This is a genomic window from Bradyrhizobium sp. CCBAU 21365 (assembly GCF_015291305.1).
Taxonomy (GTDB): domain Bacteria; phylum Pseudomonadota; class Alphaproteobacteria; order Rhizobiales; family Xanthobacteraceae; genus Bradyrhizobium; species Bradyrhizobium elkanii.
In genome coordinates this window covers 4,676,977-4,732,612 of record NZ_CP030036.1, presented here as the reverse complement: position 1 = coordinate 4,732,612, position 55,636 = coordinate 4,676,977, and the positions used below count along the sequence as shown (strand labels likewise).

The 55,636-nt window shown below is 64.4% G+C and carries 53 protein-coding genes, 1 tRNA gene and 1 pseudogene (1 of these 55 cut by a window edge); 17 read left to right on the top strand and 38 right to left on the bottom strand.

Translation table 11 applies throughout. The features are described 5' to 3' along the window. Nucleotides 1–23, bottom strand: the beginning of a protein-coding gene (locus tag XI02_RS21630) for a DUF3597 domain-containing protein (protein ID WP_038387103.1). Its footprint begins 391 nt before the window's first position; the window shows 23 of its 414 coding nt (coding positions 1–23); the start codon lies at nucleotides 21–23; the stop codon falls past the left edge of the window. A gap of 288 nt (nucleotides 24–311) precedes the next feature. Between XI02_RS21630 and XI02_RS21625 the strand changes: the two genes are divergently transcribed. Next, nucleotides 312–1,223, top strand: a complete 912-nt coding sequence (locus XI02_RS21625; RefSeq protein ID WP_016846067.1) for a DUF2189 domain-containing protein — start codon at nucleotides 312–314, stop codon at nucleotides 1,221–1,223. A gap of 26 nt (nucleotides 1,224–1,249) precedes the next feature. On the opposite strand, the gene XI02_RS21620 is transcribed toward XI02_RS21625, so the two are convergent. After that, nucleotides 1,250–1,399: a hypothetical protein gene (locus tag XI02_RS21620; RefSeq protein WP_172648019.1), complete on the bottom strand. Its 150-nt coding sequence runs from the start codon at nucleotides 1,397–1,399 to the stop codon at nucleotides 1,250–1,252. A 55-nt stretch (nucleotides 1,400–1,454) separates the two neighbouring features. On the opposite strand from XI02_RS21620, the gene XI02_RS21615 reads away from it, so the two are divergent. Beyond that, nucleotides 1,455–2,270, top strand: a complete 816-nt coding sequence (locus tag XI02_RS21615) for a lytic transglycosylase domain-containing protein (RefSeq protein ID WP_038381100.1) — start codon at nucleotides 1,455–1,457, stop codon at nucleotides 2,268–2,270. 145 nt (nucleotides 2,271–2,415) lie between these two features. Here XI02_RS21615 and XI02_RS21610 read toward each other — a convergent pair whose 3' ends face one another. Beyond that, entirely contained in the window at nucleotides 2,416–2,700 is a 285-nt protein-coding gene (locus XI02_RS21610) for a hypothetical protein (protein ID WP_057018525.1), read from the bottom strand. A 722-nt stretch (nucleotides 2,701–3,422) separates the two neighbouring features. Here XI02_RS21610 and XI02_RS21605 point away from each other — a divergent pair. The 4 genes from XI02_RS21605 (at nucleotide 3,423) to XI02_RS21590 (ending at nucleotide 6,600) form a co-directional block, all read left to right on the top strand. Further along, nucleotides 3,423–3,575, top strand: coding sequence for a DUF1127 domain-containing protein (locus XI02_RS21605; RefSeq protein WP_016846063.1), 153 nt, complete (start codon nucleotides 3,423–3,425; stop codon nucleotides 3,573–3,575). A gap of 110 nt (nucleotides 3,576–3,685) precedes the next feature. Then, nucleotides 3,686–5,119, top strand: coding sequence for a methylenetetrahydrofolate--tRNA-(uracil(54)-C(5))-methyltransferase (FADH(2)-oxidizing) TrmFO (gene trmFO / locus XI02_RS21600; RefSeq protein ID WP_069278407.1), 1,434 nt, complete (start codon nucleotides 3,686–3,688; stop codon nucleotides 5,117–5,119). A gap of 5 nt (nucleotides 5,120–5,124) precedes the next feature. Continuing rightward, complete coding sequence (locus XI02_RS21595; RefSeq protein WP_069278408.1) at nucleotides 5,125–6,228, top strand: serine/threonine protein kinase; 1,104 nt, start codon at nucleotides 5,125–5,127, stop codon at nucleotides 6,226–6,228. A 153-nt stretch (nucleotides 6,229–6,381) separates the two neighbouring features. After that, entirely contained in the window at nucleotides 6,382–6,600 is a 219-nt protein-coding gene (locus XI02_RS21590) for a DUF1488 family protein (RefSeq protein ID WP_245164004.1), read from the top strand. Here XI02_RS21590 and XI02_RS21585 read toward each other — a convergent pair. The 5 genes from XI02_RS21585 to yajC are packed head-to-tail and all read right to left on the bottom strand — an operon-like array spanning nucleotide 6,597 to nucleotide 10,890. After that, nucleotides 6,597–7,460: a phytoene/squalene synthase family protein gene (locus XI02_RS21585; RefSeq protein ID WP_172648020.1), complete on the bottom strand. Its 864-nt coding sequence runs from the start codon at nucleotides 7,458–7,460 to the stop codon at nucleotides 6,597–6,599. The two genes, XI02_RS21590 and XI02_RS21585, sit on opposite strands and share 4 nt — an antisense overlap. Next, nucleotides 7,457–7,840: an Mth938-like domain-containing protein gene (locus XI02_RS21580; RefSeq protein WP_038387097.1), complete on the bottom strand. Its 384-nt coding sequence runs from the start codon at nucleotides 7,838–7,840 to the stop codon at nucleotides 7,457–7,459. Before XI02_RS21580 ends, XI02_RS21585 begins: the two co-directional genes overlap by 4 nt. Nucleotides 7,841–7,846: 6 nt before the next feature. Continuing rightward, entirely contained in the window at nucleotides 7,847–8,881 is a 1,035-nt protein-coding gene (secF, locus tag XI02_RS21575; protein WP_172648021.1) for a protein translocase subunit SecF, read from the bottom strand. 10 nt (nucleotides 8,882–8,891) lie between these two features. Continuing rightward, nucleotides 8,892–10,493, bottom strand: coding sequence for a protein translocase subunit SecD (secD, locus tag XI02_RS21570; protein ID WP_016846892.1), 1,602 nt, complete (start codon nucleotides 10,491–10,493; stop codon nucleotides 8,892–8,894). A gap of 40 nt (nucleotides 10,494–10,533) precedes the next feature. Continuing rightward, nucleotides 10,534–10,890, bottom strand: a complete 357-nt coding sequence (gene yajC / locus XI02_RS21565; RefSeq protein ID WP_026192737.1) for a preprotein translocase subunit YajC — start codon at nucleotides 10,888–10,890, stop codon at nucleotides 10,534–10,536. A gap of 190 nt (nucleotides 10,891–11,080) precedes the next feature. On the opposite strand from yajC, the gene XI02_RS21560 reads away from it, so the two are divergent. Further along, nucleotides 11,081–12,064: an ATP-binding protein gene (locus XI02_RS21560; protein WP_172648022.1), complete on the top strand. Its 984-nt coding sequence runs from the start codon at nucleotides 11,081–11,083 to the stop codon at nucleotides 12,062–12,064. 99 nt (nucleotides 12,065–12,163) lie between these two features. Here XI02_RS21560 and XI02_RS21555 read toward each other — a convergent pair whose 3' ends face one another. After that, entirely contained in the window at nucleotides 12,164–13,549 is a 1,386-nt protein-coding gene (locus tag XI02_RS21555; RefSeq protein WP_026192736.1) for a LysM peptidoglycan-binding domain-containing M23 family metallopeptidase, read from the bottom strand. A 110-nt stretch (nucleotides 13,550–13,659) separates the two neighbouring features. Then, nucleotides 13,660–14,316, bottom strand: coding sequence for a protein-L-isoaspartate(D-aspartate) O-methyltransferase (locus tag XI02_RS21550; protein WP_016846889.1), 657 nt, complete (start codon nucleotides 14,314–14,316; stop codon nucleotides 13,660–13,662). A 375-nt stretch (nucleotides 14,317–14,691) separates the two neighbouring features. Between XI02_RS21550 and XI02_RS21545 the strand changes: the two genes are divergently transcribed. Then, nucleotides 14,692–15,069 carry a response regulator gene (locus XI02_RS21545; RefSeq protein WP_026192734.1) on the top strand — a complete coding sequence of 126 codons (378 nt, stop codon included), beginning with the start codon at nucleotides 14,692–14,694 and terminating at the stop codon, nucleotides 15,067–15,069. 119 nt (nucleotides 15,070–15,188) lie between these two features. Here XI02_RS21545 and surE read toward each other — a convergent pair whose 3' ends face one another. The 12 genes and pseudogenes from surE to XI02_RS21485 all read right to left on the bottom strand — a co-directional run bounded on the left by surE (nucleotide 15,189) and on the right by XI02_RS21485 (nucleotide 27,846). Further along, nucleotides 15,189–15,956, bottom strand: coding sequence for a 5'/3'-nucleotidase SurE (gene surE / locus XI02_RS21540; protein WP_018271530.1), 768 nt, complete (start codon nucleotides 15,954–15,956; stop codon nucleotides 15,189–15,191). A 79-nt stretch (nucleotides 15,957–16,035) separates the two neighbouring features. Beyond that, nucleotides 16,036–17,028: a hypothetical protein gene (locus XI02_RS21535; protein WP_194483473.1), complete on the bottom strand. Its 993-nt coding sequence runs from the start codon at nucleotides 17,026–17,028 to the stop codon at nucleotides 16,036–16,038. Nucleotides 17,029–17,041: 13 nt separating this feature from the next. Next, the gene (gene serS, locus XI02_RS21530; RefSeq protein WP_018271528.1) at nucleotides 17,042–18,373 is read right to left on the bottom strand and encodes a serine--tRNA ligase; all 1,332 of its coding nucleotides are present in this window, start codon (nucleotides 18,371–18,373) and stop codon (nucleotides 17,042–17,044) included. Between the two features lie 201 nt (nucleotides 18,374–18,574). Continuing rightward, nucleotides 18,575–19,372: a twin-arginine translocase subunit TatC gene (gene tatC / locus XI02_RS21525; protein ID WP_018271527.1), complete on the bottom strand. Its 798-nt coding sequence runs from the start codon at nucleotides 19,370–19,372 to the stop codon at nucleotides 18,575–18,577. After that, nucleotides 19,369–19,911 carry a Sec-independent protein translocase protein TatB gene (gene tatB / locus XI02_RS21520; protein WP_069278413.1) on the bottom strand — a complete coding sequence of 181 codons (543 nt, stop codon included), beginning with the start codon at nucleotides 19,909–19,911 and terminating at the stop codon, nucleotides 19,369–19,371. Before tatB ends, tatC begins: the two co-directional genes overlap by 4 nt. A gap of 160 nt (nucleotides 19,912–20,071) precedes the next feature. Beyond that, on the bottom strand, nucleotides 20,072–20,305 hold the full coding sequence (locus XI02_RS21515; RefSeq protein WP_016846882.1) for a twin-arginine translocase TatA/TatE family subunit: 234 nt from the start codon (nucleotides 20,303–20,305) through the stop codon (nucleotides 20,072–20,074). A 162-nt stretch (nucleotides 20,306–20,467) separates the two neighbouring features. Then, nucleotides 20,468–21,337, bottom strand: a pseudogene (scpB, locus tag XI02_RS21510) (SMC-Scp complex subunit ScpB); the annotation flags it as partial. A 22-nt stretch (nucleotides 21,338–21,359) separates the two neighbouring features. After that, nucleotides 21,360–22,181: a ScpA family protein gene (locus tag XI02_RS21505; protein WP_016846880.1), complete on the bottom strand. Its 822-nt coding sequence runs from the start codon at nucleotides 22,179–22,181 to the stop codon at nucleotides 21,360–21,362. Further along, a complete protein-coding gene (nagZ, locus tag XI02_RS21500; RefSeq protein ID WP_172648024.1) occupies nucleotides 22,178–23,200 on the bottom strand; it encodes a beta-N-acetylhexosaminidase in 1,023 nt (340 codons plus the stop codon). Before nagZ ends, XI02_RS21505 begins: the two co-directional genes overlap by 4 nt. 46 nt (nucleotides 23,201–23,246) lie before the next feature. Further along, nucleotides 23,247–24,713 carry an SPOR domain-containing protein gene (locus tag XI02_RS21495; RefSeq protein WP_172648025.1) on the bottom strand — a complete coding sequence of 489 codons (1,467 nt, stop codon included), beginning with the start codon at nucleotides 24,711–24,713 and terminating at the stop codon, nucleotides 23,247–23,249. Between the two features lie 118 nt (nucleotides 24,714–24,831). Next, nucleotides 24,832–26,628 carry an arginine--tRNA ligase gene (argS, locus tag XI02_RS21490; protein WP_172648026.1) on the bottom strand — a complete coding sequence of 599 codons (1,797 nt, stop codon included), beginning with the start codon at nucleotides 26,626–26,628 and terminating at the stop codon, nucleotides 24,832–24,834. Nucleotides 26,629–26,637: 9 nt separating this feature from the next. Further along, nucleotides 26,638–27,846 (bottom strand): deoxyguanosinetriphosphate triphosphohydrolase, encoded by a 1,209-nt coding sequence (locus XI02_RS21485; protein ID WP_172648027.1) that lies wholly within the window; start codon nucleotides 27,844–27,846, stop codon nucleotides 26,638–26,640. A 138-nt stretch (nucleotides 27,847–27,984) separates the two neighbouring features. Between XI02_RS21485 and erpA the strand changes: the two genes are divergently transcribed. Further along, on the top strand, nucleotides 27,985–28,314 hold the full coding sequence (erpA, locus tag XI02_RS21480) for an iron-sulfur cluster insertion protein ErpA (RefSeq protein ID WP_069278466.1): 330 nt from the start codon (nucleotides 27,985–27,987) through the stop codon (nucleotides 28,312–28,314). A 63-nt stretch (nucleotides 28,315–28,377) separates the two neighbouring features. On the opposite strand, the gene XI02_RS21475 is transcribed toward erpA, so the two are convergent. Continuing rightward, nucleotides 28,378–31,506, bottom strand: coding sequence for an efflux RND transporter permease subunit (locus XI02_RS21475; RefSeq protein ID WP_194483472.1), 3,129 nt, complete (start codon nucleotides 31,504–31,506; stop codon nucleotides 28,378–28,380). A 3-nt stretch (nucleotides 31,507–31,509) separates the two neighbouring features. Next, the gene (locus XI02_RS21470) at nucleotides 31,510–32,643 is read right to left on the bottom strand and encodes an efflux RND transporter periplasmic adaptor subunit (RefSeq protein ID WP_172648029.1); all 1,134 of its coding nucleotides are present in this window, start codon (nucleotides 32,641–32,643) and stop codon (nucleotides 31,510–31,512) included. A 162-nt stretch (nucleotides 32,644–32,805) separates the two neighbouring features. Here XI02_RS21470 and xth point away from each other — a divergent pair, with 162 nt between their 5' ends. After that, nucleotides 32,806–33,597: an exodeoxyribonuclease III gene (xth, locus tag XI02_RS21465; RefSeq protein WP_172648030.1), complete on the top strand. Its 792-nt coding sequence runs from the start codon at nucleotides 32,806–32,808 to the stop codon at nucleotides 33,595–33,597. Nucleotides 33,598–33,621: 24 nt separating this feature from the next. Here xth and XI02_RS21460 read toward each other — a convergent pair whose 3' ends face one another. The 3 genes from XI02_RS21460 to XI02_RS21450 form a co-directional block, all read right to left on the bottom strand. After that, nucleotides 33,622–34,458, bottom strand: a complete 837-nt coding sequence (locus tag XI02_RS21460; RefSeq protein ID WP_026192730.1) for a tetratricopeptide repeat protein — start codon at nucleotides 34,456–34,458, stop codon at nucleotides 33,622–33,624. Continuing rightward, nucleotides 34,445–36,169, bottom strand: coding sequence for a dihydroxy-acid dehydratase (gene ilvD / locus XI02_RS21455; RefSeq protein ID WP_018271516.1), 1,725 nt, complete (start codon nucleotides 36,167–36,169; stop codon nucleotides 34,445–34,447). The genes XI02_RS21460 and ilvD overlap by 14 nt, the downstream gene beginning before the upstream one ends. 381 nt (nucleotides 36,170–36,550) lie before the next feature. Beyond that, nucleotides 36,551–38,167, bottom strand: coding sequence for a sensor domain-containing diguanylate cyclase (locus XI02_RS21450; protein WP_172648031.1), 1,617 nt, complete (start codon nucleotides 38,165–38,167; stop codon nucleotides 36,551–36,553). A gap of 429 nt (nucleotides 38,168–38,596) precedes the next feature. Between XI02_RS21450 and XI02_RS21445 the strand changes: the two genes are divergently transcribed. Continuing rightward, complete coding sequence (locus tag XI02_RS21445) at nucleotides 38,597–38,779, top strand: hypothetical protein (RefSeq protein ID WP_016846867.1); 183 nt, start codon at nucleotides 38,597–38,599, stop codon at nucleotides 38,777–38,779. Nucleotides 38,780–39,030: 251 nt separating this feature from the next. On the opposite strand, the gene XI02_RS21440 is transcribed toward XI02_RS21445, so the two are convergent. The 4 genes from XI02_RS21440 to XI02_RS21425 form a co-directional block, all read right to left on the bottom strand. Then, on the bottom strand, nucleotides 39,031–39,945 hold the full coding sequence (locus XI02_RS21440; protein WP_172648032.1) for a hydroxymethylglutaryl-CoA lyase: 915 nt from the start codon (nucleotides 39,943–39,945) through the stop codon (nucleotides 39,031–39,033). Further along, nucleotides 39,942–41,951 carry an acetyl/propionyl/methylcrotonyl-CoA carboxylase subunit alpha gene (locus XI02_RS21435; RefSeq protein ID WP_194483471.1) on the bottom strand — a complete coding sequence of 670 codons (2,010 nt, stop codon included), beginning with the start codon at nucleotides 41,949–41,951 and terminating at the stop codon, nucleotides 39,942–39,944. The genes XI02_RS21440 and XI02_RS21435 overlap by 4 nt, the downstream gene beginning before the upstream one ends. Nucleotides 41,952–41,965: 14 nt before the next feature. Next, entirely contained in the window at nucleotides 41,966–43,570 is a 1,605-nt protein-coding gene (locus tag XI02_RS21430; protein ID WP_172648034.1) for a carboxyl transferase domain-containing protein, read from the bottom strand. 140 nt (nucleotides 43,571–43,710) lie between these two features. Continuing rightward, nucleotides 43,711–44,883: an isovaleryl-CoA dehydrogenase gene (locus XI02_RS21425; RefSeq protein WP_172648035.1), complete on the bottom strand. Its 1,173-nt coding sequence runs from the start codon at nucleotides 44,881–44,883 to the stop codon at nucleotides 43,711–43,713. A 193-nt stretch (nucleotides 44,884–45,076) separates the two neighbouring features. On the opposite strand from XI02_RS21425, the gene XI02_RS21420 reads away from it, so the two are divergent. Further along, on the top strand, nucleotides 45,077–45,730 hold the full coding sequence (locus XI02_RS21420) for a TetR/AcrR family transcriptional regulator (protein ID WP_018271508.1): 654 nt from the start codon (nucleotides 45,077–45,079) through the stop codon (nucleotides 45,728–45,730). 2 nt (nucleotides 45,731–45,732) lie between these two features. Further along, entirely contained in the window at nucleotides 45,733–46,227 is a 495-nt protein-coding gene (locus XI02_RS21415; protein ID WP_069278423.1) for an Lrp/AsnC family transcriptional regulator, read from the top strand. 48 nt (nucleotides 46,228–46,275) lie between these two features. On the opposite strand, the gene XI02_RS21410 is transcribed toward XI02_RS21415, so the two are convergent. Further along, nucleotides 46,276–46,581 carry an ETC complex I subunit gene (locus XI02_RS21410; RefSeq protein WP_016846428.1) on the bottom strand — a complete coding sequence of 102 codons (306 nt, stop codon included), beginning with the start codon at nucleotides 46,579–46,581 and terminating at the stop codon, nucleotides 46,276–46,278. Nucleotides 46,582–46,823: 242 nt separating this feature from the next. On the opposite strand from XI02_RS21410, the gene XI02_RS21405 reads away from it, so the two are divergent. Further along, complete coding sequence (locus tag XI02_RS21405; protein WP_016846427.1) at nucleotides 46,824–47,987, top strand: OpgC domain-containing protein; 1,164 nt, start codon at nucleotides 46,824–46,826, stop codon at nucleotides 47,985–47,987. Between the two features lie 6 nt (nucleotides 47,988–47,993). On the opposite strand, the gene XI02_RS21400 is transcribed toward XI02_RS21405, so the two are convergent. Then, nucleotides 47,994–49,814, bottom strand: a complete 1,821-nt coding sequence (locus XI02_RS21400; RefSeq protein ID WP_172648036.1) for a carbamoyltransferase C-terminal domain-containing protein — start codon at nucleotides 49,812–49,814, stop codon at nucleotides 47,994–47,996. Between the two features lie 366 nt (nucleotides 49,815–50,180). Between XI02_RS21400 and XI02_RS21395 the strand changes: the two genes are divergently transcribed. After that, on the top strand, nucleotides 50,181–50,468 hold the full coding sequence (locus tag XI02_RS21395; RefSeq protein WP_075968712.1) for a hypothetical protein: 288 nt from the start codon (nucleotides 50,181–50,183) through the stop codon (nucleotides 50,466–50,468). Nucleotides 50,469–50,810: 342 nt separating this feature from the next. On the opposite strand, the gene XI02_RS21390 is transcribed toward XI02_RS21395, so the two are convergent. After that, the gene (locus tag XI02_RS21390; RefSeq protein WP_172648037.1) at nucleotides 50,811–51,587 is read right to left on the bottom strand and encodes a cyclase family protein; all 777 of its coding nucleotides are present in this window, start codon (nucleotides 51,585–51,587) and stop codon (nucleotides 50,811–50,813) included. Nucleotides 51,588–52,014: 427 nt separating this feature from the next. On the opposite strand from XI02_RS21390, the gene XI02_RS21385 reads away from it, so the two are divergent. Then, nucleotides 52,015–52,197, top strand: coding sequence for a hypothetical protein (locus XI02_RS21385; RefSeq protein ID WP_129964999.1), 183 nt, complete (start codon nucleotides 52,015–52,017; stop codon nucleotides 52,195–52,197). Nucleotides 52,198–52,395: 198 nt separating this feature from the next. Here XI02_RS21385 and XI02_RS21380 read toward each other — a convergent pair. The 4 genes from XI02_RS21380 to XI02_RS21365 form a co-directional block, all read right to left on the bottom strand. Next, nucleotides 52,396–52,472: transfer RNA gene (locus XI02_RS21380), tRNA-Pro, on the bottom strand. A 119-nt stretch (nucleotides 52,473–52,591) separates the two neighbouring features. Beyond that, nucleotides 52,592–53,071, bottom strand: coding sequence for a DUF192 domain-containing protein (locus XI02_RS21375; protein WP_038375805.1), 480 nt, complete (start codon nucleotides 53,069–53,071; stop codon nucleotides 52,592–52,594). Nucleotides 53,072–53,194: 123 nt separating this feature from the next. Continuing rightward, complete coding sequence (locus XI02_RS21370; RefSeq protein WP_018271501.1) at nucleotides 53,195–53,857, bottom strand: cold-shock protein; 663 nt, start codon at nucleotides 53,855–53,857, stop codon at nucleotides 53,195–53,197. A 210-nt stretch (nucleotides 53,858–54,067) separates the two neighbouring features. After that, complete coding sequence (locus XI02_RS21365; protein ID WP_172648038.1) at nucleotides 54,068–54,829, bottom strand: Sir2 family NAD-dependent protein deacetylase; 762 nt, start codon at nucleotides 54,827–54,829, stop codon at nucleotides 54,068–54,070. A 253-nt stretch (nucleotides 54,830–55,082) separates the two neighbouring features. Here XI02_RS21365 and XI02_RS21360 point away from each other — a divergent pair, with 253 nt between their 5' ends. Then, nucleotides 55,083–55,244: a hypothetical protein gene (locus XI02_RS21360; protein ID WP_016844605.1), complete on the top strand. Its 162-nt coding sequence runs from the start codon at nucleotides 55,083–55,085 to the stop codon at nucleotides 55,242–55,244. Nucleotides 55,245–55,636: the final 392 nt, after the last annotated feature.

Below are 55,636 nucleotides of genomic sequence, written 5' to 3'. Positions count from 1 at the left end.
ATGATTTTTCCAAAAATGCTCATCGTTCGCTCCCAAGAGAGTTGAGATGTGAAGGCCAGACGGCCTTGGCGCGCCTGACCGAGGTCGCAGTTCAAGTCTATCGCCCCCTCCATAGCTTGCCAATGCGACATTCACTTAAGCGTGAGTGCTTTTGGCACGGTTTGGGAGTACCCTTGTTTTACAGTTCGCGACACGGCCAGTTCCCTGCTCTGTCTTTCGCGTCTGGCTTGCTCGTGATCGCTTCGAGAGGCGGCAGGTTTGTGCCCGCGTGCCGGGCGCCAGATGCGACCGCCCAGAGGGAGACAACGACCATGGCCACGTCATACCAAGGCAATGTCACATCGATGACGCAGAGCGGACAAGGCGCCGCGTCTGCGCCTGTCATCCGCACCATCGGCCTGTCCGATTTGCATCATGCGCTGCGTCTCGGCTGGGAAGACTTCAAGGCGGTGCCAAGTCACGCCATCATCCTCTGCCTGATCTATCCGGTGCTCGGCCTCGTGCTTGCGCGCACCGTGCACGGCTATTCCGTGCTGCCCCTGCTGTTTCCGCTGGCCGCGGGCTTTGCCCTGCTCGGCCCGTTTGCCGCCATCGGCCTCTACGAGATGAGCCGCCGCCGCGAGGATGGCGGGGAAGCATCTGCTTGGGATGCCATGGAGGTATTCCGCTCACCGTCATTCGGCGCGATGCTCGGGGTCGGAACGCTGCTGTTCGCGCTGTTCGTTACCTGGATCGCCACCGCCCAGGCGATCTACACGGCGGTGTTCGGCTATGAGACCGCGGCCAACATTCCCGATTTTGCCGCGCGCGTGCTGACCACCCAGCAAGGCTGGTGGCTCATCGTGGTCGGCTGCAGCGTCGGCTTCCTGTTCGCGCTCGTCGCGCTTTGCATCAGCGTGATCGCCTTCCCCATGATGCTCGACCGCCAGGCAACCGCTGGCGAAGCCATGGTGACGTCGATGCGCGCCGTCGCACAGAACCCGGTGCCGATGGCGGCCTGGGGCCTGATCGTCGCGGTGCTGCTGGTGCTGGGCACGATCCCGTTCTTCCTCGGGCTTGCCGTGGTGATCCCGCTGCTCGGTCACGCCACCTGGCATCTCTATCGCGAGGTCATCGTCAAGGATCCGAACGCGCGGCCGGTGATCCCCGAACCGCGCGAGCGCAAGCCCGCCGCGGACTTCCCGGCCAATCTGTTTCCGTGGCGGCGCGGCGATCGCGGCTAAGCGCCGCTAACCCGGATTCGTAAACGTCAAAGCAACCGCCGGCCGATATGTTCGGCCGGCGGTTTGTCGTTCAGGATCGTCAAATGGGTGTGAAACTGGCGTGGCATTTGCAGCGCTACCTGAGGAAAAAGCGGCTCGGTCACGAGCCTTGTTTTGGCCGCTGTTGCCGCGAACATACCCGCCGCCCTTCGCGACCATCGATGACATCGCAGACTCCGGAGTGAATTGCCTATGACCTCTCGCCTTTGCTTTCGCACGCTCGCCATTGGCGCGTGGCTCCTGACCTCGACGGCGTCGGCGCTGGCCGCCCAATGCGGCACGGGCACGTTCGAATCCTGGCTCGACGATTTCAAGAAAGAGGCTGCGACGAAGGGCATTTCGCAGAACGCGATCCAGGCCGGGTTGACCGGCGTCACGCAAGACAAGGCGATCCTCGCCCGCGACCATTCGCAGCAGGTGTTCAGCCAAACGTTCGAGCAGTTCTCGGGCCGCATGGTGCCGCCGCGGCTCAATCGCGGCTCCGACATGATGAAGCGCTACGGCTCCGTGCTGTCGCGGATCGAGGAGGCCTACGGCGTGCCGGGCGAGATCCTGGTTGCGATCTGGGGACTGGAGACCGATTTCGGCGTCAACACCGGCAAGTTTCCGACCATACGTTCACTGGCGACGCTCGCCTATGACTGCCGCCGCTCCGACATGTTCAAGGCCGAGTTGATGGACGCCTTGCGCATCGTCGAGCGCGGCGATCTGCCGCCGCAGGAGATGCGCGGCGCCTGGGCCGGCGAGATCGGCCAGACTCAATTCATGCCGTCGTCCTACATCAAGTTCGCGGTCGACTTTGACGGCAACGGCAAGCGCGACCTCCTGCACAACGTGCCCGACGTGCTGGCGTCGACGGCGAACTATTTGAAGAGCTATGGCTGGAAGAAGGGCAAGGGCTGGGAGCCCGGCAGCGAGAATTTTGCGGTGATCCAGCAGTGGAACAAGAGCGAGGTTTACGCCAAGACGATCGGCTACTTCGCCACCCAACTCGCCAAAGCTCCGTAGCGCTTTCACACCAGCTCGAGCGGCGCAGCGAGCCAAGGACGAGGCCACCCTTCTGCTCTGACTCGATCAAAGCCGGTCCAGCTACGGATGAATCAAAAAGGGCCGACTGCCCCAGGCAATCGGCCCTTATCGCCATGATCAAAACCTACTTCGCCATGCTGGCTTCGGCAGCCTTGCTGAGATGCGCGCCGCAAGCACCCCACTGGTTGTTCAGCATCGCGTCCTGAGCGAGCGAGACTTCCTTCTCCGCCGCGAATTTGACCTCATTGTCAGCCATAGCTTCGACTGCAGCTTCGGTCTTGCCGAGATTGGCACCGCTGCAGCCGAGGCCCGCGTGATGACGATGCGCGGCCTGAGCGGGAGCGACAGCGTAGGCAACGGCAGCCACGGTGGCTGCAGCGATCAATGTCTTAATCATGGGATGATCCATCTGTTGTTCTTGGACAGATCCCAGCGTGATTGCGGAATCTGCGGAACGATTATTCGCTGTTCCCGAGACCGTTCAGAATGAACTTCGCGCGATACAAACGTGATGAGCGCTGCGCGCGTATCGCGCATGCGTTGCATAGTGTTTTGATTACATGTCGGTAAGGAAGCGGCGCCGCAATAGCATTGCTGGGCACGTTCACTTCAATCGAGCTGCACTTCCGATAATCAGTAGCGCGTTCGCGCGGCAGGCGAAAATCTGAGCGGGTAGGACGACCAAATTACCTCCGAGGTCAATGCGACTGATTGACGCTGCGTCTGCCTAGGTGGCAACCCCATCATGTTATGAATATTAAATCATTTATACAGCAATATTCCGCATGCGAATCACGCATGGAACACGCTGCCGTGATCTGGCGTCAGACGCGCGCCATCCCTTGACCGAACGGTCCGTAATTACCATATGAACAGCGTAGTTCAAGTCACCACCATTCTTCTAACTCACTGATCTCAAGAAGCTTTTGACGCCGTCGCCCGGCTCTGCGGAACTTTGGTCCACCGGACCTGGCTCCATGCGCCAAACGGTTAACCGGAACTTACTGCCGCCATGCGTTTTGAGCCTAGCTGCATCGCAACATCGGAACTACCGCACTGCACTATATCATCTATATTCACTTCAACGATGAAGCTTTAGAAAAGCTGAATCTGAATTACTAGGAGACTACCATGTTGCTCTCGCTCATCCGCATGATCCAGGCTTTCCGGGATTATCAGCGCAATGTCAGCGAACTGTCCCAGCTCAGCGATCGTGAACTCGCCGATATCGGCCTCGACCGCTCGGACATTCCGCGCGTTGCCGCCGGCACCTACAACGGCTAATCGGCCGCAAGCCATCTGCTAGACGGATAACGCCCGCTTCCACAGCGGGCGTTGTCGTTTGTGGTGCGGTTTCAGATGCATATGAGATCAAAACGCGCTAACGCTGCGCGATGACACCGCATCAATCCTCTTCCCAACCCGTGCACATCGTGGGCGCGGGGCTCGCCGGCTCGGAAGCCGCCTGGCAGGTCGCCAATGCCGGCGTCCGCGCCGTGCTGCATGAAATGCGCCCGCACAGGATGACTGAGGCGCATCGGACCGACGGTTGCGCCGAACTGGTCTGCTCGAACTCCTTCCGCTCCGATGATGCCGCCAACAACGCGGTCGGGCTGCTGCACGCCGAGATGCGGCGGCTGGGCTCCCTGATCATGCGCTCGGCCGACGCCAACCAGGTGCCCGCCGGCGGCGCGCTGGCGGTCGACCGCGACGGCTTTTCGGCCGCCGTCACCAAGGCGCTGAACGAACATCCGCTGATCGAGATCAGCCGCGAGGAAGTCGCAGGACTGCCGCCGGCCGACTGGAGCAACGTCATCGTCGCGACCGGTCCCCTCACCTCGGCGCCGCTTGCCGACGCCATCAGGCAGCTGACCGACGAGAGCGCGCTGGCATTCTTCGACGCGATCGCGCCGATCGTGCACAAGGATTCCATCGACATGTCGGTGGCCTGGTTTCAATCGCGCTACGACAAGGTCGGCCCCGGCGGCACCGGCGCGGACTACATCAACTGCCCGATGACGAAGGAGCAATATGACGCCTTCGTCGCCGCGCTGCTCGACGGCGAGAAGGTCGACTTCAAGGACTGGGAGACCAACACGCCCTATTTCGACGGCTGCCTGCCGGTCGAGGTGATGGCCGAGCGCGGTCACGAGACGCTGCGCCACGGGCCGATGAAGCCGGTGGGATTGACCAATCCGCACAACCCGACCGTCAAGCCGTATGCGATCGTCCAGCTGCGGCAGGACAACAAGCTCGGCACGCTCTACAACATCGTCGGCTTCCAGACCAAGCTGAAGCACGGCGCGCAGCAGCGCGTGTTCCGCACCATCCCCGGCCTCGAGAACGCGGAGTTCGCCCGCCTCGGCGGCCTGCATCGCAACACCTTCCTGAACTCGCCAAAGCTGCTCGACGGTCAGCTGCGTCTGCGCGCGCAGCCGCGGCTGCGCTTCGCCGGGCAGATGACGGGCTGCGAGGGTTATGTCGAGTCGGCCAGCGTCGGCCTGATCGCCGGCCTCTGCGCCGCCGCCGACATGCGCGGTGCCGCGCTGACGCCGCCGCCCGCGACGACCGCGCTCGGCGCGCTGCTCGGCCACATCACCGGTGGCCACATCGAAACGATCGAGGCCGGGTCGCGCTCGTTCCAGCCGATGAACATCAATTTCGGTCTGTTCCCGCCGCTGGCCAGTGCGCCGACCAAGAAGCCGGACGGCTCGCGGCTGCGCGGCAACGAGAAGACCGTCGCCAAGAAGCAGGCGATCAGCGCGCGCGCGCTCGCCGATCTCGACCACTGGATCGCAGAGCATCTGCGCGTTGCGGCAGCGGCCTGACAGTCATGAGCTTGCCGAAAGACGATGACACCACCCTGTCGGTGCGGTGGAGCCAGGGCGTGCTGCTCAAGCGCGACGTGTTCTCGACCGTCGAGCGTGGCCGCTTCCGCGCCGATGACGGCGAGGTCGATGGCGTGCTGCGCCGGCTCGATCAGGTGCCGTTCTGGTCGTTCGGCCTGGCGCTGCATCTGTTCTCCCGCGAGCGCCGCGCGCTGACCTTGGCGCGCGACCTCGACGTCGGGCCGAAGCTGTTGTGGGCCGGCCGGCGCGCGCTGGTGCGCGGCTTCATCGACGGCGCGGCGCTGCATCTGGCGAAGCCGCATGGCGATGTCGCCTATTTCCGTTCCGCCAAGGCCGCGTTGCGCAAGCTGCATCGCGCCGGCATCTGCCACAACGATCTCGCCAAGGAGCAGAACTGGCTGGTCGGCCGCGATGGCCGCGCCTACCTCACCGACTTCCAGCTTGCCGCATGCTTCAAGACCCGCAACCGGCTGTTCCGCATCGCCGCCTATGAGGATCTTCGGCATCTGTTGAAGCACAAGCGCAGCTACGCGCCGGAGGCGTTGACGCCGAAAGAGCGTAAGGTGCTCGCAAAGAAGTCCGCGGTCGCCAGCATCTGGCTCAAGACCGGCAAGAAGGTCTACCAGGCGATCACCCGCGGCATCTTCAATTTCACCGACCGCGAAGGCGGCGGCCGGAGACTGGTCAACGACGCCCCGGTATTGATCGATCTGATCCGCAAGAATCCGCAGGTGCGCGACACCGCGATCGTCGCCTTTGCCGACCGGCGCGTCGGCGTCGGACTCTATGCCTTCGTCGAGGCGGACCAGTCCGCGCTGGAGAAGACGCTGCGCAATGAGCTTACCGCGGCCAGGGGCGTCAAGCCGCCCGAACACATCCAGATCGTGCACGCGCTGCCGCGCGATGCCGCCGGCAAGCCGCGCACCGAAATCCTGCAGCTCGTCGCCATGAACCAGATCGACCTGATCGAGCCGATGATGCGCAGCGACGCCGATCGCGAGTTCCTCAAGGACATCCTCGAGCAACGCAAGAATCTGCGCGACCGCTTCAATTTTGAAGTCGCCGAGATGGACCGGCCGACAGGTTAGAGCGCGCTTCTCGGCGCGTGGCCCTCGACAAACGCGGCGCGAAGCTCCACTCTTTGCGAGGGGTAGCGCGCTCAAGGGACAAGTTTAATGCCACTCACCCGTGGCCGAATCGGGGGATATGATTCCGAACGACTGGCGTTTGGATTCACCATGATGAACGGCGACCAGGAAATCGAATGCCAGATCAGCGACGCCGCGCTGGACGAGCTGGCCGGCACGCGCGGAACGGCGAGCATGGCGCGGCAAGCCCAGTTCGTTGCGCTGCGCGACGCGGTCGAGCAGATCGCATCCGACATCTATGACAGCGGCCCGATGGTCAAGGGCGCAACGATCCGGATCTTCACCAAGCACATCCCGAAAGAGCAGAGCTAGCGACCGAATTCCTCCGTGCGCGCGGCTCGCCACAACGTCCAGAGCGTGCGCAGACGCGAGACCGGCTTCGGCAGGAACGGGTCGTTGTCGGCTCTCCTCGCCCGGTTCAGCTCGCGCCTGACGCAAGCGAGCGGCAGAAAGATCGGCCTCACGCCGGACGGGACATCCGCAAGCAGTCCGAATGCGGTCTTGAGATGACCCTGGGCCGCGTCCGCAAGCTGATCGATCGCGGCACGGATGTTCGGCGTCACCTCGCCGGCAAACACCTCCTCCTTGCTGCCGCCGTGCTGCTGCAGCAGCTGCAACGGCAAGAACAGCTGCTGCCGTGAGGCGTCGCGGCCGAGCGAAGCGATGACCTGCGCCATGCCCTGGGCAAGACCCGCATGACGGGCCAGGTGATCGATCGCCTCCGACGGCCGCGCCACCACGCGCGTGGCCTGCGAGAACAGCACCGAGGCCGTGGCGTCGAGATAGCCCTCGAGCGCGGTCAGCGACGGCATCGGGTCGTTGTAGAGATCGAACTGGTGCTCTTCGACCAGCAGCGAGAATGGCGAGACCGGCAGACGGTGATTGCGGATCGTGTGCAGCAGTTCTGCCGCGACCGGATTGCCCTCGACGCCGCCATGGCCCGCGCCGGCCAGCATGTCGGTCCACCATTGCAGCCGCATCTCGCCGGGCAGCGGCTGGCTGACCTGCTCGTGCACGCGCGAGACCTCGATGTTGAAGGCGTAGATCGCAAGCATCGCCCGCCGTTCCGGACCCGGCAGGAACAAGGTCGACGCGTAGCGCACGAAGTCATGGCTCCGCACCAGATCGGCGCAGAAGGCCGCGCCGTCCTTCGGTGCCTCCGTCGCGCTCATGGCACCGCGATCAGCGCCGCTGCGACGCGCCGCCGCTCGCCCAGCATGATGTTGTAGGTGCGGATCGCAGGTCCCGTCTGCATCGGATCGAGCACCACCCGCACGGCCCGCAGGGCCTCGCGCAAGCCCTTTGGCGGGACCCAGACGTCGGTGCCGGTGCCGACGATCAGCGTGTCGATCGCGTTGGCGGCCGCGAACACCTTTTGCAGCGAGTATTCGTCGATCTCCTGCGGCCTGGTGACCGGCCAGGCCCAGATCGAGTCAGGCAGGCACAAGAGCGAGCCGCGGTGCGACATATCGGCAAACGCGAAGCCACCCTTGCCGTAGGCCTCGATCGGCGCCGACCTCGGAAGATGGGGAGCGTCCGAGGGGTTGCTCATGACCGGCTACTTCTTGGCTGCCGCCGTGTCCGGCTTCTTGGCCGGCGCGTCCTGCGCCGCGTCTCCACCCCGCGTGGTGTGAACACCGAGATAGATCAGGATCGGCGCCGCGATGAAGATCGAGGTGTAGGTGCCGACCAGCACCACGCCGAACATCATGACCGCGGTGAAGCTGTGGATCGCCTGGCCGCCGAACAGCAGCAGTGCCAGCAGCGCCAGCGTCACGGTGACGTGGGTGATGATCGAGCGCGACAGCGTCGAGTTGATCGATTCGTTCAGCAGCTGCGGCATCGGCATCTTCTTGTAGCGCCGCAGCATCTCGCGGATGCGGTCGTAGATCACGACGGTGTCGTTGAGCGAGTAGCCGAGAATCGTCAGCAGCGCCGCGATGCTGGTGAGGTCGAAATCGACCTGGGTGATCGACATGAAGCCGATCGTGAGCACGATGTCGTGGACGTTGGCGATCATGGCGCCGAGCGCGAACTGCCATTCGAACCGGAACCACAGGTAGATCAGGATGCCCATGATCGCGAACATCAGGCCGATCATGCCGTAGGCCAGCAGTTCGCCGGAGACGCGCGGTCCCACCACCTCGACGCGACGATAGTCGACGGATTCGCCGAGGGCGCCGCGCACTTTCGTCACCGCATCCTGCTGCGCCTTGTCGCCGCCGGGCTGCTCGGCAACGCGGATCAGGACTTCCGCCGGACCGCCGAACTGCTGCAGCTGCACCTCGCCGAGGCCAAGGCCGTTCAAGGTCGTGCGCATCGCGGCGATGTCGGCGGTGCCGGACTTGGCCTGCACCTCCAGCAGCGTGCCGCCCTTGAAGTCGATGCCGAAATTCAGGCCGTGGGTGAAGAACAGCGTGATGGCGAGGATCGAGAGCAGCGCCGAGATCGGGAAGCTGATGCGGCGAAAGCGGGTGAAGTCGAAATGCGTGTCGTCCGGCACGATGCGCAGCGACGGCAGCAGGCCGAGCGCCGCGACCACGGTCAAGACGGCGATCAGGATGCCAAGGCCAATGAGAACGGTATGTGTCACAACAGGCCTCTCAGATCGGCACGGTTTGCGGCCGCTTCCACCGCACCCAGCCGGCGACGATCAGGCGCGTCAGGGTAAAGGCGGTGAACACCGTGGTGATGATGCCGATGCCGAGCGTCACGGCAAAGCCGCGCACCGGTCCGGTGCCGATGTAGAACAGCACGGCGGCGGCAATGAAGGTGGTGATGTTGGAGTCGAGGATGGTCGCCAGCGCCCGCTTGAAGCCGGCGTCGATCGCCGAGATCGCGTTGCGGCCGCCGCGCAATTCCTCGCGGATGCGCTCGTAGATCAGCACGTTGGAATCGACCGCGATGCCGACGGTCAGCACGATTCCGGCGATGCCGGGCAAGGTCAGCGTGGCGTTGAGCAGCGACAGCAGCCCGAAGATCATGGCGACGTTGATCGCCACCGCGATATTGGCGAACACGCCGAACAGCCGATAGGTGATCAGCATGAACACGATGACCAGGATCGAGCCGACATAGGCCGCGAGCTCGCCCTTCTCGATCGAGTCCTGTCCGAGGCCGGGACCGACGGTGCGCTCCTCGATCACGGTCAGTGGTGCCGGCAGCGCGCCGGCACGCATCAGGATCGCCAGATCGTTGGCCGACTGCACGGTGAAGCTGCCGGAGATCTGGCCCTGTCCGCCGGTGATCGGCTCACGGATTACGGGTGCCGAGATCACCTTGTTGTCGAGCACGATCGCAAACGGCTGGCCGACGTTTTCGGCGGTCGCCTGCGCAAATTTGCGCGCGCCCGACGTATTGAACTTGAAGCTGACGATCGCCTCGCCGGTGCGCTGGTCGAATCCGGGCTGGGCATCGGAGAGCTCGCCTCCGGAAACCAGGACCTGCTTCTTGACGACATACGGAACCGGCGGCGGTGACGCGCTCATCAAGAGCTCGGAGTCCGGCGGCAGGCGGCCCTGCTGGGCCTGGTCGGGCGACACCGAGCTGTCGACCATGCGGAATTCCATCTTGGCGGTCTTGCCGAGCAGTTCCTTCAGGCGTGTCGGATCCTGCAGGCCCGGCACCTGGACCAGGATGCGGTCGGTGCCCTGACGCTGGATCACCGGCTCGACCGTGCCGAGCTCGTTGACGCGCCGTTCGACGATCTGGATCGATTGCTCGATGGTCTGCCGGATGCGCTCGGTGATCGCGGCCTGCGGGACCGTCAGGCGGATCAGGCCGCCGCCGGCGTCGGCAACCTCGAGGCTGCGCTGGCCGCTGGAGCCGAGCAGGCCGCCGAGCGGCTGCGACAGCTCGCGGAGCTTCGACAACGCCGTCGCCTGGTCACCTTCCTTGGAGATGCGGACTTCCACCGCGTCGTTGCGTGTGTTGAGGCCGGTGTAGCCGATCTTGGCTTCACGAAGCACCTTGCGGACATCGTCGCGGATCTGGTCGAGCTTCTCCTTCTTCACGTAGTTGGAGTCGACCTCGAGCAGCAGATACGAGCCGCCCTGCAAGTCGAGGCCGAGCACCAGGCGCCGCTGCGCCCAGGCCGGCCAGGTCTTCACCTGCGCTTCGGGGAAGAAATTGGGCACGGCGCACAGGCAGACCACCAGCGCTGTCAGGATAATCCCCAGCGCTCGCCACCGCGTGAAATACAACATCGAATTGACCTGTCAGATTCGGCAAGAGGCTCCGCGGCAATCAGCTCGCGGACGCCTCGTCCTTGGCGTCGCCCTTCGCCGGCTCACCCTTGGTCCGCACGCCCGAGATCATCTGCCGCATCTGACGCACGCGCACGCCGTCCGAAATCTCGAACTCGATCTGGTCGTCGTCGACCACCTTGGTCACCTTGCCGACGAGGCCGCCCGAAGTCACCACGGTGTCGCCGCGTCGGATGTTCTTCACGAGGTCGGCGTGGTCGCGCACCTTCTTCTGCTGCGGGCGCAGAATCAGGAAGTACATGATGACGAAGATCAGCGCGAATGGCAGCAGCGACATCAACATGCTGTTGGTGTCACCAGTCGCTCCGGCCTGGGCAAACGCAGGAGTAATCAGCATTCGGACGATCCTCGGATAAGACGGGAAAGAACCGGCAGCGCCCTCGGATTCGGGGCGGTATGGCGGTCCGGACAAATTCGCGCGGACTATAGCGGCCGCGGTCCCAATTGCAACGTTAACGCACCCTCATTTAGGGCGCTTGCGGGACCGCCGCCAGCCCGATAAGGCTGCGCCGTCAGGAACTGGACAAATGCCGAAAAAAGCCAAGAAAACGACCAGTAAAGCAACCCGCAAAACCACCCCCAAGGCTGTCGCCAAGCGTGCTGAAAACGCCGCGACAAAACGCCCGGTAACGGCGCTCGACGGCGCAGCGGCCGAGCGGATCGCGAACGCCCTGGAGGTCATCGCCAGCCGCCTCGCGGACGCCTCCCCGGCCCTCGATCCGGCCGAGACCTTCGGCGCCGCGGACGCCTTCGTCTGGCATCCGGACGGACGCCTCGCCCCGGTGCCGCGCGTCAGCCGCGTCGAGATCAGCCTGCTCAAGGGCGTCGACCGGATGCGCGATATCCTGATGGAGAACACCGAGCGCTTCGCCAACGGCCTGCCCGCCAACAATGCGCTGCTCTGGGGCGCCCGCGGCATGGGCAAGTCGTCGCTGGTCAAGGCGGTCCATGCCAGCATCAATATCGACCGCAGGCCGGCCGACCGGCTGAAGCTGATCGAGATCCACCGCGAGGACATCGAGAGCCTGCCCGGCCTGATGGAGCTGCTGCGCAGCTCCTCCTTCCGCTTCATCGTGTTCTGCGACGACCTCTCCTTCGACGGCAACGATGCCTCATACAAGTCGCTGAAGGCCGTGCTGGAAGGCGGCATCGAGGGGCGCCCCGACAACGTCATCCTCTATGCGACCTCGAACCGGCGGCATCTCCTGGCGCGCGAGATGATCGAGAACGAACGCTCGACCGCGATCAATCCGGGCGAAGCGGTCGAGGAGAAAGTCTCGCTGTCGGACCGCTTCGGCCTCTGGCTCGGCTTCCACCGCTGCAGCCAGGACGAATACCTCGCGATGGTGAAGGGCTATTGCGACCATTACGGCATCAAGATCGCCGACGGCGAACTCGAGCGCGAGGCGCTCGAATGGTCGACCACCCGCGGCTCGCGCTCGGGCCGCGTCGCCTGGCAGTACACGCAGGAGCTCGCGGGCCGGCTCGGTGTGCGGCTGAGCGGCAATTAATCACCGCGGCAATCGACAAAACAAAACGGGGGAGGCTTGCGCCACCCCCGCTGTCTTTGTTGTGAGACTTGGAAGTCCCTTGAAGTCCCGACGCGTAGCTTATGCGCCGTTGAGGAACTGGAGCGGATCGACCGGCGACGATCCCTTGCGGATCTCGAAATGGAGCTGCGGCGAGCCCGCCTCGCCGGACTGGCCCGACTTGGCAATCACCTGACCGCGCTTGATGGTATCGCCGCGCTTCACCAGGATTTCGCTCGCATGGGCGTAGGCGGTGACGTAGCCGTTGGAATGGCGAACCAGGACGAGATTGCCGTAACCCTTCAGCTCATTGCCCGAATAGGCGACGACGCCGTCTTCGGCCGCTTTCACCGGCGTGCCCTCGGGCACCGCGACGTTGATGCCGTCATTGACCTTGCCGTTGGTCTTCGAGCCGTAGGCGGTGATGACCTTGCCGCGCACCGGCCAGCGGAAGGTCGGCAATGCGCCGGTGGCCTCGCTCGACTTGGTGACGACGGGCGCTTCAGCGGCAGCCGCCGGCTGTTCGACCGTCGCGGTCGGCTGGACCAGCCGCGCGCTCTGCTGCGGCAGCGCGGTTGCAACGACCTTCGGGGCTGCGACCGCCGGTGCCGGAGCCACGGCAGCAACCGGCGCGGCAGCAAGGGGTTGCGCAACGGGCGCAGGTGCCGCCATCGCCGTCTTGGCGCCGGGCACCACGAGCTTCATTCCGAGGCTCAGCCGGGCCGACTGGTCGAGATTGTTGGCGCGGGCAAGCTCGGCCACGGGAATGTGGTGCTGGCGCGCGATGCTGTGCAGCGTGTCGCCGCGATTGACAAAGTGGACGCCGGCAGGCGCGGCTGCCACGGCGACGGGACGCGCCGCAGGTGCGGCCATCGCCGGCGCCGCGGCCGATGCGGTTGGGCGCGGAATGACCAGCTGCTGGCCGGGCGACAGCGCGCGCGGTCCCTTGTAGCCGTTGGCGCGCAGGATCTCGGCGGTCGAGACGTTGTAGCGGCGCGCCAGCACTTCCAGCGTGTCGCTGGTGCCGACGATGATGGTGGTGCCGTTATGCCCGGCAGGGGCTGCTGCGACCGAATGCGGAACGGTGCCGGTGGATTCGATCTGCGGACGCGCGGGCGCCGGCGTGTAGGACGACACCCCGCGCCCTCCTCCGGAGACGCCGGCATTGGCGACCGGGTAGGACTGCGGCGCTGCTGCGACCGGCGGCGGCAACGGCTGTGACTGATATTGCGAATATTGCGGTTGCGTTCGCGGCCGTGCGTATTGCGGCAACTCGCGCGGCGGCGGCGCCTGCTGCACGGTGCCGGTCGGCTGCGGATCAAACGCAAACGGATTTTGCGAGTAGGAGTTTTGCGAGAAGCGCGACGACATATCGGCGCTGCAACCGGCAAAAGCCATGGACATCAGCGTCAGCACCGCAACCTGCGGCACGCGACGCGAGCGAAGCAACTCAACAACCCCAGACATGGTTACTCACTCGTACGCAACAAAAGACTGTTTTGAGTAAACACGTACCGAGTAAATAACCGCTTAACCCTGCGAATAAGGCGTTGGTGCCAAGCAGCAAATCGCCAAATTTACAATTCGCGCGCGATTCCCGGCAGCGCCGGCACAAAGCGGACGTCGACCAATTCCTTGCGGTCGAAGCCGTTCTCGGTCCGCACCACGCGGACGAGGGTCTGGATACCCTGATGCGGCCCGACCGGGGCGATCAGGATGCCGCCGGGTTTGAGCCGCTCCAGCAGCTTCTCCGGTATCTGCTCCATCGCCGCGGTAACGATGATGCGGTCGAAGTCGCCTGCCCCGGCCGGAATGTCGAAGCCGTCCCCTAGCAGCACCTCGATATTGTAATAGCCCAGCTTTTCGAGGCGCTTGCGGGCGCCGTCGGCCAGCGTCCGGTAGCGCTCGATGGTCAGAACCTGCTTACACAACCGGGACAGCACGGCCGCCTGGTATCCCGAGCCGGTGCCGATCTCGAGCACGCGATGGTCCTTCTGCAGCTGCAGCTGCTCGGTCATGTAGGCCACGACGAAAGGCTGGCTGATGGTCTGCCCGCAGGCGATCGCAAGCGCGCTGTCACGATAGGCCTCGTTGCGATCGCGCGGATCGACGAAGACCTCGCGCGGCACCTCCTCCATCGTGCGCAGCACCGCCTGATCGCTCACCCCGCGCCGCCGCAGGGTCAGCTGGAACATCATCTTCTCGGTCGGATCGGGGTTCACGGCCATGTTCATCAGCGTCTCTGGGCAGCAGCGCGGAATCTCGCCCTCTAGATGCCATTGAAATCCGAAATACCGCGTTAAGGAAAAATTTCCCGTCGCGTTTTGTTCCCGGCCAGGAACCGTCGCCCGGTTTCGCATTGGCGCCGGCCCGGTCGCACCACATATAATCGCGACGATGCGCGGGTTAACGTCTGGGTGGTGCAGATCTGGGCTCTGATAGAGCCAACACATCTCGTTGGCCGTTGGGCAAATCTAGCGCAACAAGGTCGGCCAGGGCCAAGCGGCAAACGCTGTGGCGCGCTGGAAAAGGACCAATTCCCAAACGTTTGCATTGCGCGCTGTAATGTTATTTGCGAGCCTAATTCAGGGACGGGCAAGGATTCCATCATGACAGCGATACGGCCGGCGGGCTGTTCAGTTTTCCTCGTAGAGGACGAGGTCATGATCCGGATGATGGTCGCCGATATGCTGGAGGAACTCGGCCATAGCGTCGCGGCCGAGGCCGGCGAAATCGGCGAAGCGGTCAAGCTTGCGCAATCGACCGAATTCGACCTCGCGATCCTCGACGTCAACGTCAATGGCAAGGTGATCACCCCGGTCGCCGAGCTGATCAACGCCCGCAACCGCCCCTTTATCTTCGCGACCGGCTATGGCTCGTCCGGCCTGCCTCCGGAGTATCGCGACCGTCCCGCGCTGCAAAAGCCCTTCCAGCTGGAAACGCTGGCCCAGGTGATCTCCAGCGCGATGAAGGGCGCGCCGGTTTAGTCTAGATCTTCACCGGATTGGAGGTGCGTAGCCCGGATGCAGCGAAGCGCAATCCGGGAATCTTGCGCCCAATGCGAGCAGCCCCGGATTTCGCTTCGCTTCATCCGGGCTACACGAGCTCACTTCAGCGTATCAAGCAGCGTTTCCGAAAATGCTTCATCGGTGCGGTCGAGCCGCAGCGGCGTCACCGAGACGTGGCGCGCCGCAAGCGCGGCGAGATCGGTGCCTTCGGCCGGCGTGTCCATCATCGCCGCGCGCTCGAAGCCGATCCAGAAATACGGATTGCCGCGTCCGTCGTGACGGCGATCGATCTTCAGGAACCCCTGATTGCGCTTGCCCTGCCGCGTGATCCGGATGCCCTTGACGTCATCGGGCATGCAGGACGGGAAGTTGACGTTGATGACGGTGTTCCTGGGGACGCCGGCGCCGATCACCTTGCGGATGATGTCGGGTCCGAATTTCAGCGCAGTGTCCCACAGCGGCGCGTTGCGCGTCTCGATCGAGAATTCCTGCGACAGCGCAAATGACGGAAAGCCCAGAATGGTGCCTTCCAGCGCACCAGCGATGGTGCCGGAATAGACCACGTCCTCGGCGACGTTGCGGCCCTTGTTGACGCCGCTCAGCACGAGATCGGGCAGCTTGTCTCCGAGAATGTGGCGCGCGCCCATGATGACGCAATCGGTCGGCGTGCCGCGCACCGCGAAATGACGCGGGCTGACCTCGCGCAGACGCAGCGGATCGTTGAGCGACAGCGAATGCGAGACGCCGGACTGATCGAGCTCGGGGGCAACGATCCAGACATCGTCGGACAACGCGCGTGCGATCTGCTCGACGACCTGCAGGCCTGGAGCGTGGATGCCGTCATCATTGGTGCAGAGAATTCGCATCCGTCAAAGTGCCTCTTGTTCCGATTCGACGCGGGTTTCTTACGCTGCGGTTTCTTGAGTTGATTGCCGTCTTAACCGGCTAGGGCCGCGGAGGCAAACCTGGCGATGGCCCGTGCCATCGCGCCGACGTCACGCGCCATGGACGGACAAATCGCGCACTGCCGGCAATTTTCCGCTCGAACACCGGCCAGGCCGGCCTGGCCGGCCGCCGAACAACCGCGATCACGGGCGTCGGCCGCGGCGCCTCTGGCATTTTGACCCGTGGGACCTGACGCAGTTCGGCCCCGAGACCCCGGGACGTGACAGTTTCTGACCTTGGAGGCTCGAGCTTGGCGGGTCCAGGCTTTGGCGCTTCAGCCTTGGAAGCTTCAGATTTGGGAGCTTCAGACTTGGGAGCGTCGGACTTAGAAGCTTCAGATTTGAGAGCTTCAACCTTGGGCGGCTCGACCTTCCGAGCTTCCGGTCTGGCCGGCTCAAGCGCAATTGCAACGGTTTGGCGAGGCTCAGACTTGGGGGGCTTCGGAAGCTCCGATGTGGGGAGCTCGGACTTGATGGGATCGGCCGTGATGGGATCAGCCTTGGCGGGTGCGGTCGTGAGAGTTTCGGCCTTTGGAGCTTCAGACCCGCGAGGCTCAGCCCTGGACGGTTTGGGCGGCACCGGAGCGAGTGCCTCGGCAGGTTTTGCGACCGGCGCCGTTGCAGCCGATTTTGATTTCAGCCTGGCCAGCAGCTCCTCGATCGAAGGCACCGATGTCGCGTCAAGCGGCGCGCGCGGCGCGGCCGGCGGCATCGCCCGGACCGGTGGTGGCGGCGAGGCAATCGGTGCCGGTAGTGGCGGCAGATCGGCCGGCGCCATCTGGGCGAACTTGCCGCGCGCGATCTCCAGCGCCTTGTCGAAGTCGGGCCTGTCGATCCAGGCCTTCGATTGCACCTCGGTCACGCGCGCGTCCCACAGGCGCGCCGCCTCGATGTCGTAATAGCCCATCTGCTTCTGATTGATCAGCTGCAGACCGTAGCCCGTGACGGCCCATTGTCGACCAAGCCAGTGGATGTCACGGTGGAGCGGCATCACACTGGCCCTCGCCTCACATGCCGTGCTCGATGACCTTGAGCCCGCCCATATAGGGCTGCAGCACATCGGGCACCGCGATCGAACCATCCTGCTGCTGATAGGTCTCCATGACCGCGATCAAGGCGCGCCCGACCGCGGTGCCGGAGCCGTTCAGCGTATGCACGAAGCGCGGCTTGCCGTCGGGGCCGCGATAGCGCGCGTCCATGCGGCGGGCCTGGAAATCGCCGCACACCGAGCAGCTCGAAATCTCGCGATAGGCGCCGCCGTCGCCCTGCCCCGGCATCCACACCTCGATGTCGTAGGTCTTCTGCGCGGAGAAGCCCATGTCGCCGGCGCACAGCGTCATCACGCGATAATGCAGGTCGAGCTTCTGCAGCACCTGCTCGGCGCAGGACAGCATGCGCTCCAGCTCATCCTTGCTGGCTTCCGGCGTCGTGATCGATACCAGCTCGACCTTTGTGAACTGGTGCTGGCGGATCATGCCGCGCGTGTCGCGTCCCGCCGCGCCGGCCTCGGCGCGGAAGCACGGCGTCAGCGCGGTGAGCCGCATCGGCAGCTCCTTTTCATCCAGGATCGATTCGCGCGCGAGGTTGGTCAGCGAGACTTCGGCGGTCGGGATCAGGCCGAGGCGCTCGCTGCGGAGATCGGCATCCGGTGCCGCGAGCAATTCACCCTTGATCGCCCAGAACTGGTCGTCCTCGAATTTCGGCAACTGGCCGGTGCCGAACATCACGGCGTCGCGCACCAGCAGCGGCGGATTGATCTCGGTATAGCCGTGCTCGCCGGTGTGCAAATCGAGCATGAACTGCCCGATCGCGCGCTCGAGCCGCGCCAGCCCTTTCTTCAGCACGACGAAGCGCGCGCCGGACAGTTTCGCCGCCGCCTCGAAATCCATATCGCCGAGCGCGGTGCCGAGATCGTCATGCAGCTTCGGCGCAAAACCGTAGTCGCGCTTCTTGCCGAACACATGGTGCTGGACATTGCCGTGCTCGTCGGTGCCGTCGGGCACCTCGTCGAGCGGCAGGTTCGGAATCGACGACAGCTCCTTGGTCAGTTCGTCATCGGACGATTTCGCCGCCAGCTCGAGCTCCGGCATCGTGGTCTTCAGCTCGGCGACTTCAGCCATCAACTTGGCCGCACGCGCCTCGTCCTTGGCCTTCTTGGCCTCGCCGATCTCCTTCGAGGCCGCATTGCGCCGCGCCTGGGCCTGCTCGGACGCCAGGATCGCCGCACGCCGTTTCTCGTCGATCGCCAGCAGCGACGGCGACAACGGCCCAAGCCCGCGGCGTTTCAGGCCGGCGTCGAAGGCCGTCGGGTTGTCGCGGATCGCTTTGATGTCGTGCATGGCAGTCGGGGTCCTAACGTCGCTCAGGCAGATAACGTTGTATGTCAACGTTTTGTGGTGTGCCTCAACTAGCACAACTGTCATCGCCCGCGAAGGCGGGCGATCCAGTATTCCAGAGACGTCAGCGTGTCACCGAGAGGCCGCGGCGTACTGGATACCCCGCTTTCGCGGGGTATGACGCTGAGTGTGAGGCAAAATCACCTATTCGGCGGGATTGGTCGCCCCGGACGAGGCGTTCGCGGTCGCAGCCTTCTTTTCCACGATCCGGACCGCGATGATGGCGCCCTCGTAGAGCGCGAGCAGCGGGATCGCGAGCGAGGCCTGGCTCAGCACGTCGGGCGGCGTCAGCACGGCGGCGATGATGAAGGCGATCACGATGAAGTAGCGCCGCTTCTCCTTCAGCATCTTCGAGGTGACGATGCCGATGCGGCCGAGCAGCGTCAGGATCACCGGCAGCTGGAACGCGATGCCGAAGGCGAAGATCAGCGACATCATCAGCGAAAGATATTCGCCGACCTTGGGCAGCAGCTGGATCTGCGCGGTCTCCGCGCCGCCGGCCTGCTGCATGCCGAGCGAGAACCGCACCAGCATCGGCAGCACGACGAAATAGACCAGCGCCGCACCCATCACGAAGAACACCGGGGTGGCGATCAGATACGGCAGGAAGGCGTTGCGCTCGTGCCGGTAGAGACCGGGCGCGACGAACTTGTAGATCTGGGTGGCGACGATCGGAAACGAGATGAAGCCGGCGCCGAACAAGGCGAGCTTCAGCTGGGTGATGAAATATTCCAGCAGCGCGGTGTAGATGAATTTCGAATTCTCCGGCCCCGCGATCCAGACGAACGGCCAGACCAGCACGTTGTAGATCTGCTTGGCGAAGAAGAAGCAGATGATGAAGGCCACACCGAAGCCGAGCAACGCCTTGATCAGCCGCGAACGCAGCTCGATCAGGTGATCCATCAAGGGGGCCTTGCTGGCCTCGATGTCTTCGGCGCTCATGACGCCCTCGCGTCCTTGCGCACATCGGACTGTGCCGGCGTCACGTCCTGCGGCGTCGGCTCGCCCTTCACCTCATTGGTGATCGCGAGCGGCTCGCCGGCGGCCGTGTGCGCCTCGGCCTCGACGAAGGTTTCCGGCGTCGGCTCGGCGGGAGCCGTGGGCGTCACCGGTGCGTCACTTGACGTCACCGGTGCGTCGCTGGGCGTCACCGGTGCGTCGATTGCGGAGGCGACCTGCGCATCGACCGGCTTGTCGATCTGCAGGGCGTCGCTGACGTCCTTCTGCAGCGAGGTCATGATGTTGCCGCTGGTGATGCCGGTCGCGGCCTCCCTGACCTCGTCAAAGCTCTTCTTGAGGTCGGCCATCTCGGCCTCGCGCATGGCTTCCTGGAACTGGCCCTGGAATTCGGAGGCCATCTTGCGGGCCTTGCCCATCCATTGCCCGACCATGCGCAGCACGCCCGGCAGTTCTTTCGGGCCGATGGCGATCAGCGCGACGACCGCGATGACGACCAGTTCACTCCACCCGATATCGAACATGAATTCTTCCGCCTAAGCGCGCCGCCATCGGCCCCATCGCTCCTCACAGGAGCTGGGGCTGCCGGCGCCTTTTCTCAATCGGCGTCCATAGCGCGTCTGTGCGACGGCGTCACCGTTTCGCGCAAGAAAAAACGTCGAAATATGCGTCAGTACAAGCGCGTTAGACGGCCTTGCTGCCGACGTCCTGGCGCGCGGCCGACGTCGCCGCATTGTGATCGATCGACTTGGTGGGCTCGGTCTTCTCGGCGACCTTGTCGTCGTCCTGCATGCCCTTCTTGAAGGCCTTGATGCCCTGGGCGACGTCACCCATCAGATCAGAAATCTTGCCGCGTCCGAACAGCAGCAGGACCACTGCGATCACGACGATCCAGTGCCAAATGCTCAACGAACCCATCCTGCAACCCTCCAGAAATGGCCGGCGGACCGGCCTGAACTTTGCCGGAAGGTAGGCCCGCGGGGTGTCAAAAACAAGGACCTCGGCCGCGGCAAATCGCTGTCGCGGCTACGTAATATTGCTAGGCTTAACCGGGAATATTCAGGCTTACTCGCCCTTGTCCTCGGTGTCGGCCTCATCACCCGCGTGGTCGGCCCGGTCTTCCGGCTCGCCAGCGTCAGGTTCGGCCGCATCCGCGTCAGAGGCAACGTCCGCCTCGACCTCGGCCTCGGCGGTGGTTTCAACCTCCGCAGTCGCTTCGGCTTCAGCCTTCGGTTCCTCGGCTTCCGGCTCGACGGCCGGCGCCAGTAGCAGTTCCAGCGTATCACCCGGCTCGAGCGGTTCCTCGTCCTCCCGCAGCGTCGCGTCATCCGACGGCGACGGAACGGAAAATCCGGTCGGCAGACGCGAGTCGAGCAGACCCGTACCCTTCAGCTCCTCGAGCCCCGGCAGGTCGCCGAGCGCTTCCAGGCTGAACTGCGACAGGAACGCGTCGGTGGTTCCGAAGGTCAGCGGACGGCCCGGCGTCTTGCGGCGGCCGCGCGGACGGATCCAGCCGGTCTCGAGCAGCACGTCGATCGTGCCCTTCGACGTAACCACGCCGCGAATCTCTTCGATTTCGGCGCGGGTCACCGGCTGGTGATAGGCGACGATCGCCAGCACCTCGATCGCGGCACGCGACAGCTTCCGGGTCTCGGTGCTCTCGCGCGTCATCAGCCACGACAGATCGCCGGCGGTGCGGAACGTCCACTTGTTGGCGACACGCACCAGGTTGACGCCGCGCGGCGCGTATTCCGCCTGCAACTGTGCCAGCGCCGCCTTGACGTCGACGCCGTCGGGCATCCGCTTTGCCAGCGTTGCCTGATCGATCGGTTCGGCCGATGCAAACAACAGGGCTTCCAGGAGCCGCAATTCCTCAGGACGCGCCACCGGATCCATAGGAGAAACCTCCTCCTCGGGCTCTTCTCTGCGCACTTCCGCCAAGCTTGCCATGGGCTTGCTCTCCTTCTTCCACTTACTCAACCGACAGGTCCGGCGCCGCCGTTGCGGCTTGCGCTTGACGCTTTCGGAAATAGATCGGCGCGAACGCCTGCTTCTGGTTGATCTCCATCTCGCCCTCGCGAACCAGCTCGAGGGCCGCAGCGAAGCTCGATGCGAACACCGTCGCCTTCTGCGTGGGATCGGCGACGTAATTCATCAGATACTCGTCGAGGCAGCTCCAGTCCTCGGCGATGCCGACCAGCCGCTCCAGCGAGGCGCGTGCTTCCGCAAGCGACCACACGGTACGCTTCTGCAGATGAACCGTGGTCAGAACGCGCGACTGGCGCTGCGTGGCATAGGCCGACAGCAGGTCGTACAGGGTCGCGGTGAACTTCGGATGCTTGATCTCGGCGATCGATTCCGGATTGCCGCGCGGAAAGATATCGCGCTGAAACTGGGGCCGGTTCATCAGCCGGTTCGCCGCCTCGCGGATCGCCTCCAGCCGGCGCAGCCGGTTGGCGAGCGCGGTCGCCATTTCCTCGGCGCTCGGTCCCTCCGCGCTCGGCGGCTCAGGCAGCAGAAGCCGCGACTTTAGGAACGCCAACCACGCCGCCATCACCAGATAGTCGGCCGCAAGCTCGAGGCGAATCTTGCGCGCGGCCTCGATGAACGAAAGATATTGGTCGGCAAGCGCGAGGATCGAGATCTTCGACAGGTCGACCTTCTGCTGCCGCGCCAGCGTCAACAGCAGGTCGAGCGGGCCCTCATAGCCCTCGACGTCGACCACCAGCGCCGGTTCGCCCTCGGCGAGGTCGGCCGGCCGCCCGGTATCAAACGAAAGAATTTCAGCGGTCATGCCGTCCCTACCCGATCCAACAACGCATCCAGTTCAGCCCGTGCCGTCTGCCGGTCGAGCGGCTGAGGCGGCCTGCGCGCGGCGAGCGTCGCCGTGGCGCGCTCAAGCGCCTTGCCGGCCAGTTCCGGCGTTTCGCGTGCGACCTCGCGCATCTCGTCAATATTGCCGTTGCAGTGCAGAACCATGTCGCAACCGGCGGTGACGATGGCGCGGGTCCGTTCGGCAATCGACCCGGCCAGCGCATTCATCGACACGTCATCACTCATCAACAAACCCTGGAACCCGATCAGGCCGCGAATCACCTGTTCGATGATTGTCGCAGAAGTCGTCGCCGGATGGACGGGGTCGAGCGCGCTAAACACAACATGTGCAGTCATGGCCATCGGCAGATCGGCAAGCGGCTGGAACGCGGCAAAATCGGTCCGTTCCAGTTCGGCCCTGGCGGTATCAACCGTCGGAAGCCGGAAATGGCTGTCCGCCGTGGCCCGGCCATGGCCGGGAATATGCTTGAGAACCGGCAGGACCCCGCCCTGTTCCAGCCCGTCCGTGACCGCCCGGGCGATCGCCGCGACCTTGCCGGGTTCAGTTCCATAGGCCCGGTTGCCGATCACCGCATCCGCCCCGGCCACGGGAACGTCGGCCAAAGGCAGGCAATCGACGGTGATTCCAAGGTCGATCAGGTCGGCCGCAATCAGCCGTGAGCTGAGCCGCGCCGCCGCAAGCCCGAGCTTCGGATCGATGTCGTAGAGCGCCCCAAAGCTCGCGCCCGGCGGATAGGCCGGCCAATGCGGCGGGCCAAGCCGCTGCACCCGCCCGCCTTCCTGGTCAATCAGGACCGGAACATCGGTGACGCCGACTGCGGACCGGAGTTCCCCAACAAGAGCCGCCACTTGGGCAGGACTCTCGATGTTGCGCTTGAACAGGATGAAGCCCCATGGCCGCTCGGCGCGAATGAATTCGCGTTCGGCCTCGTTGAGGATCAGCCCGGAGATGCCCGTGATGAATGCGCGGTTCGTCATTCGGCCGATTAGGCCGTATGCAGCTCACGGGTCAAGGAAACCGCCTTTAATTTCTTTGGATGAGGCACTGCGGCCCACCCGCCGACATCAGGCTCTTGCACACTTGGCTCGCCTCTTCCGACGACGCGAACGGGCCCGCGAAGGCGCGGTAGTAAACGCCCTTCTCGCCGAGATCGACGCGTTTCACCACCAAGGGCTGCGAACCGAGCACGCTGCGATACTTGCCCTGCAGCGTCCGGTACGACGCCTGCGCGTCCGCCTCGTTCTTCTGCGAGGACACCTGGACCAGATATCCGCCGCCACCAACCGGAGCCGCCGAGGTTGACGCCACCCGGGTCGGAGGCGCGGCCGGAGCCGCCTCAGCCTGGCCGGGAACCAGCGACATTGGCGAGTTGACGCTGGCATTGGCCGCAGCCGGGTTGCCGCGCGACACCGGAGGCTTCGCCGCCGCCGGAGGTTTCGCCGGCACAGTCGCGGTGGCCTGCGTGCCATCGGGTGTATCGCCCTTGACCGAGAGGGTGCGGACCTTGCGCGGCTCGTTGTTCGGCAACGTGCCGTTCGCGGTGACCGGCGCTGGCGCCGGCTGCGCCGTCTGCACGCTGGCCGCCGGCGGCGGATTCGCATTGGCGTTCAGCGGCGGAAACACGACGCGCGGTCCGGCGGTCTTCGAATTGACGTCGACCGGCGTCTCTTCGCGCGACACGATCTTCTCGGTGCCGTCGCCCGTCGCCATGCGGTCCGGCGTCTTGGCCGGCGCGTCGACCTGGGCCGGGATTACCTTGGTCGGCGTGTTGTCGGCCTTGATGATCGGCGGCTCACCGCTGCGGGGCGAACCGACATAGGTCCGGTAGGCATACGCGCCACCGACGCCGAACACGCCAAGCGCCAGCACCGCGGCGACCGTCATCAGGCCGCTGCGCCGCCGACGGGGCTCGGGTTCGTCCTCGTAGGCCTCCTCATAGGCATAGGGATCGTCCGGATAGGCGGGATCGCGCTGCAGGTCCTGCTCGCCGGCTTCCAGCTGGCCGTAGAGCGCGTCGTCATAGCGCGACGGATCCTGACTCTGACCGCCACCCTGATAGTGCGGCTCCTCGTCAAACGCCTCCGGCTGTCGAGGGGCCTCGACCGGACGATATTGCGCCACAGGCGCAGGCGCGGGCTGCGCCTGTTGGGCCGCATAGCGGTGCAACGGATGCACCGGCTTCGGCTGGTAGTCCTGCTCGGGCTCTTCGTCTTCGGTGTGCTGCACGGGAGGCGGAGCGACGGCCTCCTGCCGCGCGCGCTGCATCCAGGTCGGCGGGCCCGCGGGCGGCGCATCCTCGTCCGCGGCCTGCGGCTCGTATTGTTGCGGCCGCGCGTTGGCGCGCGACTGCAGCGGCCGCGGCGGCGGCTTGTTGGCGGAGCCGAAGGGATCCGTCTGGCCGATCAGCCGTGCCAGTTCGGCAAGCGGATCGCTGTCGGCCTTGGAAGCCGTGTCGGCGGGAAAATGTCGGTCCTGATATCGATCAGCCATTGTGATGATGCATCCCCTTCGGGACAGCGCCAAGATCGCCGGCACAGCCGGTCCGTACGAGTTGGCCTCTGCCAGATGCCCTCACAAATCCCCACTCGTGAGGGCCTAATGCCCCTGCCTACCGCATCTCGGTCGGAGCGTGGACGCCTAGAACAGCTAAGCCCGATGCCAGAACCGAGACGACGCCCTGAACCATTGCCAGTCGCGCCCTCGTGATCTCTGCATCATTATTGATAATGAAGCGTAAATAGGGCAAATCGCGCCCCTTGGTCCACAGCGCATGAAATTCACTGGCCAAATCATAGAGATAAAAAGCGATTCGGTGCGGCTCATGTGCCACCGCCGCAGCCTCGATCATCCGCGGATAAAGCGCAAGCCGCTTGAGCAGATCGAGCTCGGCCGGGTCGGTCAGCCGCTCGACCGTAGCATTACGGAGATAGGCCAGCCGGGCCTCATCGGTCTCGGGCAGATCGGGAACCGCTTCCTCCCGCGCGTTGCGGAAGATCGAATGGCCGCGGGCGTGGCCGTACTGGACGTAGAAGACCGCGTTGTCCTTTGACTGCTCGATCACCTTGGCGAGGTCGAAATCGAGCACCGCGTCGTTCTTGCGGAACAGCATCATGAATCGGACAGCGTCGGAGCCGACCTCGTCGACCACCTCGCGCAGCGTGACGAATTCGCCCGACCGCTTCGACATCTTTACCGGCTCGCCGTCGCGCAGCAGCTTCACGAGTTGCACGATCTTGACGTCGAGGACAGCCTTACCCGCGGTCACAGCCTTCACGGCGGCCTGCATGCGCTTGATGTAGCCGCCGTGATCGGCACCGAACACGTCGATCAGATTGGTGAAGCCACGCTCGAACTTGTAGCGGTGGTTGGCGATGTCGGAGGCGAAGTAGGTGTAGGAGCCGTCCGACTTGATCAGCGGACGATCGACGTCGTCGCCATAAGCGGTGGCGCGGAACAGCGACTGCTCGCGGTCCTCGTAGTCCTCGACCGGCTTGCCCTTCGGCGGCGGCAAACGGCCCTCGTAGATGTCGCCCTTGGCGCGGAGGAAATCGATGGTCTCGGCGACTTTGTTGTTGCCCGACGTGATCAGCGAGCGCTCGGAGAAGAACACATCGTGATGGATATTGAGCGCGGCGAGATCGCCCTTGATCATCTCCATCATCATGGCGATCGCCTTGTCGCGCACGATCGGCAGCCACGCGGCTTCGCTCATGTCGAGCAGCTTCTCGCCATATTCCCTGGCGAGCGCCTCGCCGACCGGCACGAGGTAGTCGCCGGGATAGAGCCCTTCCGGGATCGCACCGATGTCCTGGCCGAGCGCCTCGCGGTAGCGCAGGAACGCCGAACGCGCGAGCACGTCGACCTGGGCGCCGGCGTCGTTGATGTAATATTCGCGGCAGACGTCGAAGCCCGCGAATTGCAGCAGGCTGCACAGCGCGTCGCCGAACACGGCGCCGCGGCAATGGCCGACATGCATCGGCCCGGTCGGGTTGGCCGAGACGTATTCGACATTGACCTTCTCGGCCTTGCCGATGTCGCTGCGCCCGTAAGCCGAGCCGGCGGCCAGCACGGCGCGTAGCGCGTCCGCCCAGACCTGCGGCTTCAAGGTCAGGTTGATGAAGCCGGGCCCGGCGACATCGACGGAGGCCACCAGCGCATCGGCGCGCAGCCGCTCGGCGATCTTGTCGGCAAGCTCGCGCGGCTTCGCCTTGGCGTCCTTGGCGAGCACCATCGCGGCATTGGTCGCCATGTCGCCATGGTTGGCGTCGCGCGGCGGCTCCACCACGACGCGGGACAGATCGATGCCGGCGGGCCAATTGTCCTCGGCTGCGAGCGCGGCACAGATCGCGTGCACGCGCGTCAGCATATCGGCAAAAAGGTGTGGTGAAGCAGTCGTGTCGGCCATGGCAGGGCGCTAACGCAAATCCGGGGTCGAGTCAAAAAGCCTTTGGTGCTCGATCAGGGCGAAACGGTCGGTCATCCCGGCAATGAAATTGCCGATCCGCCTGTTCCGAGCGCTCCCGGTCTCCTGCACGCTCCCCTCGATCCATTCCGCCGGCAGGTCTTCAGGCGACTGCTGGTAGCGCTCGAACAGATTGCGGACGACCTCCTCCGCCTCCCCCATCACCAGCATCACCCGCTTGTGGCGATACATCCGCCGGAACAGGAACGCCTTGATCGCCGCTTCCTGCTCCGCCACCTCGGAGGGAAACGCAATCAGAGGGGCATTGTGGTGGCGCACGTCGTGGGCCGATTGCGGCTGCGCGTCCGCGAGGCGCCGGCTCGCTTCGTTGAAGACCGCGCTGATGAAGTGTGAGATCAGCTCACGCACCAGTTCGGCGCCGCGCCGGACCTCATCGAGCCCGGGATAGTGGCGGTCGATCTCGGCGATGATGTCGGCGGTCAGCGGCATCTCCTTGAGATCGTCGACCGCGAAAAGACCGGCACGCAGGCCGTCATCGATATCGTGCGCGTCATAGGCGATGTCGTCGGCGAAGGCCGCGATCTGCGCCTCGAGCGAGGCATAGCTCCAGAGCTCGAGGTCGTAGCCCTTGTTGTAGTCGGCAATTCCGATCGGGACTCCACTCTCCAGGTAGCGGCCGGCGGGCGCGCCATTGCGCTCGGTCAGGGGGCCGTTGTGCTTGACGATCCCCTCGAGCGATTCCCAGGTCAGGTTCAGCCCGCCGAATTCGGGGTAGCGATGCTCCAGCGAGGTGACGACCCGCAGCGCCTGCGCATTATGGTCGAAGCCGCCGTCATCCCTGAGGCATTCGTCGAGCGCCCGCTCGCCGGCATGCCCGAACGGCGGATGGCCAAGGTCATGCGCCAGCGCCAGCGTCTCGGTCAGGTCCTCGTCGACCCCGAGCTGGCGGGCCAGCGCCCGGGCGATCTGTGCGACCTCCAGCGAATGGGTCAGCCGGGTCCGGTAGTGATCGCCCTCGTGGAAGACGAAGACCTGGGTCTTGTGCTTGAGGCGGCGGAACGCGGTGGAATGGATCACCCGGTCGCAGTCGCGCCGGAATGGGCTCCGGGTCCGGCTCGGCGGCTCCGCGACCAGCCGGCCGCGGCTGCAATCGGGGTCGCAGGCATAAGGCGCGCGGGGGGCAGCCATTCCGACCGACACTGTATTTTAGTCCTTATCCATTTGATTCCATGGTCCGACGCACTTAACTATGACTGAGGCGGCCGACCAAATGAATTGGGGATGACGCCGGGCCTGATCCCGATCAGATCATGCTCAAATAGGGTTTCGGAGACCGACATGACTGCTGCCATCACCGTCAGCGAACGGGCCGCCCGCCGTATCGGGCAGATCCTCAGCAAGGAAGGCGAAGGCGCCAAGCTGCGCATTTCGGTCGAGGGCGGCGGCTGCTCCGGTTTCCAGTACAAGTTCGACGTCGAGCGCACCCAGGCCGATGACGACCTCGTGATCGAGCGCGACAGCGCGGTGGTGCTGATCGATCCGGCCTCGGTGCCGTTCCTCACGGGCTCGGAAGTCGACTTCGTCGACGACCTGATCGGCGCCTCGTTCCGCGTCGTCAATCCGAACGCCACCGCCTCCTGCGGCTGCGGCACCAGCTTCTCGATCTAACGCCTCGCGATCCCGAGCGGTTTCTCCCGGCGAGCCGGTTTCCGGCTCGCGCCGAACGCTCGGCTATTCCGCCGCGACCACCTGCGGCCGCTCGACGTCGCCGCCCGCCTCCCCCTCTGGGTCGAGCTTGCGCCGCAGCCTGCGGTCGATGCGGTCGAGATAGATGTAGATGACGGGCGTGATGAACAGCGTCAGCAATTGCGAGACGCAGAGGCCGCCGACCACGGCGACGCCGAGCGGCTGACGCAGTTCGGCGCCGGCGCCCGCGCCGAGCGCAATCGGCAGCGTGCCGAAGATCGCCGCGAACGTCGTCATCATGATCGGACGGAAGCGCAGCAGTGCCGCCTCGCGGATCGCGTGCTCGGCGCTGAGGCCGACCCGGCGTCGCTCCAGCGCGAAGTCGACCATCATGATCGCGTTCTTCTTGACGATGCCGACCAGCATCACGATGCCGATCATCGCGATGACCGACAGCTCCATGCCGAACATCATCAGCGTGAGGATCGCCCCGATACCGGCCGAAGGCAGGCCGGAAATGATCGTGATCGGGTGGATGAAGCTCTCGTAGAGAATGCCGAGGATCACGAAGGCCGCGAACACCGCGGCGAGGATCAGCACGCCCTGCCCGCGCAGCGAATCCTGGAACACCTGCGCGGTGCCGGAGAAGCCGGTCACAATCGTCGGCGGCAGGTTCGCGGTCTGCTCGAGTTCGGTGATCTTGTCGACCGCGTAGCCGAGTGAGGTGCCCGGCGCGAGGTTGAAGGAGATCGTTACCGCCGGCTGCTGGCCCTGGTGGTTGATCTGCAACGGCCCGACCGTCGGCACCAGCCTCGCCACCGCATCCAGCGGAATGGTCTGGTTGTTCGCGGTCTTCATGTAGAGCTTCGAGAGGTCGGACGGATCGACGCGGAACTGCGGCTGCACCTCGAGGATGATCTGGTAGTCGTTCGACGGCATGTAGATGGTGCCGACCTGCCGCGCGCCGTAGGCGTTGTAGAGCTGGTTGCGGACCTGATCGACGGTGACGCCGTAGACCGCCGCCTTCTCGCGATCGATGTCGACCGTCATCTGCGGGTTCTTGATGTAGAGGTCTGTCGTGACATCGAGCAGGCCCGGGATCTTCTCGATCTTGTCGCGCATCTCGGGCGCCACCCGGTACAGCGCCTCGGTGTCGCCGCTCTGCATCACATACTGATACTGACTCTTGGAGATACGGCCGCCGATGCTGAGGTTCTGGACGCTCTGGAAGAATGCCTGCATGCCCGGGATCTCGCGCGCCTTCTGGCGCAGCCGCCCGATCACGACGGTGGCGTTGTCACGGGTCTTCTGCGGCTTCAGCGCGATGAACAGCCGGCCGTAATTGGTGGTTGGATTGGGACCGCCGGAGCCGACCGTCGAATTGATATAGTCGACCGCCGGATCGGTCCGCATCACCTCGACCAGCGCCTGCTGGCGCACCTTCATCGCCTCGAACGAGGTGTCGGTCGCCGCTTCCGTCACGCCGATCAGAAAGCCGGTGTCCTCCTGCGGGAAGAAGCCTTTCGGCACGATCATGTAGAGATAGATGGTGCCGCCGAGCGTCGCCAGCGTCACCGCCAGCATCAGGGCCTTCTTGGCCAGCACCCAGTCGAGCGCCCATTCATAGGCGCGCAGCCAGGCCTCGAACATCGCCTCGAACGCCCGCAGCACGACGTTCGGCCGCTTGCTCGCGTCATGCGCGCGCAGCACGCGGGCGCACAGCATCGGCGTCAGGGTCAGCGACACGAAGCCGGAGACGATGATGGCGACCGAAATCGTGACCGCAAATTCGCGGAACACGCGGCCGACGATGCCGCCCATCAGCAGCACCGGGATGAACACGGCGATCAGCGAGAAGGTGATCGAGATAATGGTGAAGCCGATCTCGCGGGCGCCCTTCAGTGCCGCCTCGAACGGCTTCATGCCGTGCTCGATATGGCGGACGATGTTCTCCAGCATGACGATGGCGTCGTCGACCACGAAGCCGACCGAGAGCGTCAGCGCCAGCAGCGTCATGTTGTTGATGGAGTAGTCCAGCGCGTACATCGCCGCGCAGGTGCCGAACAGCGAGATCGGCACCGCGAGCGCCGGAATGAAGGTGGCAGAGGCCGAGCGCAGGAACAGGAAGATCACGAGGATGACGAGGCCGATCGCGATCAGCAGGGTCTCCTCGACGTCGCTGACCGCCTGCCGGATCGAGACCGAACGGTCCATCATGACCTGCATGGTCACCGAGGGCGGAATGGCGGCGCGCAGCGACGGCAGCTTGGCCAGCACCGCGTCGACCACCGCCACGGTGTTGGCGTCGGGCTGCTTCTGGATCGCGAGCACGATCGCCCGCTCGTCGTTCATCCAGGTCGCGATCTTGTCGTTCTCGACGCTGTCATAGACCTTGGCGATCTCGTCGAGCCGGACCGGCGAGCCGTTGCGCCAGGCGACATAGATCTGGCGGTAGTCGGCCGCCTTGTCCATCTGGCCGGAGGCCTGCAGCGCGACGTCCTGCTTGGGGCCGTTCAAGGTACCGACCGGGGTCGAGGAATTGGCGCGCGACACCGCGGCGCGGATATCCTCCATCGAGACGCCGCGCGCGGCCGCGGCCTCCGGATCGGCCTGGACGCGGATGGCAAATTTCTGCGCTCCGTAGATCAGCACCTGGGCGACGCCCGGCAGCTGCGATAGCGCCTGCCCGATCGTGATGTCGCCGTATTCGTTGACGCTCGACAGCGGCAGCGTCGCCGATCCCAGCGAGACGAACAGCACCGGGAAGTCCGCCGGGTTCACCTTCCGAAAGCTCGGCGGGATCGTCATCTCGATCGGCAGCCGGCGCTGCGCGATCGTCAACGCGGTCTGCACGTCGAGCGCGGCAGCATCGATGTTGCGGTTGAGGTCGAACTGGATGGTGATGACGCTCGTGCCCTGCGAGGAGTTCGAGGACATCGAGGAGATGCCGGCAATGGTCGAGAGCTGACGCTCGATGATGCCGGCGACCGAGGCCGCCATGGTGTCGGCACTGGCGCCGGGCAAGGTCGCGGTCACCGCGATGGTCGGGAAGTCCACCTTGGGCAGCGCCGAGACCGGCAGCAGGCGGAAGCCGAACACCCCGAATGCGATGATCGACGCCGTGATCAGCGTCGTCATGACCGGGCGGCGGATGCAGAGCTCGGAGAGCGTCATCGGTCAGGCTCCGGCCTTGCGCGCCCGCAGTTCGACCCGCGATCCCTCGGACAGCAGCAGCTGGCCGTCGACAACGACGCTTTCATCGCCCGCCAATCCGTCTGAGATCACCGAGCTGCCCTGGAAGGTGCGATCGACCTTGACCGGCCGGACCTTGGCGACGCCGTCCTTGACGACGAAGACGAAATTGCCGTTCTGGCTGCGCTGCACCGCGACCGTCGGTACCACGACCGCGTCTTCGCTGCGGATGATCAGCTTGGTCTGCACGATGGTACCGGGCCAGAGCGTCTCGCTCTCGTTGTTCATGATGCCGCGCACGGTCACCATGCCGGTGGTCGCGTCGACGGCGTTCTCGACCATCGCGACCTTGCCGCGCTCGGAGCGCTGGTGGCCGGGAATGGTCGCGATCACCTTTGAATCGCCTTTCCCCATGGCGTCGCGCAGATCGACCAGCGCCCGCTGCGGGATCGCGAAGGTGACATAGACCGGCGCCATCTGGTTGATGACCGCGAGCGGCTGGGTGTCGGCGGGGCGGACGAAGTTGCCGACCTTGACGTTGGCAGCGCTGATCCGTCCCGCGAATGGTGCGCGGATGACGGTGTAGCTCTTCTGGACGCGGAGATTTTCCAGCGCGAACCGGTCGGCCTTGATGGTGCCGATCAGGACGTCGGACTGGGTCTTGGCGTTGTCGAGGTTGACCTGGGTGGTTGCGCCCTTGCCGACCAGTTCGGTGTAGCGGCGGAGGTCGCGCTGCGCGCCCTCGAGCTGGGCCTGGTCGCGCGCCAGGACGCCCTCGGCCTGCTCGATCTGCGCGTCGATCTGCCGCGCGTCGAGCGTGAACAGGAGATCGCCTTCATTGACCTTGGCGCCGTCCTCGAAATGCACCGAGACGATTGTGGTCTCCAGCCGCGACTTCAGCGCCACGCTGGAGATCGGCGTGACCTGTCCAATGGCATCGACATCGACCGGAACCGATTTGCGTTCCGCCTTGGCGAGATCCACGGACACCACGCGTGGCCGCGGGGTCCCTTGCGCGGTGGCGGCGCCGCCACCCATCCATGAAGTGCGGGTCATGTAAGCCGCCCCGGCCGCAATGCCGAGAACAGCGACAGTCAGAACCAAATTGCGTTTTTTCATAAGTTTTGCACGTGCGCCGCCGACGTCCCTTGAAGGCCGGTGCGCGTCGTCACTCCCCCGTCGGCAATTGTTGCGCCTTGTTTCCGGAGAGAGTTAGCACAGGCGGACCGCCCATGGTATGCCACCTAAGTGAAATAGTGCGGCTTCAATCCGGTCATTTGCATGCGCATCGCTACGTGGAACGTCAACTCGGTCCGGCAACGGATCGAACTTCTGGTCAGCTGGCTGAAGGAGTGTTCCCCCGACATCGTCTGTCTGCAGGAGATCAAATGCGTCGATGATGCGTTTCCCCGCCTCGAGGTCGAGGCGCTCGGGTACAATGTCGTCACGCACGGCCAGAAGACCTTCAACGGCGTCGCGCTGCTCTCCAAGCTACCATTCGACGAGACCAAATCCGGCCTCGCCGGCGACGACGAGGATGCCCACGCCCGTTTCCTCGAAGGCGTCGTCACGCTGAAACAGGGCGTGATCCGGGTCGCGTGCCTCTATTTGCCCAATGGCAATCCCGCGAATACCGACAAATATCCGTACAAGCTCAAGTGGATGTCGCGGCTTCTTGAGTATTCGAAGGAGCGGCTGAAGGCCGAGGAGCCGTTGATCCTGGCCGGCGACTTCAACGTCATTCCGGCGGCCCGCGACGTCTACAATCCCGCCGCCTGGGCGGATGACGCCCTGTTTCGGCCTCAGACCCGCGAGGCCTTCCAGTCGCTGCTCGGCCTCGGCCTGACCGACGCGCTCCGCGCCGTCAATGACGAGCCCGGCCAGTACACCTTTTGGGACTACCAGGCCGGCGCCTGGCAGAAGAACTGGGGCCTGCGCATCGACCACCTCTTGATGTCGCCGCAGGCGAGCGACCGGCTGATCGATGTCGGCATCGACAGCTATGTCCGGGCCTGGGAGAAGCCGTCCGACCATGTCCCGGTCTGGGCCGATCTCGATTTCGAGACCGCCTGACCCCCGCACCGGCCGGCCGGGAGATCAATCCCGGCGGCCCTGCACCCAGTGCTCGAGCATCTGCAGCGCCATCGCGCGATCGTCCTCGGACGCCTTGGCGATCGCCCGGTTGTAGCTTTCCTTGATCCAGGCCTCATCCGGCGTCGCGCTGTCGCGCGCCAGCGTCAGCCACATCAGGCCGCGTGCCCGCTGCGGCGGCAGCCGGTCGCCGTTGAACAGCATCTGGCCAAGCAGCGCCTGCGCCTGATGCTGGCCCTTCTGGGCGGCGAGCCCGAGCCAGCGCGCGCCGTAGCGGAAGTCGTCCCGCGAGGCGTCCGGCGTCTTCAGGTACAGCCGGGCAAGGTCGTACTGGGCGTCGGCATTGCCGAAATAGGACGCGGCATAGGAGAACATCTCCCGCGCCCGCTCGGTGTCCGCCTTCACCTTGGAATTGGGAATGCCGCTCAGATAGTAGCGGCCGAGCGCGACGAAGGCGTTGGCCACGATCGAGGCCTGCGGCGCCGACGGCGAATCCTCGGCATGCGCATTGGCGATCCGGCTGAAATACTCGAAGGCGCGCATGTCGTCCTGGATGACGCCATCGCCCTCGGCGTACATCTTGCCGAGCTTCCACTGCGCGACGGGGTGACCGCCCTCGGCCTGATACTGCAGCGTGCTGAACGACGAGGTCGGCGAGGTCGCCGCAGGCGCCACCGGGGTCGCGGCCCGTTTCAGCGCGCCGGCTGTCCCCGGCTGCGGGGAAACCACAGGAAGAACCGTATCTTGTGGGTTGACCGGAGCGCCGTCGAATCCGAATCCGGGGCCCGCCACCGGAATGGCCCCTAACGCAAACGCCAATATCGTACGCCTAAACGTCCGCATAACACTGTTTCTCGTACGCGCCACCCGGATGGGTGACTGCGCCATCCACCGCCGGCCCCACTTGCTCGGCGTACTTCCACAGCGCACCAGATGTATGGTTCGTCGCGCGCGGGGCCCATTTGGTCTTACGATTTGCGAGTTCGGCGTCGCTCAAATTTACGTTAAGGGTGCCGGCGACCGCATCGATCTCGATGATGTCGCCGTCTTGCAACAACCCGATCGGCCCGCCGACGGCCGCCTCGGGTCCAATATGTCCGATGCAGAAGCCACGGGTGGCGCCGGAGAACCGGCCATCGGTGATCAGGGCAATCTTGCCGCCCATCCCTTGCCCGGTCAGCGCCGCCGTGGTCGCCAGCATCTCCCGCATGCCGGGACCGCCCTTAGGCCCCTCGTAGCGGATCACGATAACCTCGCCTTCCCTGTAGGTGCGCTTCTGCACCGCCTCGAAGGCGTCTTCCTCGCGGTCGAAGCACCGGGCCGGACCGGTAAACCTCAGGTTGGACATTCCCGCGACCTTCACGATCGCACCCTCCGGAGCGAGATTACCCTTCAGCCCGACAACGCCACCCGTCACGGTGATCGGATTGTCGGCGGGCCGCACCACATCCTGGTGCGGATTCCATTTCACGCTTTTGAGGTTTTCGGCGATCGTTCGGCCAGTGACGGTCAGGCAATTCCCGTGCAGGTGGCCATTGTCGAGCAGCGTCTTCATCAGCAGCGGAATGCCACCTACTTCAAACATGTCTTTGGCAACATAACGGCCGCCCGGCTTCAAATCCGCGACGTAAGGAGTCTTTTTGAAGATTTCGGCGACGTCGAACAAATTGAATTTAATGCCGCACTCATGGGCGATCGCCGGCAGGTGCAGCGCAGCATTGGTCGAACCACCTGAGGCTGCAACCACGGCCGCAGCATTTTCAAGGGCTTCGCGGGTGACGATGTCGCGGGGCCGGATGTTTTTCTCGATCAGCTCCATCACCTTCTCGCCCGCGGCAGCGCAGAAGGAGTCGCGGATCTCGTAAGGCGCCGGGGCCCCGGCGGAATACGGGAGCGCGAGGCCGATCGCCTCGGAGACGGTCGCCATCGTGTTGGCGGTGAACTGGGCGCCGCAGGCGCCGGCCGACGGGCACGCCACCCGCTCGATCTCGTCGAGGTCCTCGTCCGACATGGCGCCAACCGAGTGCTTGCCGACGGCCTCGAACATGTCCTGAACGGTGACCGGCTGGCCGCGGAAGTTGCCGGGCAGGATCGAGCCGCCATAGATGAAGATCGACGGCACGTTGAGGCGGACCATCGCCATCATCATGCCCGGCAGCGACTTGTCGCAGCCGGCGAGCCCGACCAGCGCGTCATAGGAGTGGCCGCGGACCGTGAGCTCGACCGAATCGGCGATGCATTCGCGCGACGGCAGCGACGAGCGCATGCCGTCATGGCCCATCGCGATGCCGTCGGTGACGGTGATGGTGCAGAACTCGCGCGGCGTGCCGCCGGCCGAGGCGACGCCCTTCTTCACCGCCTGCGCCTGGCGCATCAGCGAAATGTTGCACGGAGCCGCTTCATTCCAACATGAAGCAACGCCGACAAAGGGTTGATGAATCTGGGCTGTCGTCAGTCCCATCGCGTAGAGATAGGAACGGTGCGGAGCGCGCTCGGGCCCTTCCGTCACGTGACGGCTGGGCAGCCTGCCCTTGATGTTCGTTTTGGCGTCCATCGCGACCCTGTTCCCGGCGCTCTTTCCTCCATCAACGCCGGAACCCGAAAAAATGTCCCGTCGTCGGAGCGCTGGCTATTCAGCTACGTGAATATCCTTTCATGTCGGGGTGTGGCTAAAAAGCGGCGCGACTACGGACCGGGTGCTTTTAAGGTTAAATGTTCAGGCACCGTTGCAGTGCCGCAACAATCGTGGCCGCCGGGCAACCATATATTATCAATCCTTATGGGAACCTGACGCGTGGCTGACCACATAGCCGTCAGATTGCCGCCTTACGATGGAGCTCGCTTGAGTAGCGGGATTGAAGGACAGCCCTTGCTCACGGATTCAACTGTCAAACGGCGTATTGCGCATGCGGGTGATCCAGTATTCCAGAGCCGTTTACCCGGCGGCCAGCTTCGGTGGCGACGGAGGTGACCAGCACTCCGTGCGATTCCGGCCGTGCTCCTTGGCCTGGTAGAGCGCCGCATCGGCGGCCTTCATCAGGGCGTCTATCCCGGGCATGCTTGTGAGGGCCTCGGCAACGCCGATGCTCACTGTCAGTGGCACCAGTCGATCATCGGCCCTCAATGACAATGCTTCCGCCCTCTTGCGAATGCGCTCGGCGACGGTTCGGGCGCGCGACAATGTGGTCTCCGGCAGCAGGACCGCGAACTCCTCGCCTCCGACACGGCCGACGACGTCGGACTTGCGCTTGCCCCGAATGCATATCCCGGCAACAGCCTTGATGGCCTCGTCACCGGCCGCATGACCGAAGCGATCATTGATGCTCTTGAAGTGATCGATATCGACCATCAGCACGGATACGGAACGATAGTAGCGCTGGAACCGGCTCCACTCCGCATCCAGCGCCGTCAGGAAGTGCCTGCGGTTGAACAATCCGGTGAGCGGATCGGTGGTCGCAAGCACCTCCAGCTGCCGTGCGCTAGCGACAAGATCGGTCACGTCGACGAAGGTCAGCATGCGACCGCCGTTTGCCATCGTCGAGCAATGGATCCTGATATGGCGGCCGTCCGGCGTCTGCACGTCGCGCTTGTGATCGCCTGCCTTGATCTCCGCAATCCGCTTCGCGGGAAAGGCCCTGATCTGCTCCGGGGTCGCGTCCGCCGGAACGGCGCGGCGGTTGCGCGTAAGCAGCGTGATGTATGCCGGATGCCGCGCGACCTCCTCCTCGCTCACCTCCCAGAAGTCCCGCATTCGCCGATTGAGGAAGATCGCATTGAGACGGCGGTCGAGCAGGACGACGCCGTCCTCCACGTTCTCGAGCGCACCGGTCAGCACCTTCAGCTGGTCCGATGCGCGCACGATGTCGGTCACGGGCGTGTAGCTCACCATCCGGCCGCCGTCGGGCAGCGGCGTGCACTGGCATCGAACCACATCACCATTGCTGCGCCTGAGATCGATCGGGTTTGGGTCCCCGACGCTCACGAGGCGGACGCGCTCGGCAACATAGGCTTCGAGCTGCGCGGCCGGCAGCTCATAGGCCATGGTCTTGCAGCCGTGATGCATCAGGTCGGTGAAGGTGGGGTTGCGGTCGGCCACCGCGTCCGGAAGGCCCCACATGCTCCGAAACGCACGATTGATGAACAGGGCTTTCAGCTCCGAGTCCAAAAGCAGGATGCCGACCGGGATCTGATCGAGCGCCGCGCGCAGCGCCAGCATGTGCCCGCGCAGAATATCGCCGCTGCGCCGCTCCGGAATCGCGGCCGGTGCAGGAGCAGCAGGCGCGGGCGCCGCAGCGTTGGCCTGCTGCTCTTCAAAAGCCAGGCCGAGCTGGCGATCCGATTGCCACAGCCGTTTGCATGGCTTCACCTGATTGCTGCCGACGAGCAGCAGTTGAATGTGATCGGGAATGCCAACGACACTCTCGAGTTCCACGGTGGCGCCCGTCTCCGTGAGCTGGCGGACCGTGCAGTCGAAGGCCGACCGGCCGAAGTTGAAGACGATTTTTCCGGCCAGAAACGTTCGGCCGCGGGAAGCTGACACCTGTCCGGACATGGCGAGAATCCACCTGGAGCAATTGCGAGCCCCTTCACCTCAGCACGTTTGAGTCACCAAGCCATGAACGCTTTCGGGAGGGTTTAATCGGGAGCCGGGCCAATGACGACCGCTGTGTGCGCCGCAAAACCGGTTCCAACCGACATGGAAAACGGACTCGCGGCCAAAGGACGCAAGGCTCAATGCGACTTGATCTCCTGAGAGGACCGCATACGGAATGGTTGCGCCCCACCGTCCGATCCGAACACCTCCCACCTGCGAAAAGCTTCGGTTCGCTGTTCGAGCTACGGCGGACAAGTCGTTCCCATCAATCGGTCAAAGTCACTGCCGGGAAGAATTTAGTTCTACCCTATAATTATGCTGTGTTAGACGCAGTCCGAGTAGTAGCGTCGCAACTCCCTCAGTAACAGTGTCAGGGAAACGCCCGCCATGTCTGCTCTCCAAGCAAAGCTGGAACGATTTGAGATCCTCGCCGACGAATGCGAGCTGATCGCTAGCAGGACGCTGGATGGGAGCAACCGCGAGCTATACCAGCGGCTGGGCGGGCACTATCGCGAGCTGGCGACCGATATGAGGGCCGTGATCGCGACCATCAACGCTCCGGCAGCGTAAGAAAAGGGCCGCTCGAAACAACAAGCGGCCCAAGTCTAGGGAGGAAACGCCCTCAAGGAGGGCGGCGATAGCGCGAGGCGCTGTCGCACGATGTGCATATGGGTTGAGAGTCCAGCTTCGGGAGCCCAGACTGCGCAAGCCAGGGGCGCGACTATGTGCCTTGAATCTGCGCTTCGCAGCGCATAACTCCGGGCGCGAGCGCCGAAGATTGAGGCGGCTATAATCCCAAATCGCCCCAAGCACCCCACAATTTACGAGTTGCCGAGCCGCTTCCGTTTCGCGTTGAGCGCGGACGCAACACGGCTCACCGGCGGACGGCCGAGCAAGCCGGCGACTTCGTTCGTCGTGGCCAGCAGCCTGTCCATGTCGATCCCTGTCTTCACGCCCATGCCCTCAAGCATGTAGACGACGTCCTCCGTCGCCACATTGCCCGTGGCGCCGGGGGCGTAGGGGCAGCCGCCGAGGCCGCCGGCGGCGGCATCGATGACGCGGACGCCCTCCTCCATGCCGGCATAGAGATTGGCGAGCGCCTGACCGTAGGTGTCGTGGAAGTGCATCGCGAGGTTGCCGACCGGCAACTCAGAACCGACTGCACGCAGCATCTGCTTGGCCTTCAGCGGCGTGCCGACGCCGATGGTGTCGCCGAGCGAGATTTCATAGCAGCCGAGATCCCACAGCGTCACCGCGAGGTCGGCGACCGCCTTCGGCTTGATCTCGCCGTCGAACGGACAGCCGAGCACGCAGGAGATATAGCCGCGCACCTTGACGCCGTCGGCCTTGGCGCGGGCCAGCACCGGCTTGAAGCGCTCGATCGATTCCGCGACCGAGCAGTTGATGTTGGCGCGGGAGAAGCCTTCGGAGGCCGCCGCGAACACCGAGACCACCTGGGCGCCGGCAGCGCGCGCGGCGTCATAGCCCTTCTCGTTCGGCACCAGCACGTGGAATTCGGCGCCCTTGATGTGGCTGACGCCGCGCAGCACCTGTTCGGAGCTTGCCATCTGCGGGATCGCCTTCGGCGACACGAAGGCGCCGACCTCGACCGTATTGAGCCCGGCCGCCACCAGCGCCTCGACGAAGGCGATGCGCGCCTCGACGCTGACCGGCGTCTTTTCGTTCTGCAGGCCGTCGCGCGGCCCCATCTCGATGATCTTGATCTGATCGCTCATGACGCGGCCGCAGGTTCGACTTCGGCAAGCTCGACACCCTCGCCGACGATGTCGCCGACCTTGCATTTGAGCTTCTTCAGCACGCCGGCATAGGGCGCGCGCAGGGTCTGCTCCATCTTCATCACCTCCAGGGTGAGGATCGGCGCGCCCTTCTCGAGTGTCGCACCCTCCTCGGCCAGCAGCGCGACCACGGTGCCCGGCAAGGGAGCAACGATCTTGTCCTCGCCGACCTGCTCTTCGCTCTCGCCGCCGAACGGATCGACCCAATGCAGGTCGAAGCGGCCGTTGCGGGTGCGCAAGTAAAGCTCGTGGCCTTCGACGACCGAAGCAATGCGCGACTTGAGGCCGTTGAGCGTCAGATCGAAGCCGTCATCGCCGCCTGACGAGATCGCGAAGACGAGCTCGCGGCCGCCGACGGAGAGCGTCGACGGTCCATTGCCATAGTGCAGCGTGATGGTCTGGGCGAGCTCATGGCCCTGCCGGAACGAAAACACCCGCTGGCGGCGGCCGACCGGCATCCAGCCGAAGGCCTGCCAGGGCGAGTTGGCCTCGCGCCGCGCCGCCTTCTGCTCGTCGTTGACGATCGCGGCGACCGCCGCGCAAAGCTCGAACTCGCCGGCCGCGCCGGTGCCCGATGTTAGGTTCTTCAGCTCGCGCTCGATGAAGCCGGTATCGATCGCATTGGCTCGCGTATCCTTGTGCATCACCAGCGCCGACAGGAACGGGATATTGGTGACGATGCCGCGGACATCGGTTTCCTCAAGCCCGCGATTGAGCTTCTCGATCGCGCCCTCGCGCGTCGGCGCCCAGGCGATCACCTTGGCGAGCATCGCGTCATAGTACGGCGAGACGTTATCGCCGCTGCGATAGCCGGCATCGATGCGCAGGCCGTCGCCTTCCTGTGGCGTGCGCCAGGTCTTGATGCGGCCGACCGAGGGCATGAAGTTCTTCTGCGGATTTTCGGCGTAGACGCGTGCCTCGATGGCATGCCCGTTCAGCCTGATTTCGTCCTGCTTCAGCGGCAGCGCCTCGCCGAAGGCGACGCGCAGCTGCCATTCGACGAGATCGACGCCGGTGATCAGCTCGGTGACGGGATGCTCGACCTGCAGGCGGGTGTTCATCTCGATGAAGAACACATCCTTGCCGTCGGAGACGAACTCGATGGTGCCGGCGCCGATATAGTTGACCGCGCCGGCGGCCTTGCGGGCGGCCTCGCAAACCGTCTCGCGCTGTGCGGCGTTCAGCGTCGGCGACGGCGCCTCCTCGATTACCTTCTGGTGGCGGCGCTGCAGCGTGCATTCGCGCTCCCACAGCGAGAGCAGATTGCCGTGGCTGTCGCCGATGATCTGCACCTCGATGTGGCGCGGGTTCTGCACGTATTTCTCGATCAGCATGCGGTCGTCGCCGAATGCCGCCTTGGCCTCGCGCTTGGCGCTGGTGATCGCGGCCGTGAGTTCAGCCGCCGAATTGACCACGCGCATGCCGCGTCCGCCGCCGCCGGCGGACGCCTTCACCAGCACGGGGAAGCCGATCCGGTTGGCAGCCTCCGCCAGCGTTGCCTCGTCCTGGGCCTCGCCGTGATAGCCGGGCACCAAGGGCACGCCGGCCTTCTCCATCAGCGCCTTGGAGCCGGACTTCGAGCCCATCGCCGTCATCATCTCGGCGGTCGGGCCGACGAACACCAAACCTGCTTCAAGACAGGCCTGCGCGAACTCGGCATTTTCAGACAGGAAGCCGTAGCCGGGATGCACCGCCTCGGCGCCGGTCTCCTTGGCCGCCGCGATAACACGCTCGATGTTGAGATAGCTGTCGCGCGCCCGTGCCGGCCCGAGCAGCACGGCCTCGTCGGCGAGCGCGACATGCATCGCGTCGCGGTCGGCCTCGGAATAAACAGCGACGGTGCGCAGCCCCATGGCGCGCGCCGAACGGATGACGCGGCAAGCGATCTCGCCGCGGTTGGCGATCAGAAGCGTGCGGAAACGCCGGGTGAGTTTTGAGCGGTCCATGATCAGATCCTGGGTCACATCCTGAACAGGCCGAATTTCGTGGGCTCGATCGGCGCGTTGGCCGCCGCCGACAGGCCGAGCCCGAGCACGAGGCGGGTATCGGCCGGATCGATCACGCCATCATCCCACAGCCGCGCCGTGGCGTAATAGGGATTGCCCTGCTTCTCGTATTGCGCGCGGATCGGCTCGCGGAATTTGTCTTCCTCTTCCGCCGACCAGCTCTCGCCCTTGGCCTCGATGCCGTCGCGGCGCACCTGGCTGAGCACCATCGAGGCCTGCTCGCCGCCCATCACCGAGATGCGCGCATTCGGCCACAGCCAGAGGAAACGCGGGCTGTAGGCGCGGCCGCACATGCCGTAATTGCCGGCGCCGTAGGAGCCGCCGATGACGACGGTGAATTTCGGCACGCCGGCGGTGGCAACCGCCGTCACCAGCTTGGCGCCGTCGCGCGCGATGCCGCCCGCCTCGTATTTCTTGCCGACCATGAAGCCGGTGATGTTCTGCAGGAACACCAGGGGAATGCCGCGCTGGCAGCACAGCTCGATGAAATGCGCGCCCTTCAGCGAGCTTTCGCTGAACAGGATGCCGTTATTGGCGATGATGCCGACCGGATAGCCAAAGATATGGGCGAAGCCGCAGATCAGCGTAGTGCCGTAGAGCTTCTTGAACTCGTCGAATTCGGAGCCGTCGACGATCCGCGCGATGATGTCGTGCACGTCGAACGGTTTTCTGCCGTCGGCGGAGACCACGCCATAGATCTCCTCGGCCGGAAACAGCGGCTCCTGCGGAGAGCGCATGTTGAGCTGAGCCTTCACCGGCTGCTTCAGCGTGCCGACGATGCGGCGCGCGATCCCGATCGCGTGGGCGTCGTTTTGCGCATAGTGATCGGTCACGCCGGACTGCCGGGAGTGCACATCGGCGCCGCCGAGTTCTTCGGCGGTGACGACCTCGCCGGTCGCGGCCTTCACCAGCGGCGGACCACCGAGGAAGATCGTGCCTTGATTCCGCACGATGATGCTCTCGTCGGACATCGCCGGCACATAGGCGCCGCCCGCGGTGCAGGAGCCCATCACGATCGCGATCTGCGGGATGCCCTGCGACGACATCTGGGCCTGGTTGTAGAAGATGCGGCCGAAATGCCGCTCGTCGGGAAAGATCTCGTCCTGCAACGGCAGGAAGGCGCCGCCGGAATCCACCATGTACACGCAGGGCAGATTGTTCTGACGCGCGATGTCCTGGGCGCGCAGATGCTTCTTCACCGTCATCGGGTAATAGGTGCCGCCCTTGATGGTGGCGTCGTTGGCGACGATGATGCACTCGCGCCCCGCGATGCGCCCGACGCCGGTGATGACGCTGGCGGAATGCACGTCACCACCATAGAGCCCGTGGGCGGCGAGCGGCGACAGTTCGAGGAACGCGGTGCCGGGGTCGACCAACAGATCGACGCGATCGCGCGCCAGCATCTTGCCGCGCGAGGTGTGCCGCTTGCGCGATGTCTCGCCGCCGCCGCCGGCCACCTGGTTGAGTTTTCCGCGGAGCTCCGCGACCAGGCCGCGCATCACCTCGGCGTTGCGGGCAAATTCAGAAGATGTGGGATCGATCGTCGAATGAAGCGGCATCGGTGTTGCACGTTTCGTTGGAGTATCGGTGGGGTTCAAGGTCAATCATCATGCCGGGGCGAGCACAACTGCCACCACTGATGCGGTGACAGCCCCTCACCCCGCCCCTCTCCCGCAAGCGCGCGGAGAGGGAGAGGACATCAGGCCGTCTTGGCGAACAGTTCGCGGCCGATCAGCATGCGGCGGATCTCGCTGGTGCCGGCGCCGATCTCGTAGAGCTTTGCGTCGCGCAGCAAGCGGCCGGTGGGATAATCGTTGATGTAGCCGTTGCCGCCGAGCAGCTGGATCGCATCCAGCGCGCATTGGGTGGCCTTCTCGGCGGCATAGAGGATGGCGCCGGCGGCGTCCTCGCGCGTGGTCTCGCCGCGGTCGCAGGCCTTCGCCACCGCGTAAACATAGGCGCGCGAGGCGTTCATCGTGGTGTACATGTCGGCGACCTTGCCCTGCACCAGTTGGAACGAGCCGATCGGCTCGCCGAACTGCTTGCGCTCGTGGACGTAAGGCAGCACGACGTCCATGCAGGCCTGCATGATGCCGATCGGCCCCGCCGCCAGCACCGCGCGCTCATAGTCGAGACCACTCATCAGCACGTTGACGCCGCGGCCGACCTCGGACAGCACGTTCTCCTCCGGCACCTCGCAATCCTCGAACACCAGTTCGCAGGTGTCGGAGCCGCGCATGCCGAGCTTGTCGAGCTTCTGCGCGGTGGAAAATCCCTTCATGCCCTTTTCGATGATGAAGGCGGTGATGCCGCGCGGGCCGGCGTTCGGATCGGTCTTGGCGTAGACCACCAGCGTATCGGCGACCGGCCCGTTGGTGATCCACATCTTGTTGCCGTTGAGCACGAAGCGGTCGCCCTTCCTGTCGGCGCGGGTCTTCATCGAAACCACGTCCGAGCCGGCCTGCGGCTCCGACATCGCGAGCGAGCCGACATGCTCGCCGGAGATCAGCTTCGGCAGGTATTTGCGCTTCTGCGCCTCGTTGCCGTTGCGGCGGATCTGGTTGACGCAGAGGTTGGAATGGGCGCCGTAGGACAGCCCGACCGCGGCCGACGCCCGCGAGATCTCCTCGACCGCGATGCAGTGCTCGAGATAGCCGAGGCCCGAGCCGCCATACTCCTCCTCGACGGTGATGCCGTGCAGGCCGAGCGCGCCGATCCTCGGCCAGAGGTCGCGCGGAAACTGGTTGCTGCGGTCGATCTCGGCGGCGCGCGGCGCGATCTCGTTGGTCGAGAAATCATGCACCGTCTCGCGGATCGCATCCGCGGTCTCGCCAAGGTCGAAATTGAAGATTGCCGCCTGGTTCGAGGCCATGATCCCTCCCGTGAGATTCATCTTGCAATTAAACGATCATACGTTTTTTTCTTGGCTTCGCAAGCAACCGTGCTATGGTTTGGGCGCGAAATCCGCAGTTCGTTGAATTCACTGGGATTTCATGCGATATACATACGGTCGTTCGCTTGTTTCCCGTTATCCTTGGCAAGCCAACACCCTCCGAGGCGCCCCGATGGCACGCACGATCGGCTCACACGGTCCCACCACGCTGGAGGCGATCCGCAAGGCCGGTGTGCGCCTGATCTTCGAGCACGGCTACGAGGCCATGAGCCTGCGCCAGCTTGCCGCCGAGGTCGGCATCCAGGCGGGCTCACTCTACAACCATATCTCAACCAAGCAGGACCTGCTGTTCGATCTGGTGCAGGACCATATCAACGATTTGCTGCGCGAGCTTGATCTTGCGCTGGAGGGCAAGGCCGATCCGGCCGAGAAGCTGCGCGCCTTTGTCGCGTTCCATGTCACCTATCACATGACCCGCAAGCGCGAGGTCTTCATCGCCAATTCCGAGCTGCGCAGCCTCGATGCGAAGAACTACGACGCCGTGGTGGCGCTGCGCGGCGCCTATGAGCAGCGGCTGGCGCAGATCCTGACCGACGGGGTGTCGGACGGCGTGTTCGAGGTGGTCGACATCCAGGTCGCGACCTTCGCGATCCTGGCGTTGCTCACCGGGCTCTGCACCTGGTACCGCCCCGGCGGCCGGCTGACCCGCGACGCCATCATCGCGGCGCATGAGAAACTGGTGCTGTCGGGCGTCGCGCCGCAGGCCGCGATCGGCCAGGCGAGCCACGGCAGCGACAGCCGGCGCGCCGCCGCGGCGGGCTCGTGACCGTGACCGAGCGCCCACAACTCGATGACATCGATCTGCGGATCCTGTCCGAGTTGCAGCGGGACGGCCGGATCAGGATCAACGAGCTCGCCGAGCGGGTCGGCATCACTGCCCCGCCCTGCCTGCGCCGGGTCCGCGCCCTGCGCAGCCGCGGCGTGATCCAGGCGATCCGCGCCACGCTGGACGAACGGCTGCTCGGCTATGAGGTGACGACTTTCGTGCTGATCCAGCTCGACAGCCAGACCCTGAGCGCGATCGAGGCGTTCGAAGCGGCGGTGGCAGCCGTGCCGCGCTTCCTGCAATGCTGGCGGATCTCGGGCGATGCCGACTTCATGCTCCGATGCGTCGCGCCCAGCGTCGACGACATGCGCCAGCAGCTGCTGCAATTCGCCGGCCTGCCCAATGTGCGCAAGATCAGAAGCTTTCCGGTGCTCGGCGTCTCCAAGGACGCGCCGCTGCCGATCCCGGGCGCCCTCGCCGCGCCCACGGCGAACTGATCCGGGCGCGAGTCCGGACCAGCGCGTCCAACCTTAGTGGGTCCAATCTTAGTGGGTCCAAGGCTCCCAGCGGCGGAACGCGAAATTGTCGGCATAGGCGATCTGGCGGTGCGCCGAATCCTTCGGCTCGATCACCTGGTAGGCGATGCCCTTGCGCTCGCAATAGGCGACCGCCTCTTCCTTGGTCTCGAACTGCAGCGTCAGCTGCTGCTTCATGTCGGTGGACGAGGTCCAGCCCATCAAGGGCTCAACGGAGCGCGGCTGCTCCGGCTCGTAGTCCAGTTGCCACTCTTTGGTCTTGGCACGTCCCGATTGCATCGCGTTTTTGGCGGGCTTAAAAATGCGTGCGGTCATGGATGGTCGGCCCCGTGGGATGTGCGACATGGAAGCGATTTGAAGGAAACCGCCGGGATAGTATAGAGACACCTATCAACGATCTGATCGGTGATTCCTCGATCTCGGAGGCAGCCTTCGCCGGACCGGTATAGTCATTCTACCGCGCTGTGACAATCTGGCCTCGGGAGGCTTCCTTTGGAGCCCGCTGGGCTCGCGGCGCGATCTTCTCGACAAGCATCACCTCGAGGAAGCGGCGCCCCATGGAAATCCACGCTACCCTGCCCGAAAAAGGACGTGACCTCCGGCTCGACCTGTTCCGCGGGGTCGCGAACTGGGCGATCTATCTCGATCACATCCCCGACAACGTCGTGAACTGGATCACGACGCGGAATTACGGCTTCAGCGACGCCGCGGACCTGTTCGTCTTCATCTCCGGCTACACCGCCTCCTTCGTCTATGCCCGCATGATGCTGGAGCGCGGCTTCATCGTCGGCGCCACCCGGCTGACCAAGCGGGTCTGGCAGCTCTACGTCGCCCACATCATCCTGTTCGTGATCTACATCGCCTCGATCAGCTATCTGGCGCTGCGCTTCGGCGATTCCGAGATCATCAACGAGTTCAACGTCGCCGGCCTCGTCGACAACGCCACCGAGACGCTGCGCCAGGGCCTGTTCCTGAAATTCAAGCCGGTCAATCTCGACGTGCTGCCGCTCTATATCGTGCTGATGGGCCTGTTCCCGCCGGTGCTGTGGTTCATGCTGCGGCGGCCGAACTGGACCATGGCGGCCTCGCTCGTGCTGTGGCTGGTGTCGCGCCACCAGGGCTGGAACCTGCCGGCCTACCCGGCCGGCAGCTGGTACTTCAATCCATTCGCCTGGCAGGTGCTGTTCGTGTTCGGCTCGTGGTGCGCGATGGGCGGCGCGCGCAACAACATGCGCATCATCAACTCGCGCTACACGCTGTGGTTCTGCATCGCCTATATGATCTTCGCGCTGATCATGACGATGGCCGGACGCTTCCCGGACTTCGGCGCCATGTTTCCGGACTGGCTCTATTCGGCCTTCAACCCGAACGACAAGACCAACCTTGCGCCGTATCGCTTCCTGCACTTCGTGGTGATCACGGTGCTGGTGATCCGCTTCATCCCGAAGGACTGGGCGGCGCTGGAGTGGAAGGTGTTCGATCCCTTGATCGTCTGCGGCCAGCAGTCGCTGGCGGTGTTCTGCGTCGGCGTGTTCCTGTCCTTTGTCGGACATTTCGAGCTCTCGATGAGCTCGGGCTCGCTGTTCGCGCAGATCTTCGTCAGCATCTCCGGCATCGCGATCATGACGATCGTGGCCTATTACATCTCGTGGTCGAAGCGGCAGGACAAGCCGGTCAAACCGCCGGCGGCAAAACCCTCGACGACGGCGACGGCGGCGTAACAGACGTCAGCTGCCGCCGCGGCTGCCGTCCTGCGTTGCCGAGGAGACGATGGTGGCGACGTCGCCGAACGTCGTCATGACAGGCGTGACCACCTTGTGCATGGCGGTCTTCGACACCAGCGTGTCGTGCATCACGAGGTTGTCGATCCCGGTGGTGAGGAAGCAGCTGACCGCGTCCTGCGGCGTCTCGATGATCGGCTCGCCCTTGACGTTGAACGAGGTGTTGATCAGGACCGGCACGCCGGTCAGCGCCTCGAACTCCTTCAGCAGGCGATAGAGCATCGGGTTGGTCTCTTCCCGCACGCTCTGCACCCGTGCCGAACCGTCGACATGCACGATCGCCGGGATCCTGTCGCGCCATTCCGGCCGCACCGGCTTTGCGATCAGCATGTAGGGCGAGTCCTCTTCGCCTTCGAAGATCTCCTTCATGCGATCGGCCAGCACGATCGGCGCGAACGGCCGGAAGGCCTGGCGGTGCTTCACGCGGCTGTTGAGGATGTCCTTCATCTCGGCCTTGCGCGGATCGGCGATCAGGCTGCGGTTGCCGAGCGCGCGCGGACCGAACTCGGAACGGTCCTGAAACCAGCCGATCACGCGCTGGTCGGCGAGCAGCTTTGCGGTGTCGCGGCAGATATTGTCGCTGCGCTTCGCGTCGATCTGGATGCGCACCAGGAAGCTTTGCAGCGCGGCGGCCACCTCGGCGTCGCTGTAGCGCCGCCCGACATAGGCGTGGTCCATCACGAACGAGCGGCGCTGCTTGAGCACCTCGAGCCAGCCGTAATAGGCACAGCCGATGGCGATGCCGTCGTCGCCGGCCGCGGGCTGGATCCAGATGCTTTCGAAACCGGACTCGCGCGCGATGCGGCCGTTGGCCACGCAGTTCAGCGCGACGCCGCCGGCGATGCAGAGATTTTTCGCACCCGTGGTCTCGCGCAGCCAGCGCGCCCGCGCGAGCAGCACGTTCTCGGTGTCGTCCTGCACCCGCCAGGCGATGTCCTCCCAGTGCCGCATCGCCGGGCTCTTGTCCCAGCTGCCGCTGTCGAGCACGAACGGCTGCTGGTTCTCGGCGCCCCAGAACGGCACGTGCAGCTTGCCGTCCTTCATCTCGAGCAGATGGCCGACCTGCTCATGGCGGCCATAGGGAGCAAGCCCCATCAGCTCGCCGCACTTGTTCCAGTCGCCGAACACATAGGTCGAGACCCGGCTGTACAGCGCCCCCAGCCCCGGCATGTTGTAGAACTCGTCCGACAACAGCCCGCGCGCCGGCTCCATCCAGACCTTCTTCAGGCATTCGAGCCTGGTGTCGTCGAACCTGTAGTAGCTCTCGGACTCGCGGGCCAGCGGCGATGCCGCATCCTCGGAGTAGGACTCCATCGCGTCGGCCCGATAATTGCCGACGCCGTCGACGATCATCACGACGCCGTCCCTGAATGGCGACACCGCGAACGCGCTGTAGGCATGCGCGAGGTGGTGCGAGATCGACACCACCTTGTCGGATTTGGAACGAAACAGCGGATGCTTGATTGCCTCGTTCCGTTCGGTGATCGGCAGGAAGCCCGGCATATCCTGGTGGAGCATCCGCTCCTCCATCTCGGGCACCGGCAGGATGTAGCTGTTGCGCACCACGAGATCGACGTCGTCGAGGGTGATGCCCTCGGCCGACAGGCAGTAGTCGACGACTTCCTTGTAGAAGCCGGAGGCGTGCTTCTCGCGGGTGATGCGCTCCTTGGAGATCGCGTAGGCGATCGCGCCGTCACGCAGCAGGCAGGCGCTGACGTCATGGTCGTAGACGTTGAGACCGAGGACGTAAGTGTGTTGTTTCGGCATGGGCACTCTTTGGGAGGATACTGCAACGCTCAGAGAACAGGATCGTGTCGACTTCAAGTTCTCGCCGGCATTTTCCGAGGTTCTCAAATCTCTGCTTCTGCGATGCACAAATCAAATCGGCGCAACGCAAGATGAACAGAATGAACGGCGGATGAACGACAAGATGAGCGCAGCAACGACAGCATCCTTTGCAGGCGGGACTGTAACTTGACCTTACCTGTTGGTCTCAATAGAGTCCTTAAAGCTCGCAAGAACCTTAGTGAAAATATTGTCTTAGCATGCTCGAACCGAATGCCGGTGTTGCGCGTCTAAGCGAGACAGCCAGCATCAGTTCAGATGTTTGGAAGTGGACTGGAGATCTTCAGAATGACTAAACGCTACAATATCCTGACTCGTTGCCTAGCAGCAGTCGCTTTGTTGTTCGTCTATGTCGCAAGCACCTCCGCCATCCTGGTCGGCGTCACGACAGCGCCTGCGCAAGCCTGGCGCGGACGCGGCGGTGGCTGGGGCTATCGCGGCGGCGGCTGGGGCCGCGGTCGCGGATGGGGCTATGGCCGCGGATATGGATATGGCCGTGGCTATGGCTACTACGGCGGTTACGTCGGTCCGCGTTGCTGGTGGACCCCGCGTGGTGTTCGCGTTTGCCGGTGGTAACAACCGCCCGGTCGACACAAGCGATATTGAAGACATGAAATCAGGTGCGTCGGTCCCGACGCACCTGATTTGCTTTTGGGGGGTGGTTCACCTGCCGGGCTTGGCTCAGCTGCGGCACGCAAGAAAGAGCCCCGGAAGACGCCGGGGCTCTAGTCACGGGAGAGAACGCTTCCGAAATCGGGACGCGAGGACGAGCCGGCGGCCCGATCACTCAATGCATCTACTGCGTGCATAAGAACAGATTTGGCTGCCTCAAGCTGTAGCCGTGCCGCAACAACCGGCCGTAATGCACAGCCTGTCCACCGGTTCCCGAAGCTGGCCGATCACAACCCCGGGGCGCGCCTAGCCGTCGAGGATCGCGACCGCCCTCGTCCACCCTGCCGACGCGCGCTCGATCTTCACCGGGAAGCACGACACCATGAACCCGGTCGACGGCAGCTGCTCGAGATTGTGCAGCTTCTCGATGTGGCAGTAGCCGATGTGCCGCCCGGCCTTGTGGCCTTCCCAGATCAGGCTGGCATCCCCGGTCTCGGCGTATCTCTTCGCGGTGAAGACGAACGGCGCGTCCCAGCTCCAGCCGTCGATGCCGGTCAGCCGCACGCCGCGCTCGAGCAGATACATCGTCGCCTCGTAGCCCATGCCGCAGCCCGAATTGACGTAGTCGGGCCGGCCGTATTTCGCGCCCGCGCTGGTGTTGACGACGACGATCTCGAGCGGCGACAGCGTGTGGCGGATGCGCTTCAGCTCGGCTTCGACATCCTTGGCGGTCACGACATAGCCGTCAGGCAGATGGCGGAAGTCGAGCTTCACGCCCGGCTGGAAGCACCATTCCAGCGGCACCTCGTCGATGGTCCAGGACCGCTCGCCGCGGTTCATGGTCGGATGGAAATGCCAGGGCGCATCGAGATGCGTGCCGTTGTGGGTGGAGAGCGAGACCTGCTCGACGGCCCAGCCCTGTCCGTCCGGCAGGTCCTCGGCCTTCAGTCCATCGAAGAACTGCAGCATGCGCGGCAGCCCCTGCTGATGATCGATATACTGGATGGTCGGATGATTGCCGGGCGGATCGGCCGGAACGTCGTTCTGCAGGGGGACGGAGATATCGATCAGTCTGCGCGCCATGGTGTTTTCTCGCGGATTGGTCTTGTCGGGCCGAACTACCCTGCCAGCGCGTGCGCGTTATCGGCAAGCCACATCCGCTCGAGATCGCAGCTCACGATGTCGTGGCTTGGACTGCAGCAAGGCGGCGCAACGTTGAACCTATCCCCCGCCCGCACGACCCATTGGCACTGGGGATTTCAGGGCCCAGTATTTCGACGGCGCCGTCTGGACGAGCATATTCCGTCCAGGCGGCGTTGTTGCCTCAGGCGAGACAATCTCGGCCGAAGCTTGGTCACCCGTGCCAGAACGCTGTTCACGCACAGAGTGCCACAGAAACAATCCGTGTGCTCATGTCGGGCGGATTGCTGGTGGTGTTGCCACGGCGATACAGAGATACCCCCACAACGATGCTAACCAACCTGCATCTGAATCAAGACGGGGTTGCGTCGTGTCGGGATTTGATCACTGGAACGGTGCAAATAGAGCTTACTCGTCCGCCGAAGCGCCGCATCTGCGCGATGAGCAGCAGCAGTTCGACCGCTATCACAAATTCGACGACCCCATCTCGCGACCGCCGGAGAGTGGCTCAAGAACCGTGATCCTGGATCGCTACAACCCGCCGGCCCGTTGATCTGGTCAGCGCCCGGGCGGCTGAAGTTGCGAGCGTTGGAGCGCGGGGGGCTTCGGTCCCGCGCTTGCTAGTTCAGGGTGCCAACTGACCGCGGTTTTGTTGACCAAGTCTGACACGAATGCCGATCACGCGCCGATCATAAACGTCGCGTCCGCCTCATCTGCCGGCTGAGCATCGCTGTTAAGTCTTTGATTTGGATGGTCGGGGCAGCTGGATTCGAACCAACGACCTGCAGTACCCAAAACTGCCGCGCTACCAGGCTGCGCTATACCCCGACATTTCCGAGAAGCCCCGTGGATACACGCTTCAGTCAGCGCCAGCAAGGCACGGATGGGGGCCTCGTGCGACGAATCCGGCACCGGTTTCCGTCCGGAAATCGCGTCAAAGCCGGATGCTAACGGCCGCCGAACAGCGGATGGGCAACCCGGTCGCCGGGCTGGATGCCGTATTTCTGCGCGGTTCCGGCAATCACCTCGAGCACGCCCTTGGCGAGCCCGCGCGAGGGAATGATCCTGGTCGAGAGCGGCTCGGTGTTTTCCGCGATCCGCAGGATGCGCCCGTCGGCGCGGATGAAGATCATGTCGAGCGAGATGTAGGTGTTCTTCATCCACATCGACACTTCCTGCTCCGGCGAGAAGTCGAACAGCATGCCTTTGCCGTCCGCGAGCTCCTTCCGGTACATCAGGCCGGTTTCCTTCTCCTGCTCGGTGGTCGCCATTTCGACCGAGAAGACGTGCACGCCGGACTTGGTGACGATCTCGAGCGGCTGGACGCTGGCGGCCTGCGCGGCCGGAGCCAGCAGTGCACCGAACATGATCACAAGGCAGGCCATCAGCCACGAACGATGGCGCCCAACACTGCGAACGAAATTCATCGACAAATACTCACCACCGGGGAAGATTTTCCGGCGGACCCTAACCCGACGATTGCGGCAAATGCCAGAGCCCAAACGGTTCGCCGGCGGCTCACGTTTCCGTCAGGGCGTATCAGACCTGGATCAGTGCGACGACAGCGCCGACGGACCGGTCTCCGGGTGGATCTCGGCGGCCATCATACCCTTGGAGCCGGGCCCAAACCGCACCAGCACATACTGGCCGGGGCGCAGTTCGGTCATACCGAAGCGGCGCAGCGTCTCCATGTGCACGAAGATGTCGGGCGTGCCCTCGCCGCAGGTCACGAAGCCGAAGCCGCGCAGCCGGTTGAACCACTTGACCTGCGCACGCTCGAGCCCGCTGGTTGCGGTCACCGTGACATGGGTGCGCGGCGGCAGCATCTGCGCCGGATGGATCGCGGTCGATTCGTCCATCGAGACGATGCGGAAAGCCTGGTAGCCCTTCGCGCGCTGCACGCATTCGACGACCAGCCGCGCGCCCTCATAGGCGGTCTGATAGCCGTCGCGCCGCAGCACGGTCACATGCAGCAGGATGTCGGGCCAGCCATTGTCGGGGACGATGAAGCCGTATCCCTTCGAGGCGTCGAACCATTTGATGACGCCGGAAACCTCGACGAGGTTGGCCGCGGTGTCGCCGAGACCGGAGAAGGCATCGATCGCCGGATCGCGCGGCGCGCTTCCATACTCGCCTTGACCAATCCTGCTTTGCCCAACTCCGCCCATCGGCGGTCCGCCGAGCTTCTTGGACTCAAATCCGTCCGACCCCATGACCCCGGACCCCACACATCAAATGCAGATCGCCGTCGTTGCGGCGCACCCTGTACACGCTGCTCTCCATGACCAACTCACTCGGACTGATTTTGGACGCGGCGCGAATCTCTCAACCAAAAGATAACACTCCCGCTTGCGGGGCATAGCTAAAAAACGATTCTTGCGGGAACTATGAACAGGCTTGCACGGCCGCGAATCAATCGGGCATCAATTGCCTACGAAAGGACCAAGCGTGTCGCCGATGTCGTGGCGGATCACCAGATCGGCGATGTCGTCCTGATCGGTCGGCTCGTTGTTGATGATCACGAGCCGCGCGCCGCTCTCCTTCGCCATCATCGGAAAGCCCGCGGCGGGCCACACCACAAGCGATGAGCCGATCGCCAGAAACAGGTCGCAGTGCCTGGAGAGTTCCGCCGCGCGGCGCATCGCATCCTCCGGCATCGATTGCCCGAACGAGATCGTCGCGGTCTTTACCGGATCGCCGCAGCCCGCGCAGTCGGGCGCGCTGCCCGTGTTGTCGAACTGCTGCTTCACCCACGACAGCTCGTAGTCCTTGCCGCAGCCGATGCAGCGGCCATAGGTCGTGTTGCCGTGCAGCTCGATCACGTCGTCGGCCTTGAAGCCCGACGCCTGATGCAGGTTGTCGATGTTTTGCGTGATGATGCCGGGAACCTTGCCGGCCCGGTAGAGCGACGCAAGCGCGCGATGCCCACGACCGGGTTTGGCCGCCGCAAAGGTCTGTTCCATCGCAAAGCGGCGCCGCCAGGACTCGTCGCGCGCGTCCTGGCTGGCGACGAACTCGTCGAACGGAATCGGCCGGTTGCGGGTCCACAGCCCGCCGGGCGAGCGGAAATCGGGAATGCCGCATTCGGTGGAAATGCCCGCCCCGGTGAACGGCACGATGGACGACGCCTCGGCAATCATGTTGCCGAGCAGCTCGACGCCGCTGCGCAGGTCTTTTGCGATCATTGAAAACAATCCGGTTGGCCGCACCAATTATAGCACGGCCCGCCCCGTTGCGGGCTCAACCGTTGCGCGAGCGATCGGCTGAGATCAGGGTGCCTTGATCGATCGGCTTGCGACCACCCGCCTCGGCGCATCCGCTTCGTCGCTCCTCCGCCGCCTCAGCATCATCACATTCCTGCACGGGCTGCTCCGCATTGACGCCCAATTCGCTGACGCCAATGCGCCCGGGACAGGACCACGGCCAGGAGGATGGGCAATGACCGATCAGGAAGACCGCATCGCGCGCGAGCGCGAGGAGATCGTCGCACGCGTTGCCAGCTTCAGGGCGACGCAGCAGAAGTTCGAGCGCGATCGCCAGGAATATTACGACAACACGCTCGGCAATGCCTGGAGCGGATTTCAACGCAAGACCGCTTAACGCAAGACCGCTTGCTTGATGCCCTGCCGGGCGACCGCGCTCATGGTCGGGGCACCCGCGATTGCGCCATGAGGCGCAAGTGAGAAAGCCCGGAGCGGTGTGCTCCGGGCTTATGGCTGTTACCGGTGCCGCTGTGCGATGGTTGCCGCCACGCGGGTTCCGGTTCCCGGGAGCGTTACGTTCCGATCGGATCGCTCGAAAACGCGCCAGCCATGCGATAGCGCAAAGCTACCATCGGTTAGCGCCGGAACAAAAATACAACCTCAATGATTAGCTTGACGGTGAACGAGGTTCGCATCGATGCCGGCATGGATGGAACTGCTGCTTAACGTGATGGGCTTTGCCGGTTTCATCGGCATCGCGATGTATCACAAGCATCCGAACGGGAAGCT

Excerpts from the sequence above, each read along its gene's own strand:
- XI02_RS21625 (WP_016846067.1), top strand. The coding sequence starts at position 312 with ATGGCCACGTCATACCAAGGCAATGTCACATCGATGACGCAGAGCGGA.
- XI02_RS21620 (WP_172648019.1), bottom strand. The coding sequence starts at position 1,399 with ATGTTCGCGGCAACAGCGGCCAAAACAAGGCTCGTGACCGAGCCGCTT.
- XI02_RS21615 (WP_038381100.1), top strand. The coding sequence starts at position 1,455 with ATGACCTCTCGCCTTTGCTTTCGCACGCTCGCCATTGGCGCGTGGCTC.
- XI02_RS21610 (WP_057018525.1), bottom strand. The coding sequence starts at position 2,700 with ATGGATCATCCCATGATTAAGACATTGATCGCTGCAGCCACCGTGGCT.
- XI02_RS21605 (WP_016846063.1), top strand. The coding sequence starts at position 3,423 with ATGTTGCTCTCGCTCATCCGCATGATCCAGGCTTTCCGGGATTATCAG.
- trmFO (WP_069278407.1), top strand. The coding sequence starts at position 3,686 with ATGACACCGCATCAATCCTCTTCCCAACCCGTGCACATCGTGGGCGCG.
- XI02_RS21595 (WP_069278408.1), top strand. The coding sequence starts at position 5,125 with ATGAGCTTGCCGAAAGACGATGACACCACCCTGTCGGTGCGGTGGAGC.
- XI02_RS21590 (WP_245164004.1), top strand. The coding sequence starts at position 6,382 with ATGAACGGCGACCAGGAAATCGAATGCCAGATCAGCGACGCCGCGCTG.
- XI02_RS21585 (WP_172648020.1), bottom strand. The coding sequence starts at position 7,460 with ATGAGCGCGACGGAGGCACCGAAGGACGGCGCGGCCTTCTGCGCCGAT.
- XI02_RS21580 (WP_038387097.1), bottom strand. The coding sequence starts at position 7,840 with ATGAGCAACCCCTCGGACGCTCCCCATCTTCCGAGGTCGGCGCCGATC.
- secD (WP_016846892.1), bottom strand. The coding sequence starts at position 10,493 with ATGTTGTATTTCACGCGGTGGCGAGCGCTGGGGATTATCCTGACAGCG.
- yajC (WP_026192737.1), bottom strand. The coding sequence starts at position 10,890 with ATGCTGATTACTCCTGCGTTTGCCCAGGCCGGAGCGACTGGTGACACC.
- XI02_RS21560 (WP_172648022.1), top strand. The coding sequence starts at position 11,081 with ATGCCGAAAAAAGCCAAGAAAACGACCAGTAAAGCAACCCGCAAAACC.
- XI02_RS21555 (WP_026192736.1), bottom strand. The coding sequence starts at position 13,549 with ATGTCTGGGGTTGTTGAGTTGCTTCGCTCGCGTCGCGTGCCGCAGGTT.
- XI02_RS21550 (WP_016846889.1), bottom strand. The coding sequence starts at position 14,316 with ATGAACATGGCCGTGAACCCCGATCCGACCGAGAAGATGATGTTCCAG.
- XI02_RS21545 (WP_026192734.1), top strand. The coding sequence starts at position 14,692 with ATGACAGCGATACGGCCGGCGGGCTGTTCAGTTTTCCTCGTAGAGGAC.
- surE (WP_018271530.1), bottom strand. The coding sequence starts at position 15,956 with ATGCGAATTCTCTGCACCAATGATGACGGCATCCACGCTCCAGGCCTG.
- serS (WP_018271528.1), bottom strand. The coding sequence starts at position 18,373 with ATGCACGACATCAAAGCGATCCGCGACAACCCGACGGCCTTCGACGCC.
- tatC (WP_018271527.1), bottom strand. The coding sequence starts at position 19,372 with ATGAGCGCCGAAGACATCGAGGCCAGCAAGGCCCCCTTGATGGATCAC.
- tatB (WP_069278413.1), bottom strand. The coding sequence starts at position 19,911 with ATGTTCGATATCGGGTGGAGTGAACTGGTCGTCATCGCGGTCGTCGCG.
- XI02_RS21515 (WP_016846882.1), bottom strand. The coding sequence starts at position 20,305 with ATGGGTTCGTTGAGCATTTGGCACTGGATCGTCGTGATCGCAGTGGTC.
- XI02_RS21505 (WP_016846880.1), bottom strand. The coding sequence starts at position 22,181 with ATGACCGCTGAAATTCTTTCGTTTGATACCGGGCGGCCGGCCGACCTC.
- nagZ (WP_172648024.1), bottom strand. The coding sequence starts at position 23,200 with ATGACGAACCGCGCATTCATCACGGGCATCTCCGGGCTGATCCTCAAC.
- XI02_RS21495 (WP_172648025.1), bottom strand. The coding sequence starts at position 24,713 with ATGGCTGATCGATATCAGGACCGACATTTTCCCGCCGACACGGCTTCC.
- argS (WP_172648026.1), bottom strand. The coding sequence starts at position 26,628 with ATGGCCGACACGACTGCTTCACCACACCTTTTTGCCGATATGCTGACG.
- erpA (WP_069278466.1), top strand. The coding sequence starts at position 27,985 with ATGACTGCTGCCATCACCGTCAGCGAACGGGCCGCCCGCCGTATCGGG.
- XI02_RS21475 (WP_194483472.1), bottom strand. The coding sequence starts at position 31,506 with ATGACGCTCTCCGAGCTCTGCATCCGCCGCCCGGTCATGACGACGCTG.
- XI02_RS21470 (WP_172648029.1), bottom strand. The coding sequence starts at position 32,643 with ATGAAAAAACGCAATTTGGTTCTGACTGTCGCTGTTCTCGGCATTGCG.
- xth (WP_172648030.1), top strand. The coding sequence starts at position 32,806 with ATGCGCATCGCTACGTGGAACGTCAACTCGGTCCGGCAACGGATCGAA.
- XI02_RS21460 (WP_026192730.1), bottom strand. The coding sequence starts at position 34,458 with ATGCGGACGTTTAGGCGTACGATATTGGCGTTTGCGTTAGGGGCCATT.
- ilvD (WP_018271516.1), bottom strand. The coding sequence starts at position 36,169 with ATGGACGCCAAAACGAACATCAAGGGCAGGCTGCCCAGCCGTCACGTG.
- XI02_RS21450 (WP_172648031.1), bottom strand. The coding sequence starts at position 38,167 with ATGTCCGGACAGGTGTCAGCTTCCCGCGGCCGAACGTTTCTGGCCGGA.
- XI02_RS21445 (WP_016846867.1), top strand. The coding sequence starts at position 38,597 with ATGTCTGCTCTCCAAGCAAAGCTGGAACGATTTGAGATCCTCGCCGAC.
- XI02_RS21440 (WP_172648032.1), bottom strand. The coding sequence starts at position 39,945 with ATGAGCGATCAGATCAAGATCATCGAGATGGGGCCGCGCGACGGCCTG.
- XI02_RS21435 (WP_194483471.1), bottom strand. The coding sequence starts at position 41,951 with ATGGACCGCTCAAAACTCACCCGGCGTTTCCGCACGCTTCTGATCGCC.
- XI02_RS21430 (WP_172648034.1), bottom strand. The coding sequence starts at position 43,570 with ATGCCGCTTCATTCGACGATCGATCCCACATCTTCTGAATTTGCCCGC.
- XI02_RS21425 (WP_172648035.1), bottom strand. The coding sequence starts at position 44,883 with ATGGCCTCGAACCAGGCGGCAATCTTCAATTTCGACCTTGGCGAGACC.
- XI02_RS21420 (WP_018271508.1), top strand. The coding sequence starts at position 45,077 with ATGGCACGCACGATCGGCTCACACGGTCCCACCACGCTGGAGGCGATC.
- XI02_RS21410 (WP_016846428.1), bottom strand. The coding sequence starts at position 46,581 with ATGACCGCACGCATTTTTAAGCCCGCCAAAAACGCGATGCAATCGGGA.
- XI02_RS21405 (WP_016846427.1), top strand. The coding sequence starts at position 46,824 with ATGGAAATCCACGCTACCCTGCCCGAAAAAGGACGTGACCTCCGGCTC.
- XI02_RS21400 (WP_172648036.1), bottom strand. The coding sequence starts at position 49,814 with ATGCCGAAACAACACACTTACGTCCTCGGTCTCAACGTCTACGACCAT.
- XI02_RS21395 (WP_075968712.1), top strand. The coding sequence starts at position 50,181 with ATGACTAAACGCTACAATATCCTGACTCGTTGCCTAGCAGCAGTCGCT.
- XI02_RS21390 (WP_172648037.1), bottom strand. The coding sequence starts at position 51,587 with ATGGCGCGCAGACTGATCGATATCTCCGTCCCCCTGCAGAACGACGTT.
- XI02_RS21375 (WP_038375805.1), bottom strand. The coding sequence starts at position 53,071 with ATGAATTTCGTTCGCAGTGTTGGGCGCCATCGTTCGTGGCTGATGGCC.
- XI02_RS21370 (WP_018271501.1), bottom strand. The coding sequence starts at position 53,857 with ATGGGGTCGGACGGATTTGAGTCCAAGAAGCTCGGCGGACCGCCGATG.
- XI02_RS21365 (WP_172648038.1), bottom strand. The coding sequence starts at position 54,829 with ATGATCGCAAAAGACCTGCGCAGCGGCGTCGAGCTGCTCGGCAACATG.
- XI02_RS21360 (WP_016844605.1), top strand. The coding sequence starts at position 55,083 with ATGACCGATCAGGAAGACCGCATCGCGCGCGAGCGCGAGGAGATCGTC.